Genomic DNA, 55,390 nt, shown 5'->3' on the forward strand with positions numbered 1-55,390 from the left:
GCAATAAGGAGGGGATTTCCCCTCCTTATTTTAGTAATTGCTGAAATAAGGTATTTACTTGTTGGGCAGTGGCAGGGGAAGTTACTTTTGCGATCTGTTTTAAGAGCTCTAGTCGCTCGTTGTTATCGTAAATATTAATATTTTTACCTTTCATAAGTAAAACGATTTGGTCAGCTTGTGCAGTCGTAATAGAAACTTCATATTCTTTGCTATATTTTAATAACTCTTTTGTAGAAATATGATTTAATTTTTTATTAACAATTTGTTTAATGAGGTTCATCTTGTTATCCTCCTTCACGCGTTCTTCTATCGAAATATATGAGCATATAGCTTGTACATATTCGTATAGAGTTTCTTTTTTCATGAGGAAAAGAAGCGTATGTTATAATATAAGGACAAAACTACAGAAAAAGAGTAAAGGGAGGACCTATGGAGCAAAAGCAACATCGAAAAGAAAGTGTTATTCATCTCATTTATCGTTTAGTTATGATTATTTTTGGGGCAGCATGCGCAGCGGTAGCGATTGAACTATTTTTAATGCCAAATAAAATTATTGATGGTGGAATTATTGGTATTTCTCTTATATTAGATTATCTTACTCCTAATATTTGGTGGTTAAGTTTTTCTACTTTAGTCGTTGTTCTCAATATCCCATTTATGTATTCGGGTTATAAGCAAATTGGAAAAACATTTATGTTATCTTCGGCATTTGGTATTGTAGCGTTAGCATTCATTGAGTCAACGTTACATGCGGTGCCACCGTTTACAACAGAGCCTATTTTAGCGACTGTGTTTGGTGGTCTTATTTTAGGTCTTGGTGTAGGACTTGTAATTCGTCATGGTGGATCGTTAGATGGAACTGAAATTATGGGGATTTTATTAACGAAGAAATTACCGTTCTCTGTTGGTGAATTCGTAATGTTTGTGAACTTATTTATTTTTGCATGGGCAGCATTTGTGTTTGGTGTGGAACAAGCGATGTATTCTGTTATGACGTACTATATTGCATTTAAAACGATCGATACAGTAATTCAAGGGCTAGATGAAACGAAAGCAGTTTTAATTGTATCTGATCAATATGAGGAAGTATCAAATGCGATTTTACATCGACTCGGCCGTGGAACTACAAAGCTTGTAGCAAAAGGTGGTTACACAGATAAAGAAAAAGAAGTTATTTATGCAGTTGTAACGCGTCTAGAAGTGACGAAGTTAAAGTCAATTGTGCATGAAATTGATGAAAATGCGTTTGTTACGATTATGAGCACGCAAGAGACAAATGGTGGTAAGTTTAAATCGGCTATTCACTAAACATATATAGGAATATTTTTCGAAAGCAGAGAATTTTTCTCTGCTTTTTGTTATAATAGTAAGGTTTCTTGAAAAAATAGATATATTTTAGGCAGATTGGTTTACAACTATAATAAGCTGTACTATAATTCAAATAGATATAAATCGGAATCATTCTGAATTAAAATAGGTGAGATGCTATGAATAATATATTAGAGATTGAAGGTTTAACATTCCGGTATGAAGATCGGAATGTGTTAGAAAATATTAATTTGCAAGTTCCGAAGGGAGCTTTTTTAGGTTTAGTGGGACCGAATGGTTCAGGTAAATCAACTTTACTTAAGTGTTTATTAGGCGTTTTAAAGCCAAAAGAAGGAAGCATTCGTGTGTTTGGCGTTGATAGTAAGAAGTTTAAGGAATGGAATAAAGTTGGTTATGTATCCCAAAAAGCAAATAGTTTCAATTCTGGTTTTCCAGCAACTGTTTCTGAAGTTGTGTCAATGGGACTTGTTTCGAAAAAAGGGCTTTTTCGCTTTTTCACAAAAGAGGATAAGAAAAAGGTAGAAAAAGCAATTGCTGATGTAGGGATGAGTGAGTTTCAAGGTCGTAATATTGGAGAGCTTTCTGGTGGACAGCAACAGCGTGTATTTATTGCTCGTGCGCTCGTTAGTGATCCTGAATTGCTTATTTTAGACGAGCCTACTGTTGGAATCGATGTAAAAAATGTGGAAAGTTTTTACGAAATATTAGAGGATTTAAACAAAAGGTTGGGAATCACATTAATTCTTGTTACTCATGATATGGGAGCTGTTACCGAAAAAGTAACACATGTTGCATGCCTAAACCAACATCTACATTTCCATGGAAATGTAGAGAAGTTCCGAGAGTTAGAAGATGCAGAAATGTCCGTCTTATATGGGCATCATGTTCATCGTTTAGAACACGAACATGAGCATCACGGGAGGATATAATGATACAAGATTTTTTACAATATGACTTTTTACGTAATTCTTTATACGCAGGTATTTTAATTGGACTTGTTGCACCGCTAATAGGTGTGTTTGTTGTTATTCGTCGTTTATCTCTTATTGCGGATGCATTAAGTCATGTGACGTTATCAGGTATTGCAGCAAGTTTATTACTTGAAAAAACCATTTTTACAGGTGGATTTTTAAACCCCTTATATATGGGGATGGTTTTTTCGATTGGTGGAGCGCTATTAATCGAAAAGTTAAGAACTGTATATAAGCACTATCAAGAATTAGCAATTCCGATTATCCTTTCGGCAGGGATGGGAGTTGGAGTTATTTTCATTTCACTTGCAAATGGATTTAACACAGACTTATTTAGTTATTTATTTGGTAGTGTCAGTGCTGTAACAAGTACGGATTTAATTATTATTGGGATTGTAGCAATTGTTGTTGTTGCGACAATTATTTTATTATATAAAGAGCTGTTTCTACTATCATTTGATGAGGAATACGCAGTATCAACTGGTTTAAGAGCGAAATGGATTCACTTTATTTTCATTATATTAGTTGCTCTTGTCATTGCAGTATCAATGCGTGTAGTAGGGGTTCTTCTCGTATCATCATTAATGACGTTACCAGTTGCAGCAAGTATTCGTATTGCTAAAGGATTTAAACAAACAATTTTCTTTTCCATTTTATTTGGTGAAATTGCAGTAATTGGTGGAATGTTTGCTTCGTATCAACTTGATCTAGCACCAGGTGGTACAATTGTTATGATAGCAGTTCTTATTTTAATCGGTGCGATTTTATGGAAGAAGAAAAAAACTGCATAAAGTAGGGATAGGTATGAATCTAACAGAAGCTTTACGCCTAATGAAGGAAAAAGGATACAAACATACTGGAAAAAGAGAAGAGATGCTCAGATTATTTGCAGCACATAATCGTTATTTAACTGCGAAAGACGTTTTAGAGCATATGAAAGACGATTATCCAGGGCTTAGTTTTGATACGATTTATCGTAACTTAACAGTTTTTGCTGAGATTGGTGTTTTAGAACAAACGGAATTAAATGGTGAAAAACATTTTCGTTTCACTTGTTCTATTATGGAACATCATCATCATTTTATTTGTTTGGATTGTGGGGGGACGAAAGAGATTACTTCCTGCCCAATGGATTTTATGAATAAAGATTTTACTGGTTATGAAGTAACGGGTCATAAGTTTGAAATATATGGTCGTTGTCCAAAATGTGCAAAGTAAAAGCTCGTCGGTTATATAACTGACGAGCTTTTTTACGTAGAAAAGAAGGTTGCTCACAAATATTGTGGCAACCTTCTTTTTATTGTTCTTGTGTCTCTTTTTCTTTTTCTCGTTCAGCAGCCATTTCAGCAGCAATTACGTCGATTTCTTTTTTCAGTTCTTCTACCATTGTTTCTTCTGGTACTTTACGAACGACTTGCCCTTTACGGAATAATAATCCCTCTCCACGTGCACCAGCAATACCGATATCAGCTTCACGAGCTTCACCAGGACCATTTACAGCGCAACCAAGTACTGCAACTTTAATTGGTACTTGAAGTGTAGAGATGTATTCTTCCACTTCGTTAGCGATGCTAATTAAATCGATTTCAATACGACCACAAGTTGGACAAGAGATAAGTGTCGCTGCGTTAGAAGCAAGACCGAATGATTTTAATAATTCACGAGCAACTTTTACTTCTTCAACTGGATCAGCACTTAATGAAATACGTAGTGTATTTCCGATGCCTTTACTTAAGATTGCTCCAAGACCAGCGGCACTTTTTACAGTTCCAGCAAACAATGTTCCAGATTCTGTAATACCTAAATGTAATGGGTAATCAAAAGCGCGAGCAGCTTTCTCGTATGCTTCGATTGCTAAGTTAACATCAGAGGCTTTCATAGATACGATAATATCGTGGAAATCTAAGTCCTCTAAAATTTTAATATGATGTAGCGCGCTCTCAACCATACCATCTGCAGTTGGGTACCCGTATTTTTCTAAAATGTGACGCTCTAATGAACCAGCGTTTACACCAATACGGATTGGAATACCGCGCTCTTTTGCTGCATTTACAACAGCTTCTACTTTATGGCGACGACCAATATTACCTGGATTGATACGTACTTTATCGATGCCACCTTCAATTGCTTTTAAAGCAAGGCGATAATCAAAATGAATATCAGCAACAAGTGGAATGTTGATTTGTTTTTTTATATCAGCAATAGCATCTGCTGCGCGTTCATCTGGAACGGCAACACGGACGACTTGACAGCCAGCTTCTTCTAAACGCTTGATTTCAGCAACTGTTGCTTCAACATCATGTGTTTTTGTTGTTGTCATACTTTGTATAATTAATTCATTATTACCGCCGATTGTTAAATTACCGACTTTAACTGGACGTGTTTTTGTACGATGAGTCATTTCATTCACGAATAGATCGCTCTCCTTATAAAAGAAGTTTCTTATTTAGTCCCTCATATCAATAATAGTATACGTGATATAGGGCTATAGAAACCGAAGTGCTCGGTTTCACTTTTACTATTGTATCAGCGCCTTTATGTAATTGACAAGGATTAAGTGATGGCTTATTGATATAACGGGAATTTATAAGACTTTCCAATTTGTATTTTTGTAGCAGATGTACTTTTGTTTAATTGTTTAAAGTCGTCAATGACTTTTTCTATGGAAGGAATTTTTTTCTTGTTAATTTGTTCTGTAATAGAAAGAACTGTCTCGCCAGTTTTTACTTCAATTGTTTTATAAGATGTATCCGTTTCTTTTTCTGTTTTATTCTCTTTATTTTGTTGGCTGTCTGTGTTTTCTTTTTTAATCGTTTGGGCAGCAGTTGTTTTTTTATATGAACTTAACATCGGTAAAGTACCGATTTTTATATCGTAATAAAATATATAACCGAGAACAAGCACGAATAGGAATATACCTAACCTCTTCATATTCTTCACTCCTTTGCTAGGAATATATGCTTGTCCAAAAAAAAAATGCCTATTTAGGCATTTTTTTATTTTTCTTTCGGTTGGGGTATCTCTTTAATCGTTAAGTATAGAACGATTAAAACAACAGCGATATAAATGAATGTTGCCCCAGGTACGACGATTTTGAATAAATCCATAATCATGAAGAAAATGGTTGGGATTGTGTAGCTGTATGCAGTTAGTGTCCAAACTTGTTTATAGGATAGTTTACGTTGACCGCTCATAGCAGAACCGATGAACGCAAGTAAAGTCACGCCTACAAAAGTGATGAATAATTGGAATAGGTACACTAAGAATCCAATAACAAATAATAAAATTGGATAAATATTATCGAATAAAGAAATAAATTCTTGTAGATCTTTTTTCTCAATAGATGCACCTAACAAATCGTTATAAGAATACGTTTGTGTTTGACCATTTCCCATAGAGACTACTTTATCTTTTAAAACAAATAAACCTGTTTTATTTTGATATTTTTCTAGGTCTGTTGAATTTGGATCAAATACGAAAAGTGCATTTCCTTCTTCTTTTTCAATAGGCTGATCAATATCGGCTTTTAGTTCGCCATTTTCAATTTTAAAATCAGGTAAATCTTTATCGATGACTTGATTTACCATACCTACACCATCTTGGATAAAACTACCGTACAAAAAAGTTCTTGGAATAGTAGTAATTAAGCAAAGTAGCATAATATACAAAATGGTTTTACCGATTTTTTGAAAACGGAATAGCGCCATATCTTTAGGCGAGTATATGCTTTTTACGAATTGGGTAAATATGGACATAGATTCACTTCCTTTATGTATGTATAAAATCATTGTAACGTAGGAATCTAGAGAATCTCAAGATATATTATATTTACATATAGTGGAGATAACTAAATTTCTTTTTATTAACTTTCTTCTTTTAAATAAGAAAAATACAATTGACACTTTTCTTTTCTATATGGTAAATTTATCTTACATTTCTTAAAGGGCATATCCGATAGGAATTCCTTTATTTGATATGTTGTTACATACATAATTGTGGACCCTTAGCTCAGCTGGTTAGAGCAGACGGCTCATAACCGTCCGGTCGTAGGTTCGAGTCCTACAGGGTCCATATCCATTTCGCATGTTTATTATGTTAGCAGGAAGCTTCCTTGTAGAAGGAAGCTTTTTTTACGGAATATATGAGCATTTTAATTGAAAAGAAGTGGGAATTTTGCTACTTTAATGATAGCAAGACAATGTGATTTATTTGTTTGCACCCTATGGCAATTAGGGTAGAATGAAGTTGTATGTCACTTAAGTGGCAATACATAAACTGGGAGGAATATAACAATGGCAAAACACGAATTACCAAATTTACCTTATGCGTATGATGCTTTAGAGCCTCACTTTGACAAAGAAACAATGAACATCCATCATACAAAACATCACAACACGTACATTACAAACTTAAACGCTGCTTTAGAAGGTCATGCAGAATTAGCTGACAAAAGCGTAGAAGAATTAGTTGCAAACTTAAACGAAGTACCAGAAGCAATCCGTACAGCAGTACGTAACAATGGTGGCGGACATGCTAACCATACATTCTTCTGGACAATCCTATCTCCAAACGGCGGAGGACAACCTGTAGGTGAACTTGCAACTGCAATTGAAGCAAAATTCGGTAGCTTCGATGCATTCAAAGAAGAATTCGCAAAAGCTGGCGCAACTCGCTTCGGTTCTGGTTGGGCTTGGTTAGTAGTAAACAATGGTGAGCTAGAAGTAACAAGCACTCCAAACCAAGATTCTCCTTTAACTGAAGGTAAAACGCCAGTTATCGGTTTAGATGTTTGGGAGCATGCTTACTACTTAAACTACCAAAACCGTCGTCCAGACTACATCGGTGCATTCTGGAACGTTGTAGATTGGAACGCTGCTGAAAAACGTTACCAAGAAGCAAAATAATTGTAATAAATATAGAAAAAAGCTAGGGGAGAACCCCTAGCTTTTTTTCTATGCTTTCCTTTTACATAATTGGGCTTGTCTTTGGAAGACTAGAACATGAAGTAAAGGAGAGTTGTGTATGAAGTGGAAACATATAATTGGTGACGTTGAAGTGAATCGGGATTTAGTGTTATTGCTCCTTATAGGAGGTTTATACACGCTCGCAATTTCTTTATCGAATACGTTTGTAAATATTTATTTATGGAAACAAACACAAAATTATGTGAATCTTGGCTTGTATAATTTGGCCAGCGTTATATTACAGCCTCTCACATTTCTTGTAGGGGGAAAATTAGCGAAACGTATCGATCGCTCGATTTTATTACGAATAGGAGTAGGAACGCTCGCAATTTTTTTTATTGTTGTCTTAGTAGCGGGGAAAAGTGCTTCTCAGTATATTTTATTAATGGGGGCTCTTTTAGGAGTAGGATACGGTTTTTACTGGTTGGCTTTTAACTTATTGACATTTGAAATTACAGAACCAGAAACAAGAGATTTCTTTAATGGGTTTCTTGGACTTCTTACATCCTTCTCTGGGATGATCGGACCAATAGCAGCAGGATACACAATTTCACGTATGGAGAAATGGAGTGGTTATACTGTTATATTCTTTCTTTCATTAGTTCTATTTGCAATTGCTGTCGTTTTAAGCTTCTTTTTATCTAAAAGAGAATGTGAAGGGCGTTATGAAATCGTGCAAGTATTGAAAGAACGACGGATTGATAAAAACTGGGGAAAGATTACACGAGCTCATTTTTTCCAAGGATTGAGAGAAGGAACGTTTATTTTTGTCATTTCAGTATATGTTTATTTAGCAACTAATAGTGAGTTCGCATTAGGGAAATATAGTTTAGTGAACTCTGCTGTATCCTTTGTATGTTATTACTTAGTTGCTCGTATGTTAAAGAAGGAGTGGCGAAAAAAAGCAATTTTACTTGGAGGCATTATTTTATATGCTGTCGTCTTTTTAGTTATTTTCAATGTTACATACACGAAATTACTTATTTATGCGGCATGTATTGCGATTGCATATCCTATTTTACTTGTTCCGTATGGATCAATGACATATGACGTAATTGGTAGAGCGAAAAATGCGAGAGAATGGCGTGTGGAATATGTCGTTGTTCGGGAGCTGTGGTTAAACGCCGGAAGAATCTGTTCCATTTTAAGTTTTTTATGTGCTGTACTATTCTTTCCACCTGAAAAAAGTTTACCTTACTTATTATGTATTTTAGGTGCTGGACATTTTCTTATTTATTTTGCAGTTAAAAATGTCAAATATGATGAGGGAAATGCGAGTAAAACAAGTGTTGTAACGCAAGGAAACGCGCAAAACCAAACTGAACCAGAAGGTTAACTTCTCGTTTGTTTTATGCTAGAATAGAAAAAGATGTAAGACAGCAGTGAGGACACCTGTATGAAGGTGTCCCTTTCACATTACATAGCTGTTGGTAGAGGGGGTTTGTATGAGCAAGAAGCAGAAGCAAAATAAGAAAAAGACCCACGTTCCTTTTCGGTTAAACGTGCTGTTTTTCTGTGTGTTTTTAATGTTCTCCGCGGTTATTGTAAGGCTCGGATATGTACAAATTGTTCGCGGTGAAGAATATAAGAATGAAGTGGAGAAGAAAGAAAACTCAACGATAAGTAATCCTGTACCGCGTGGGAAAATATTTGACCGTTATGGGCGACCTGTAGTAGATAATGCAGCCATTCGTACTATTACATTTACAAAAATGAAAGGATCAACTGCAGAGGATCGCTTAGAAACAGCGAAAAAGCTAGCAGATTTGATTGAAGTACCGACAGATAAATTAACAGATCGCGATAAAAAAGATTATTGGCTTGCTATGCATAAAGAGGAAGCTAAAGAAAAAATTACGAATAAAGATCGTCAAGAGTTTAAAGATAAAAAAATTGATGATAAAGAATTAGACGAGCGTCAGCGCAGTCGTGTAACAGAAGAAGAGATTAATCAATTATCCGCAAAAGATCTAGAAATACTAGCGATTAAGAGTAAGATGGATGGCGGATATGCAATGACACCTCAAGTTCTTAAGAAAAATGCAACAGATGAAGAATATGCGATTATTAGTGAAAATTTAGCGCAATTGCCGGGAGTAGATACAAGTGTTGATTGGGAACGAAAATATGCATATGATGGTGATTTGTTCCGAAGTGTACTTGGTGGTGTAACAACTTCTGACGAAGGTTTACCAAGAGAAAGACTAGATTACTATCTTGTTCGTGATTATAATCGAAATGACCGAGTAGGAAAAAGTTATCTTGAACAACAGTATGAAGATAGTCTGCACGGTACGAAAGCAGAAGTTAGAAATGTTACAGATAAAAACGGTAATATTTTAGAAACGATTAATGTATCAAAAGGACAAAGTGGTAATGACCTGAATTTAACGATTGATATGGAATTACAAAAGCGCGTGGAGGATATTCTTACGAAGAATTTAATGAGATTTAAAGGAAGCGAACCTCTTTTAGATCGCGCATTCGTTGTAATGATGAACCCAAAAAATGGTGAAGTTTTATCTATGGCTGGGAAACAATTAGTTAACGAAGATGGTCAAACGAAAGTAAATGACTTTGCATTAGGTACCATGACAAGTTCTTATCCGATGGGGTCAACTGTAAAAGGTGCAACAGTACTTACTGGATATCAAACTGGTGCGATTCAACCAGGTTCAGTACAATTGGATGAACCAATTAAATTAAAAGGTACACCTACGAAGTCATCTTGGAAAACGATGGGATATATTAATGATCTTACAGCTTTAAAAATGTCTTCTAACGTTTATATGTTTAAAACAGCGATGAATATCGCTGGTGTTCCATATGTGAGAGGTGGTACGTTAGATATACCTCAAAAAGCATTTGATACGATGCGTTATTATTTCGGACAGTTTGGACTTGGTGTAAAAACAGGAATTGATTTACCGAATGAATCTGCTGGTCAGATGGGGAGAGGTAGTCAACCAGGTTTCTTACTAGATTTATCAATTGGACAGTATGATACGTATACACCGCTTCAATTAGCGCAATATATTTCGACGATTGCCAATGGTGGATATCGTATGCAACCACAAGTTGTAAAAGAAATTCGTCAACCGGCAGTGAAACCAGATGAAGTTGGGAAAGTTGTTCAATCTATGGAACCGAAAGTATTAAATCGTGTTGATATGCCAGAATCGCAAATTAAACGTGTTCAAGAAGGATTTAGACAAGTGTATAATGATTCAGGTGGTACAGCTACCAAATACTTTACAGGTGCAAAATATAAAGCGGCAGGGAAGACAGGTACCGCGCAAACTGTGTATGGCGGAGATAAAGAGATTGGTAGAAAGGCAAATGGTGAACGTGTGGAAACATATAACTTAACATTAGTAGGTTATGCGCCACTTGAAGATCCAGAAGTAGCATTCTCTGTTGTTGTTCCATGGGTACATGATGATAAGACTGGTATTAATGGATATATTGGTCGTGAAATTATGGACGCCTACTTTGATTTGAAAAACCAAGAAGTAAATGGTGAAGCTCCAAAAGATGATAAAAACAATAAAAATAAAGATCAAGATGATGAATAAAAAAATTTAAAAAAAGCACACTATCTGAAAAGATAGTGTGCTTTTTTTTATGGTTTATGCATATCGTGTAATAAATGTGGACAAGTATACAATATTGGGAAACACGCGGCCTTATAAATGATACTTGTATATGGTGGGATAGGGGATAAATATTTTATAGGGAAATCATCAGAGGAAATGAATAGCTACTACTGAATTAAAATTGTACCGTATGTTGATTTATGTGGAACTTTACAAAACTTTTACAAACAATTAAAACCGAATTAATAGTTTAGCAGTATTCTTATATCTGTAATCCTGTTATTTCCGGTTACTTCTAGGAGGAAGAACACGTGAAATGGATGCGTACACCGATTATAATTTTCGTACTATCGATATGGTTCCTCTGTTTTGAAATGTCTACTGCATTTGCTTTAAATGAAATGGGAGAAGTGAGAGTTGATGGATCCTCAACGGTTTTTCCTATTATAGAAGCAGTAGCGGAGGAATATACAAAGGTGCATCCAGACGTGAAAATTTCCATCAGTGTTTCTGGAACTGGAGGAGGATTTAATCGTTTCAGTAAAGGAGAAGTAGATATAAATAATGCTTCGAGAGTAATGAAACAAGTCGAGAAAAATGAGATGAAGAAAAACTCTATTCAGTTCACACCTTTTGAGGTCGCTAACGATGGTCTTACAATTGTCGTGAATCGGCACAATACATGGGTAGACGATATGTCAGTAGACGAGTTACGTTTACTGTGGAGTGAAGATGGAAGAGAGAAGCGATGGTCACAAATTCATTCAACATGGCCACGTGAACAAGTGAAGTTTTATGCACCAGGCGTAGACTCTGGTACTTATGATTATTTTCAAAATGTCATCTTACAAAATCATCGCATTGTAAAAAAAGTCTCTTTGTCTGAAGATGATCAAGTTATTATGCAAGGGGTAATGAATGATAAACATGCCATTGCTTTTGTAGGATATGCTTATTATATGGCTAATCGAGATAAGGTGAAAGCAATAAAAGTGAATGGTGTATTTCCGACGAAAGAGACCATTCAGTCAGGGAAGTATAAGCCGTTATCTAGGCCGCTACTTACTTATGTGAATAATGCATCTATCCGAAATAAAATGAATGTAGCAAACTATGTTGAGTTTATGATTCAGCATGTTGGTAACCTCGCTGAAGAGGTCGGGTATGTAAAATTAAGAAAAGAAAAATACAATGAACAGCTGCGTATGTTAACAGAAATAAAAAGGTAATGTCAGGGTGGAAAGGGGTTTTCATCTTTGGCTCATAATGACAAAAGTCAAATTACATTTTCTGTACAACATTTGATTGAAAGAAATACAAAACAAAGAAAAAAAACGCAGCGAATCAATCGAATAATGCCTTTGTTACTAAAAATAATTGCCAGCGTTTCTATTGTTACGACACTTGGAATTGTTTTTACGCTCTCTAATGAAACAATCATGTTTTTTCAAAAAATATCATTGTACTCCTTTTTGACGGAGAAAGAATGGTTACCGTTTTTTGAAAATCCTAAATTCGGTATATTACCACTTATATGTGGAACGTTCCTTGTAACAGCAATCGCTATGTTTGTAGCAATTCCTATCGGTTTAGCGTGTGCCGTATTTTTAAGCGAATATGCTTCAAATAGTGCACGGAAAATATTAAAGCCGATGTTAGAGCTATTAGCAGGTATCCCGACAATTGTATATGGTTTTTTTGCATTAACAATTGTTACGCCGCTTTTACAAAGGATTATACCAGATTTACAGTTTTTTAATGCGATTAGCCCAGGAATCGTTATCGGATTTATGATGATGCCTACAGTTGCATCTCTATCTGAAGACGCGATGAGAGCTGTGGTGAAAGGGACGAAAGAAGCTTCATTAGCACTCGGAGCGACGCGGTTTGAAATGGTAAAACAAGTGGTGTTTCCGTCCGCTTTTACAGGGATTATGGCAGCAATTATATTAGCGGCTTCGCGTGCAATTGGTGAAACGATGATTGTTGTAATTGCGGCAGGATCCACACCAAATGTATCGCTTGATCCGACACATTCTATTCAAACGTTAACAGCCTATATTGTGCAAGTAAGTTTAGGTGATGCTCCGCATGGAACGATTACGTATTACAGCATGTATGCTGTAGGTGCAACATTATTTTTGTTTACTTTTATTATGAACATCATTTCGCAGTCAATTATGCGCCGTTTTAGGAGGATGACATAATATGCGGACGTTGAATCATAAAAAAATACAAAAAAACATGGCATCACGCTTTTTAAAAGATCGAATTTACAAATTGTTATTTTATATAGCGATTTTATTTTCAATCGTAATTTTGTTTGTGTTACTGTTTCAAATTGTTGAAAAAGGTATAAGCTATCTTTCAATAGATTTCTTTACAAATTTCGCTTCACGTAATCCGAAAGAAGCTGGTATTGCTGCAGCTTTGTCAGGGACAATATTATTTATGAGTATTGTTATACCTGTTTCTTTTATATTTGGAGTTGGAACAGCACTTTATTTAGAGCAATATGCGAAGGAATCTCTATTTAAAAAAATAATAGAGATTAATAATCAAACGTTAGCAGGAGTACCATCCGTTGTATTTGGATTGCTTGGTTTAACTATTTTTGTATATGCTCTTCATTTAGGAGAGAGTATAGTTGCAGCAGCACTGACGATGAGTTTACTCGTCTTACCAACAGTTGTTGTGGCGAGTCAAGAAGCAATCCGATCAGTACCAAGTGCATTATTAGAGGGTTCTTACGGATTAGGTGCTACGAAGTGGCAAACGATGTATCAAATTGTATTGCCATATGCTTTCCCGGGGATTATAACGGGCTGTACGTTAGCGATATCAAGAGCAATTGGAGAAGCAGCACCACTATTAGTTATTGGGGCACTTGCGTTTGCAAATTATGTTCCATTTAGTATGTTTGATAGATTTACAGTTTTACCAATTCAAATTTTTAATTGGATGAGTAGGCCACAAGAAGAATTTCAGTATGTAGCAGCAGCTGGGATGATTGTTTTGTTAGGTTTGTTGCTATTTATCAATATATTTGTTTTATGGTTACGAAATCGAAAATAAGTTGGAAGTGGATGAAAGGGGAATTCAAATGGTAGCAACAGTAGTAAATGTACAGGTGAAAAACGAAGAGAAAATCGAGACTGCGCCAAAGAAAGTAGTATTTGATACGAAAAACTTAAATTTATGGTATGGGGAAGACCATGCTTTAAAAGATATTAATTTAAGTATTCATGAGAATGAAGTTACAGCAATTATCGGTCCAAGTGGCTGTGGTAAATCAACGTACTTAAAAACGTTAAATCGCATGGTAGAGTTAGTACCGATCGTTCGAACTACAGGTGTAATTGAATATAGAGAACGCAATATATTTGATAAATCATATCCAGTTGAAGAATTAAGAACGCACGTAGGAATGGTGTTCCAAAAGCCAAATCCATTTCCAAAATCTATTTATGAGAATGTAGCATACGGTCCAAAAATCCATGGTATCCGTGACAAAAAGACATTAGATGAAATTGTTGAGAAAAGTTTACGCGGAGCAGCGATTTGGGATGAGTTAAAAGATCGTTTGCACGATAATGCATACGGTTTATCTGGTGGACAGCAACAGCGTCTATGCATCGCACGTTGCTTAGCTATTGAGCCAGACGTTATTTTAATGGATGAGCCAACATCGGCACTAGATCCAATTTCAACATTAAAAGTAGAAGAATTAATTCAAGAGTTAAAGAAAGACTTTAGTATTGTTATCGTAACGCATAATATGCAACAAGCAGCGCGTATTTCAGACAAAACCGCTTTCTTCTTAAGCGGGGAAGTTGTGGAGTATACAGATACAAACAAATTATTTACGACGCCTTCAGATAAGCGTACAGAAGATTATATTACAGGTCGCTTTGGTTGATATCGTTGCAAAGCTAAGAGAAAATGCCCTCTTAACAGAGGGCATTTCTTATTTTTATCTCACTTTAATAGGGAAGTAATACCTTCTCTTTATCTTAAGGTTTATTACAAGCGTAAGAGGTTATGTAGGAGATTTATCCCGCTATTTGCGGGCAGTAAGACCCCACCTCAAAATTCAGCAAAAGTAAAGAAGTTAGGTGGGCGGGCGGCCTGTAAAAGCCCGATTGATGAGGGGTGATTAAAGTTTCACTTTGTATATAATGGCACATAATATTGAGGGGGAAGAAAAAATGGTAAGAGAACAGTTTCAAGGTGATTTAAAAGTGTTACAGCAAAAGGTGATTGAGCTTGGCGAATTAGCAAATGCGGCTTTATTGATTGCTATGGAAGGTCTGCATACAAGGGATGTAGAGAAAGCGTTAGAGGTCATTGATGGTGATTACCGTATGGATAATTTAGAAGAGGAAATAAACGATCTTGCGCTTATGCTCATTACGAAGCAGCAACCTGTAGCAAGTGACTTAAGAAGAATCTTTATTTCAATTAAAACAGCGACAGATTTAGAGCGTATTGCAGATCATGCTGTTAATATTGCAAAGGCTACAATTCGTCTTGGGGAAAAAGAAGTGGCTGTTAGTTTGCACAACCTGGATGAAATGTTTGCGGTTGCAAATAAGATGTTGCATTTAGCGTTAGAAGCATATGAACAAGAAAATTTAACTTTCGCGAAACAAATTGCTGAAATGGATGATTCCGTTGATGAAATATATGGAAAAGCAATTCGTGAGTTTATATCTTCAGTTCCGGAACAACCAGAAGCAATTACGCAAATTACACAATTATCATTTGTGGCGAGATATATTGAGCGTGTAGCAGACCATATTACAAATATTGCTGAAAATGTATTTTATTTAGTAAAAGGAAAGCATTATTTATTGAATGAGTAGGAATAAAAGTAGGTGATGAGAAATCACCTGCTTTTTTTAGTCAAAACATGACAAAAAAAGCTCGTTGTTTCCTTTAGTTTATGATGATAAGATGTATCATAATGTAATGGGAAAATTAGTATATATGTTGTTCGTTAATAAGTATTATTTATCAATTAATAGTAAGCGCTTTCTTGTCGTTTGAAACGTACGTTTTTATAGGTGGGAAATTTAATTATAGGGTCTTTTAAATGAGGATTCGTTTAACTAATCAAGTTTATGCTGCTAGTTCATGTGGGATAGAGAATATACATATGGTATATGGAGCTACTGAACATTATATAAGTGGAGGCTGAAGTATATGAAGGGGGTTATTTTAGCTGGAGGAAAAGGAAGACGCCTTAGACCATTAACATGTAATACTCCAAAGCCGATGTTACCATTATTAGAAAAACCAGTTTTAGAATACAATATTGAGTTATTACGCCAGCATGGTATTCGTGAAATTGCAATTACTGTTCAATATATGAGTACTACGATTAAGCGATATTTTGGTGATGGTAGTAAATGGGGAGTTAACTTGTATTATTTTGAAGACTCTCCTCCACTTGGTACAGCAGGGAGTATTAAACAAGCAGAACAATTTTTAGATGAAACATTTGTTGTAATAAGCGGGGATGCATTAACTGACTTTCAATTATCAGAAGGAATTAGGTTTCATGAACAAAAGAAAAGAATGGTAACAATGTTTGTGAAAGAAGTAGAAAATCCACTCTCATTTGGATTGGTTGTAATGAATAAAGACCAGGAGGTTACACGATATATAGAAAAGCCGGGTTGGAATGAGGTAGTATCTAATGTTGTGAATACAGGCATATATATTATGGAGCCAGAAATCTTTTCTTACATACCGCCTAGACAATTTTTTGATTTCAGTCATGATGTGTTTCCTTTATTGGCAAACAAAAATGTGTTATTCGCATATTTGTCAGAAGGTTATTGGTTAGATATCGGCACATTTAATCAATATCGACAAGCACAATTTGATTTGTTAACGAAAAAGTTACAAGTACCTATTCCTTATACGGAAGTATTACCGATGGTATGGATGGGAGAAGGGGTGACGATTGGGAAAGGGACAAAAATTCATGGCCCCTCTTTCATTGGAGAAGGAGCAAAGATTGGTACAGGAGCTGTAATTGAGCCATATTCTATTATTGGAAAAAATAGTATCATTTCAAATTATTCTCATCTTCAAAAAAGTATTGTTTTTGCAAATGCCCATATTGGAAAGTATTGTGAACTATTAGAAACGACAATAGGAGAGCGTACAATAGTTGAAGATGACGTTACACTGTTTCAAAAAAGCATTGTAGCGGATCACTGTCATATCGGGAGAAGTACGATAATTAAGCAAAAAGGAAAACTATGGCCTTATAAGGCGATTGATAGTCATTCGATAGTAGGAGCGGCTGGTATTCAAGAGAGTGAAATGAGTGCAGGGTGGTTACAAAAAAGCCGCATTGTAGGAAGAGGGAATGTTGAAATTACTCCCCAGTTTATCGTGAAGATTGCGATGGCGTATGGCTCTCTTTTTACAAAAGGAGAAAGTATATTAATTGGAAGTCAAGAAAATATAGAAACAACCTCTTATAAAAATTTATTTTTACATGCTATTCATGGTATAGGGATTCATACGATGGAATGCAAAGAAATGAACGAGTCACTTTTTCAATATAGTGTTCATCATTTGCAATGTGCAGGTGGGGTTTTCATTCAAGTGGAGAATGAGAATGAGATTGTTATAAAGTTGTATGGTCAAGCTGGCATGCCGTTAACGTATAAGCAGCAAAAAGAGATAGAACAAGTATATATGTCCGAATTGTTTTATTACGTGCATGAGAAAGAGATGGGGCGAAATAAGCTGGTTCATGTTTCTATGAATGAGTATATAGAAGTTATATTGGGGCATATTGATATCGAGAAAATACAGATGCAGAAGTTTCATCTTCTTATTAATAAGAGAAATGATACGTTGCAACATTTACTTATGCTCTTTCTACAAAGACTTGGTTGTACAGTTACATGGATTTATGCAAGTGAACAAAAAGATCATGTGAAAGCTTTGATGAAATCAAGTAAAGCGAATATGGCTCTTATGTTTTCTGAGCAAGGAAATCATTTCGAGTTATACGATAAACATAGTAATATTTACCAGGGTACAGATTTAGAAGAGGTAGATATTCCAGATTTCTTACTCGAATCTACAGGAAATATTTACCCAATGTCTTTGAAATTAGGAGAATGTTATCTTCTGTTTTATACGCAGGATGAAAGGAAGTCGTTTCAAGTAAGGTGGAAGCGAGATATTTTATATCGAATTGGAAAATTATTTGAGCTAATAGCATTGCAAGGAAAAACGTTTCTCAGCATAGTAGAGCAATCACCTCCGCTCTATTTACTTTATGATGAAGTGGTATGTTCATGGAATGAAAAAGGGGAAATTATGAGGAAATTATTGGATGATATTGAAAGGAAGGGAGAAGGCATATTTGAAGGAGTACAGTTCAAATATACTGAAAAAGAGTGGTCTTATATCGTTTCTGACACAAAACAACCAAAATTTTTAGTGTATTCACATGCTAGAAACCCAGTAATAGCAAGGGAAAACATGAAAAATATTATAGAAAAAATTAGACAATATCAAAAGGTGTAGAATTTTTATTTTAAAAGTGGTATTATAGTATAGTCTGATTTAAGTTATTAGTACTGGAGGGAAATAAGAATGCGTGTGAATATTACTCTAGCATGTACAGAATGCGGAGATCGTAACTATATCTCAAAGAAAAATAAACGTAACAACGCTGAGCGTATCGAGCTTAAAAAGTATTGCAAGCGTGACAAGAAGTCTACGTTACACCGTGAAACAAAGTAAGCAGTAGGAATATTTTCCTACTGTTTCTTTTTTTATTCGATTCCTATGTTAAAAGTGATACACTATCATCATAGAGTAAAGTGTCACTGTAAGGAGGAGAATGTGTGAAAGAAGAGAAAGTGCGTTTGCGTAAACAAATAATAGAACACATGAATTCTTTATCAGAAGAACAGTATACAACTTTATCAGAACAGATTGCATTTTCGTTGTATGCGCAAAAAGAGTGGGTTGAAGCTAAAACAATTGGAATTACTCTTTCAATGGAAAATGAAGTGAATACATATCCTATTATCGAAAAAGCTTGGGAAGAAGGAAAGAAAGTTGTAGTTCCTAAGTGTAATAAAGGAACAAGAACGATGTCCTTCCGGAAAATTAGTGATTTTGATCAATTAGAAACGGTGTATATGAATTTACGTGAACCGATTCCGGGACTTACGGAAGAAGTCAGTGCGGATGACATTGATCTTCAAATTGTGCCAGGCGTAGCTTATACAGAGCGAGGAGAACGGATTGGATACGGCGGGGGCTATTATGATCGTTATCTCGTGCATTATAAAGGGAAAACGCTATCATTAGCATATGATTTTCAAATGGTAAAACACATTCCGGTAGAGCCATTTGATAAAAATATAGAAAAAATTATTACAGAAAAAGGAACAATGCTTATAAATGAGCTTGTATAGACAAATAAAAATTGACGAGACTTTTTCTTCTTGATTATAATAAAATATGTGAACGTTTTCTTATTATAATTTTTATAGTAAGTGAGCATAGAGGGTGATGAAATGGTATCTATTTATGATATTCAGCAATTGCTAAAGAAATTTGGTACGATTATTTATACGGGAGATCGAATTGCAGATTTACAATTAATGCAAGATGAATTGCGTGAATTAAATCAATCACAGCTAATCGATCCACAAGACTATCAAACAGCTTTATTTTTATTGAAGCAAGAAATTCAAAAAGAGCTAAATAAGAATTAGATAAAGGTAGGTAAGCAACATGGAAGAGAAATGGTTAGTTGGTGTTGACCTTGGTGGTACAACCATTAAATTAGCATTTATTAATGTATACGGCGAAATTTCACATAAGTGGGAAATCCCTACAAATACAGGTGAGCAAGGAAAACATATTACACTTGATGTTGCGAAAGCAATTGATAAAAAGCTAGAAGAATTAGGCGAATTGAAGAGCAAGTTAATTGGTATTGGTATGGGAGCTCCTGGCCCTGTACATGTGGCATCTGGAATGATTTATGAAGCGGTTAATTTAGGGTGGAAAAACTATCCGCTAAAAGATTTATTAGAAGTAGAAACAGGATTACCTGTTGTTATTGATAATGATGCAAACTTAGCAGCGCTTGGTGAAATGTGGAAAGGTGCTGGTGAAGGTGCAAAAGATTTAATCTGCATGACACTTGGTACGGGCGTTGGTGGTGGTGTAATCGCCAATGGTGAGATTGTACACGGCGTGAGTGGTGCTGCTGGTGAGATTGGACATATTACAGTAGTTACAGAAAATGCTTTCCCATGTAATTGCGGGAAGTCTGGTTGCTTAGAAACAGTAGCATCTGCGACAGGTATTGTACGTGTTGCTATGCAAAAAATACAAGAGACTAATAAAGAAAGCATGTTGCGTTCTATGTTAGCTGAAGAAGGACGTATTACATCAAAAGATGTCTTTGAAGCACTTGGACAAGGTGATGAATTAGCAGGCGAAGTAGTAGAAAAGGTAGCTTCTTATTTAGGGTTAGCTGTAGCGAACCTATCTAGTACGTTGAACCCAGAGAAAATTGTTATTGGTGGAGGCGTGTCTAAAGCTGGAGATGCGCTATTAGAACCAATTCAACGCTATTTCGAGCAATACGCTTTCTCACGTGCTGTAAAGAGCACGAAGTTAGCTATTGCAACACTTGGTAATGATGCAGGTGTTATCGGAGGAGCTTGGCTTGTAAAAAAGCACAAATACGAAGCGAAGATGATATAAGTTTTGAAATATGAAAAGAGGAAGGGGGAACCCTTCCTCTTTTTGTGTGAAATCTCGATGAAGAATAAAGTGTAAACGAATTAAGCTGCTGGTGGATACCCGTTATATAGAACAGTCATGATCGTAAACCATCCGAAAACGAGTACAGTTGCAATTGCAAAGCCGCTCGCGAAAAAGTTTTTTTCACGAAGTGTTCTAAGCGTAGCAAATACAGCTAACAGAGTGACAAGTGTAAAAATAATAACAAGGCCCATGCAATATCCTCCTCTGTCTACCCATTTCTTATTATGAGTTTTTGGAATATTTACTCTTTTATATTGTACATGTTTTAAAAATGATTGTCGAGATAGCATCCTTTCTTTTCCTAAGAGAAAGAAATGTTGTATCATTAAAAGTAAGTTTAATAACTGGAGGAGATTTTCATATGAAATGGATACAAATGCCGTTAGGCCCATTACAAACAAATGCTTATATTTTAATGAACGATCAAAAAGAGTGCATTATCTTTGACCCTGGGCACGAAGGTGAAAAGCTCGTTACATATTTACAAGAAGAACAATTAAAACCATTGGCTGTTTTATTAACGCATGCTCACTTTGATCATATCGGTGCTGTTGATGCGGTAAGAGACGCTTTTCATATTCCTGTATACGTACATAAAGAAGAAGCAGATTGGTTAGGAGATGCAACTGTAAACGGCTCTCAAATTTTTATGATGAACCGCAGTATTACAGCAAAACCAGCGGATCATATTATTGATGCAGAAGGTACATTAACAATTGGATCATTTAATTTTGAAATTTTTGAGACGCCAGGACATTCTCCAGGAAGTATTTCTTATTATAGTAAAGAGGCAAATGCTGTATTCTCAGGAGATGTATTGTTCCAAATGAGCATTGGAAGAACAGATTTGCCTGGTGGAAGTTTTGCTGAATTAATTGGAAGTATTGAAGAGAAATTATTTGTATTACCAGATGAGACAGCGGTGTTATGTGGACATGGTCCAGAAACAAGCATTGGTTTTGAAAAAGAAAATAATCCGTTTTTACAATAAGGAGTCATTATGGGAATGGAGCTCATTTTAAGAGAATGGATGGGGAAAGAAAAGGATTATTCAATTTCATATAGTACGTATATGAACCTTGTATTGTATACAGAAGGTCATGGATATTATATGAAAGAACGTGAAAAGATTGGAAGACAAGGGGATTTTTTTACAAGTAGCAATGTATCCTCTGTTTTTGCAAAAACTTTTGCTAAACTTTTTATTCGTCTTGTTGAAAATGGTGAAGTTGCTTCGAATATTTGTGAGGTTGGTGGGGGAACTGGAAAGTTTGCCTATGATGTTTTACAAGAATGGAAGCAATTATCTCCAAAAACCTTTATTGATTTAAACTATTCAATGATTGAAGTGAGCCCTTTTCATAGGAAATTACAGCAGGAGCAGCTTGGCTCATTTTCTAATGTATCGTACTATACCTCCTATAGTGAAATGGGAGATTCTTTCGAGGGAATTCTCTTTTCGAATGAGTTGTTTGATGCATTTCCTGTTGAAATAATTGAGAAAAGAAATGGTATGTTGTATGAAGTGCGTATTACATATACAGAGGAAGGAAACCTTTCAGAAGTATGTAGGCCGTTAGATAAAAGAATTGGTCGATATTTATTGAAATATAATATTCATATTGCTGAAGGGCAACGTTTTGAAGTACCAATTGTGATGGAGGAGTATATAAAAGAAATCGCGAAATGGTTTCAAAAAGGTATATGTATTACAGTTGATTACGGATACACAAAAGAAGAATGGATGCATCCAGCACACCGTGAAGGAAGTTTGCGAGGTTATTATCAGCATAAGCTAATACGTAACCCACTAGCGCATCCAGGTGAAATGGATCTTACTACTCATATTCATTGGGACGAGCTAAAGGAGATGTTTAGTATGCAAGGAATGAGTGCAGTATGGCATAAGAAACAATCTGAGTTCTTGTTAGCTGCAGGGATATTAGAACAGCTTACGAGCCATCAAGATATGAATCCTTTTTCTGAAACACAAAAACAAAATCGAGCAGTTCGTTCTATGATTTTGAATGGAGGAGTAGGGAGTGCGTTTGATGTTGTTATACATACAAAAGATATGCAACATTTACATTTGGAGCGGTATGTAACAATATAAAAAACAAGACACAGTATATACTGTGTCTTGTTTTTTAATACGACTTATGTAGTATTATATATTTCCTCTCATGATATATATTTATATTAAAGATATGAGATAAAAAATATAGAATACGTTCTTTTTCTTCGATTATTAGTCCCTAACCTAATAATACGCGAACGAGTTGAATTATTGTTTCGTTCTCTACTTTGTAATAAATTTCCAATCCTTTTCTTTCACTAGAAACGATTTTAGCGCTTTTTAATTTTGCTAAATGCTGTGAAATTGTAGATTGTGGCATGTTTAAGCCAGTGTACATTGTAGAAACGTTGCTTGGACCGCGCTCAATTAATCCTTTTACGATACATAAACGAACAGGATGAGCCAGCACTTTTAATAATTCTGCATTACTTTCATATAGTTCTAATTCTTTTTGAAAGGTTTCTAACATGTTCTTTTCCACCTCCGTGTGAGCTATTATACCATACTATACATACCAAAAATTTAAAGAAAAGAAAATAGTTGTTGCAGAAAAAAAGTCCTAAAGTAAAGAAATTGTAAGAAAAGAGACCATGATGTAAATAAAATAGGTAAATTAGCACGTTTTTGTAAAATGACATTTTTGGGTGAAAATTTCGATGCGTTTTAAAAATTGAAAGATATAGATATATTTGTAACACAATTTTATCATGATTTTCTTATTCTTTCAAATGAATATACGAAATTTTTAAAATAATATGACAAAGGAATTATAATGATATATATAGAATATAAAACAGGTTAAAAGAAAAGAAGCTGAATGTAATTCGCTTCTTTATGGTGATAATGAAATATTTGATTACGGCTGATAAATCTTAGGATAATCAAGTCATTAGTCATTTATTCTAAAATTCATCTTTTAGCAACGTTAAAAATCTGTGATTCCATATGTTCTCGTAAAAATCAATTGTCTCTTTTGCGGACATAAAAGGATTATTCAACGTAGAGGTTGTTTTCTGTACCATAAAGTTTTCGTATCCCAGTCCGTGGGCAAACTTAATCGTAGCATCCATACAGTACTCTGTTTGGGCGCCACAAAATTCAATGCAATTTACAGATAATTGATCTAAAATTTCTTTTAAGTTTGTTTTATAAAATGAATTTGCATGTGTTTTTCTTACAAAAAAATCTTGTTCTTGAACATCTAGATCGGTATGAATAGCCCAAAGTTCTTTCTCGGGTACTAAATCATCATCACAATGTTGAATAAAAAGGATTGGTTTATTTAATTTTCTGTATGAATAAATTCTTTTATTTACTTTTGTTAGTAAGTTCTGTAAATCAAATAAATGCTCCTCGCTATAACATACGCCATTTTGTAAATCGATAACGATTAAAATATCTGCACAAGTATCCATTATTTCCCCCCCTTTTTTATTTCTTAATATATCAATTAATCCATTATTTAGAAATAGATGATATACTTTTATTTTTTATGGACTATAAGAAAAATTTCAAATGAATATAACTAAAACGCAGAAAAAGAAGATATGAAAACCTAATCTCATATCTTCTTTTTCTCTATGCATTTACAGGTTCTTCTACATAAGAAAGGGCATTTTCAAAATCGGATATTAAATCGTTAACATTTTCAAGACCGACTGATAACCGAAGTAATGAATTAGAGATTCCTCTTTCATCACGAGCTTCTTGCGACAGTGCTGCATGTGACATTTTTGCTGGATAAGAAAGAATTGACTCTACAGCTCCTAAACTAACTGCAAAAACAGGTAATTTTACTTTTGATAAAAATTGGCGGAGTGCATCTTCTGACTGCAAAGTAAACGATAAGACCGCTCCAGCTGATGTTGCTTGAGATTGTTGAATATCAAATCCGAGATGTGTTTGTAATCCCGGATAATAGACATTTTGTACTTTAGCGTGCTCTTGTAAATAATGTGCGATTTTATTGGCATTTTTAGCTGAATGCTCGAGGCGTACGTGCAATGTTTTTAGACCGCGAAGTACGAGAGAACAATCTTGAGGTCCTAAAATAGCACCGAATGCATTTTGTAAAAATCCAAGCTTTTGAGCGAGTTCGGCATCTTTTACTACTGCTAATCCGGCAGTAACATCACTATGACCAGCAATAAATTTTGTAGCACTATGAAGAACGACATCAGCTCCAAGTTCAAGTGGTTTTTGGAATAGTGGTGTCAAAAATGTATTATCAACAAAAGTAAGAGCGCCAATAGATTTTGCGAGTTTAGAAACCTCGCGAATATCTGTCACTTTTAAAAGTGGGTTAGAAGGTGTTTCTACATAAAAGAGCTTTGTATTTGGTTTCATGTTTTGTTTTATTTCTTCTAAATTGGTCATATCAACAAATGTATGTGAAACACCGTAACGGGAGAGTACCTCAGTTATCACTCGGTAAGTGCCTCCGTATACATCTTCTGAAATGAGTACGTGATCACCTTGTGAAAGAAGGAGGAATGCAGTGGAAATCGCTGCAATGCCTGATGCAAAGGCGAATCCCTTTGTTCCACCTTCTAATAAAGCAATGATATCTTCAAGAGCTTCACGAGTTGGATTTCCTGACCTGCTATAGTCATATTTTCCGAACGTATCTACATCAAACTGGTGAAAAGTTGATGTGTTATAGATAGGAACGTTCACAGCTCCTGTTTGCGAGTCATGTTTATATTGGTTGTGTAGTAAGAGTGTATCTATAGAATAACTCATATTCTTACACCTTCTTTTACAAGTTTAATGGCTTGCTTTAAGTCTTGAATTAAATCGTTACTATTTTCAATGCCAACGGAGAATCGAAGAAGACGATTACATACACCGTTTGCTGTTCTAATTTCTTCAGGAATATCAGCATGTGTTTGCGTTGCTGGATAAGTCATTAAACTTTCTACACCACCAAGACTTTCGGCAAATGTAATTAAGGATAAAGATTGTAAGAATGGATTAATCCAAGCTTCATCTTTAAGGCGAAATGAAATCATGCCGCCTCTTCCAGGATAAAATACATCTGTCACCCCGTCTTCATCATTTAAATATGCAACAACTGCTTTCGCATTTTCTTCATGCTGTCTCATGCGAAGCGCTAACGTTTTCATACCGCGAATTAATAACCATGAGTCAAATGGGCTTAAAACTGCACCTGATGCATTATGATAATGAGCGATTTCTTCACAAAGTTCCTTTCCTTTTGCAATGACAAGTCCGCTTAGTACATCGTTATGTCCCCCTAAATATTTCGTTGCGCTGTGAAGTACAATGTCAGCACCTTCTGTTAATGGTTGCTGTATATAAGGTGTGTAGAATGTGTTGTCTACAATAAGAAGTAGTCCGTGCCTTTTCGCTACAGTTGCGACAGCAGCAATATCAGTAACTTGCATTAATGGATTAGTTGGAGTTTCTATGAAAATAGCCTTCGTTTCAGTTGTGATAGCTTGCTCAATTTGTTTAATAGACTGTGTATTTACGTATCTACATCGAACATTCCACTTTTTTTCATGTTCAGAAAATAATCGATACGTTCCACCGTATAAATCTTCAGATACAATAAGTTCGTCTCCAGAGCGGAATAGAGAAAGGACGAGGAGAACAGCCGCCATCCCTGAACTACAGGCATAACCTTGTTCGCCATATTCTAAGTCTGCGATTGCCTGTTCTAAAAGACCTCGAGTTGGATTGCCAGTTCGTGAATAGTCAAAGCCAGTAGATTTACCAATTCCTTCATGACGATAAGCGGTTGAGAAATAAACTGGTGGATTAACCGTTCCAGTTGTAGTTTCACTGCGATTGCCGATTTGTGCTAGTTTTGTTTCGATTGTTGACATGTGAAAATTCCTCCTTTTAAATTGAAACATTAAGTGAATATAAAATAAAAAAAGCCTTCTAAGAAGAAGGCTTTCGGTTTGAATAGAGTCTTCTTCTCATCTGTCAAATCTTTCACAATTTGCTGGAATTAGCACCTTATTAACAAAATGTTAATGGTTGCTGAGGCGTCACAGGGCCAGTCCCTCTACCTCTCTAGATAAGAATGTTCGTATGAAATTTTTATTATGTTTTTAACTTTACAACAAAAGATAATTGAATTGCAACTTTATTTTAAATAATTTTTATTTTTCCGCAAGTGTCATTGACTTTTACTTTTGTGCATGCTAAATTTATTAAAAAATTAACAAACATTGTTAAAAGGGGAACGCATTTCCTTTTAGCTACATAAATAAAATAATAAAGACAACTCTTATTGAGAGCGGTGGAGGGAAAGGCCCTGTGAAACCCGGCAACCTTCAAACGAAATGTTTGAAACGGTGCTAATACCTGCAAAACGAATGTTTTGCATAATAAGAGGAGGAACGATTATGTCCCCCTCTTCAAAGTGAAGAGGGGGTTTTTATATTGATAGAAATGAGGGAGATTCGTGAAATTACTAGATTTATTATCAAAAGGAATTGTAATAGGTGATGGTGCGGTTGGGACGTTATTGCATTCACATGGCTTGCAAAGTAGCTTTGAAGAATTGAATGTATCTGATCCAGACTTAATTATATCGATTCATAAACAATATGTAGCTGCTGGAGCAGATGTAATTCAAACGAATACGTATGGAGCAAATGAGGCGAAATTACGTATGTACGGCTTAGAAAATCAAGTTACAGAAATTAATAGAGCGGCAGTAAAACTGGCGAAAGCATCTGTTACAGATAAAAATGCAATTTTAGGAACAATTGGTGGTATGAAACATATCGGAGCCGTTACAACGACTGATATGGAAAGGGAGTTTATGCTACTTGAACAGGCAGGGGCTTTACTAGAAGAACAGGTTGATGGATTACTATTAGAAACTTTTTACGATGAATTTGAATTACTTCATGCTGTTAAAGTATTGCGTAAGCAAACGAACATTCCAATTGTTGCTCAATTAGCGTTACATGAAGCAGGTACGACTCAAAATGGAAATGATGTTAATGAAATATTAAAGCAACTTATAGATTACGGTGCAAATGTTGTTGGATTAAATTGTCAACTAGGGCCGCTTCATATGACGGAGGCTTTCAAAATGATATCGATTCCGCAAAATGGCTATTTATCAGCATACCCAAATGCAGGTCTCCCGAATTATGTGGAGGGACGTTACGTATATGAGGGAAGCCCAGCTTATTTTGAGGCGATGACGCCGAGATTTATTGAGCAAGGTATTCGGTTATTAGGTGGTTGTTGTGGTACGACTCCAGAACATATTCAAAGTATGAAGCACGCTGTTGCGAATGTTACACCTGTAATAGAAAAAGACACCATTCAAAGGCCGAAAGTTGTTCATACGCATGAGAAACGTTCGAAGGCTCACGTCACTCTAGCAGAGAAAGCGAAAAAACAAACGACAGTTGTAGTGGAATTAGATCCACCGAAAACGTTAGATACACAGCGGTTTTTTGAAGGAGCAAGAGCTTTAAAAAGAGCGGGAGCAGATGCTATTACTCTAGCAGATAATTCATTAGCATCGCCTCGTATTTCTAATATGGCAATGGGTGCGTTATTAACGAAGCATGATATCCCGGTATTGACACATTTAACGTGTAGGGATCATAACGTCATTGGACTACAATCTCATTTGTTAGGTTTATCGGCGTTAGGGATGGAAGAAGTGTTAGCTTTAACTGGTGATCCAGCGCGCGTTGGTGATTTTCCTGGTGCAACTTCTGTATACGATTTGTCCTCTATTGAGCTCATTAAAATGATTAAAGAAATGAACGATGGACGTTCAATTTTAGGGAAATCACTTGGACCGGCGACAAGGTTTTCTGTAGGCGGCGCATTTAATCCTCACGTGAGGCACTTAAAAGCGGCGGTTAAGCGAATGGAACGAAAAATAGATGCTGGAGCGGAATATTTTTTAACTCAGCCAATTTACGATATCGCGTTAATTGAAGAAGTGTATGAAGCGACAAAGCATTTGGAACAACCTATTTTTATTGGAATTATGCCGTTAGTAAGTAAGCGGAATGCAGATTTTCTTCATTTTGAGGTACCGGGTATTACTCTTCCAGAAGAAATAAGAGAGAGAATGGATGGACACGAAACGAAAGAGGCGGCAATTGAGGAAGGGATTCGCATTTCGCAAGAATTGATCGACGCAGCGATGAAATATTTTAATGGTATTTATCTTATTACACCATTTTTAAAATATGAAATTACAGAACATCTTGTTAAATATGTAAGAGAAAAGCAAGAAGTGAAAGAAGGTATTAATTGATGAAGTGTATAGAAGAAAAATTACAAAATAGCATTTTAATATTAGATGGTGCAATGGGAACAATGATTCAGCAAGAGGATTTAACTGCTGAAGATTTCGGAGGAGAAGAGTACGAGGGCTGTAATGAATATTTAGTAGAAACAAGACCAGACGTTATTTTAAAGATTCATAAAGCTTATATTGAAGCTGGAGCGGATATTATTGAAACAAATACATTTGGGGCAACGAATATTGTACTAAGTGATTATGAGCTGTCTCATTTAGATGAAGAACTAAATGAAAAGGCAGCACTTTTGGCGAAGCAAGCTGTTAAAGAAAGCGGTAAGGAAGTATATGTTGCGGGAGCGATGGGACCAACAACGAAAGCAATTAGTGTTACTGGTGGTGTGACTTTTGAAGAATTGATTGAGGCTTATACAAGGCAGGCACGAGGATTATTAAAAGGAGAAGTTGATGTATTACTCGTTGAGACGAGTCAAGATATGCGTAACGTGAAAGCAGCTTATATTGGAATTCAAGCTGCTTTTGAAGAACTGAAAAAAACGGTTCCTATTATGATTTCAGGAACGATTGAGCCAATGGGAACGACTCTGGCTGGGCAAACAATTGAAGCTTTTTATTTATCAGTAGAACATATGAAACCATTATCTGTTGGGTTAAATTGTGCGACTGGTCCGGAGTTTATGAGGGACCATATTCGTTCACTATCTGATTTATCGGAGTGTTACATTTCTTGTTATCCAAATGCAGGTCTTCCTGATGAAGATGGACATTACCATGAGTCTCCATCTTCTCTCGCTGAAAAGGTGAAGCGATTTGCTGAAGAAGGATGGGTTAATATTATCGGTGGTTGTTGTGGCACGACACCAGAACATATAAAAGCAATGAAAGAAGCACTAGCATCTCTTAAGCCTCGTGACCATCATGAGAGAGAAGGACATGGAATTAGTGGATTAGAGGCACTGCAATATGATGAGTCTATGAGACCGTTATTTGTAGGTGAAAGAACGAATGTTATTGGATCACGTAAATTTAAACGATTAGTAGCAGAAGGGAAATTTGAAGAGGCTGCTGAAGTGGCAAGAGCGCAAGTGAAGAAAAATGCTCATATTATTGATATTTGTATGGCAGATCCTGATCGTGATGAAATAGAAGATATGGAGAAATTTTTGACAGAAGTTACGAAAGTGTTAAAAGTACCGATTATGATTGATTCAACGGATGAAAATGTTATGGCAAGAGCACTTACTTATATTCAAGGAAAAGCTGTTATCAACTCTATTAATTTAGAAGATGGAGAAGAGCGTTTTGAAAAGGTAACACCGCTTCTTCGTAAGTATGGTGCTGCAATTGTAGTTGGTACAATCGATGAAGATGGTATGGCAGTAAGTGCTGAAAGAAAATTAGAAATTGCAAAAAGAAGTTACGAATTATTAACGACGAAATATGGGATACGCCCGTCAGATATTATTTTTGATGCACTTGTGTTTCCAGTAGGGACAGGTGATGAAGAATATATTGGTTCAGCGGCAGCGACTATAGAGGGCATTCGCCTTATTAAAGAAGCGTTACCAGAGTGTTTAACGATTTTAGGTGTAAGTAACATATCATTTGGTTTACCACCGGCTGGACGTGAAGTATTGAATTCCGTCTTTTTATATCATGCTACGAAGGCTGGATTAGATTACGCGATTGTTAATACGGAAAAATTAGAACGCTATGCGTCGATTCCAGAGGAAGAAAAACACCTTGCAGATGCATTACTGTTTGAAACGACGAAAGAGACGTTAGAAGAATTTACAAACTTTTACCGAGTCGCTAAAAAGAAAGATGTCGTTGTGCAAGAAACGTTAACGCTAGATGAACGACTAGCAAATTATATTGTAGAAGGTACGAAACAAGGATTACACGAGGATTTAAGTCTTGCACTTAAAGAAGGAAGAAAACCTCTTAATATTATTAACGGTCCGCTTATGACAGGGATGGATGAGGTAGGACGACTATTTAATAATAATGAACTTATTGTTGCTGAAGTATTGCAAAGTGCCGAAAGTATGAAAGCTGCTGTAAGTTATTTAGAGCCACATATGGAATCTAGCGATAGTGCAAAAAAAGGGAAAGTATTATTAGCAACTGTAAAAGGTGATGTGCATGATATTGGGAAAAATCTCGTTGAAATTATTTTAGCGAATAACGGATATGAGATTATTAATTTAGGAATTAATGTACGTTCGGATCGAATTGTTCAAGAAGTACAAGAAAAGAAGCCGGACATTATAGGCCTTTCAGGTTTATTAGTAAAATCAGCGCAACAAATGGTAACGACTGCTGAAGATTTAAAAGCAGCAAATATTGATGTGCCCATTGTTGTAGGTGGTGCAGCGTTAACGAGAAAGTTTACAGATAATCGAATTTCACCATCATATAAAGGGCTCGTTTGTTATGCGAGTGATGCGATGACGGGGCTCGATATTATTAATAAGCTTCAAAAAGAAGAAGAGCGTGAGAAGATGAAACAGGATAAAAAAGAACGTCATCTTCATATCGTAAAAAAAGAGGAGAAGAAAATAGAAATTCCAACAGTAATTGAGCCATTACCGAAGGCTGAGGTTATGGTGCCTGATTCAACAAAACGAATTGTATTACGTGATATTCCGGCTCTTCATCTCGCTCCATTTTTAAATAGACAAATGCTACTTGGGCATCACCTTGGATTAAAAGGAAATGTGAAGAAGCTTTTGAAAGAGGGAGATAAGAGAGCACATGAATTAAATGATTTAATAGATGAATTATTGCAGGAAGGACAATCTTGGTTAAAGCCGAAAGCAGTGTATCAATTTTTCCCAGCGCAAAGCGACGGACAAAACATTGTAATATATGATCCAGAAAATCATACGCGTGTTATAGAGCGTTTCACATTCCCTAGACAAGGAAAGGCTCCCTATCGTACTTTAGGCGATTATTTGCGCCCAATTGGAGATGAGATGGACTATGTTGCTTTCTTATCTGTTACGGTTGGGGAAGGAGTTCGGGACATTGCTGAAGAGTGGAAGGCGAAAGGTGATTACTTACGTAGTCATGCCATTCAATCGTTAGCGCTTGAATTAGCAGAAGGACTTGCTGAAAAAACACATATGCTCATTCGTGACCGCTGGGGCATTCCAGACTCACCTGAACTGACGATGGAAGAACGTTTCCGTACGAAATATAGAGGAATACGCGTGTCATTTGGTTATCCGGCGTGTCCAGAACTTGCAGATCAAGAAAAGCTATTTCGCTTAATTCATCCAGAGGAAATAGGTATTTCATTAACAGAAGGATTCATGATGGAGCCAGAAGCGTCCGTAACGGCTATGGTATTTTCTCACCCTGAGGCAAGATATTTTAGTGTATTATAGTCTAGAAGGGGGAGACGTATGAAGAAAATAGTCTTTACAGGTGGCGGTTCGGCAGGACATGTAACACCTAATTTAGCCATTATCCCATATTTACAAGAAGACAACTGGGATATCTCTTACATTGGTTCTCATCAAGGTATTGAGAAAACGATTATAGAAAAGGAAGGCATTCCCTACTATAGTATTGCGAGTGGAAAGCTACGTCGTTATTTTGATTTGAAAAATATAAAAGATCCTTTTCTTGTAATGAAGGGTGTTATGGATGCGTATGTAAGGATTCGAAAACTAAAACCAGATGTGATTTTTTCAAAAGGCGGTTTCGTATCTGTACCAGTCGTAATTGGAGGATGGCTAAATAAAGTACCAGTTTTATTACATGAATCTGATATGACGCCAGGACTAGCAAATAAAATTGCGCTTCGTTTTGCTTCGAAAATATTTGTTACATTTGAAGAAGCAGCGAAACATTTACCGAAAGAAAAAGTAATATATACGGGATCTCCTGTACGTGAAGAAGTGCTGAAGGGAAATCGAGAAACAGGTTTAGCATTTTTAGGTTTTTCACGTAAAAAGCCAGTTATTACGATTATGGGAGGTAGCTTGGGCGCGAAAAAAATTAATGATACTGCTCGAGAAGCATTACCAGAACTTCTTAAAAAGTATCAAATTGTTCACCTTTGCGGAAAAGGTAACCTTGATGAAAGTTTACAAAATAAAGAAGGATATAGACAATTTGAATATGTACATGGAGAACTGCCAGATATATTAGCAGTAACAGATTTTGTTATTTCACGCGCGGGCTCCAACGCAATTTTTGAATTTTTAACATTACAAAAGCCGATGGTTTTAATTCCATTATCGAAATTTGCAAGCCGTGGAGATCAAATATTAAATGCAGAGTCCTTTGAAAGGCAAGGGTATGCCTCCGTATTATATGAAGAAGATGTAACTGTAAAATCTCTTATAAAGTATGTCGAAGAATTGAATCAAAATAATGAGAAGTATAAAACAGCACTAAAAAAATATAATGGAAAAGAAGCAATTAAAACAATCATTCAAAATATTTCAGAGGCATGATGAAACAATCATGCCTCTTTTAGTAGGGTGAAAGATTCCAAGAATTGATATTTTTATGTTACAATAAAGTGAAACTTTAATCAGTTGGGGGCATCCTCCATCTAACTTCTTTGCTTTCACTGGAATTTGAGGAGGGGGTTTTACTGCCCTCAAATAGCGGGATAACAAATGGGTTAATAGGGAAATTCCAATTAATGAAGCGTGAAAATACGAATGGATTAGGAGTGACTGTGTTGGAGCTAAGTCTCTATGAAAATACTGCACTTATTATATGCTTTGTGTTGTACGTTGGTAGTGTTATTGTTTATATTTCAAGGAAATTTTCGCAAGAAAGAGAGCTTGAAAAATCAGAGATAACAGCTGAACTAGAAATGTTAGCTGATGAAAGTTATAAAAAACAAAAAATAAAAGAAGACCATGAAGCATCCCATCATTTAAACGCAAATAAGTTTTAAAGATGGGGATTTTTTTTGAAGTTGTTATTTATTATAGCTATAACAAATAACGCTAAAAAGGAGTTTCCCGATACATAATGAAGGAGTGTATATAAATGAATTTTTATATCGCCTCAGGTTTCCAAAATAAACATCTTGTATGTTCCGTAGCAAATGAACTGAAACATGCAGGATGGCACCATACATATGATTGGACCAAAAACGAAAGAGCAGTGAATCAAGAACAATTAAGAGAAATTGGTCAGGCAGAAAAAAATGCTGTAAAAGAAGCGGATGTGTTTTTACTTATATTAGATGGCGGAAACGGGAGCCATACAGAGTTTGGAATGGCGATTGCACTAGAGAAAACGATATATGTATATCATGCAGGAAACCCGCTCCAAACAACGTTCTATCACTTGCCAGAAATAAATATTTTTGAAGGAGATGTAGCTGAGTTTGCATCTTATGTTATGAATCATGTGAAATAATAGTAACTACCTAAAAGGTTATAAAAGTGATCTTTTGGGTACAGTGATGATAAGAAACGTATATAAAGGAGTACATAATATGAAATTAGAAAATGGATGGGAAACGAGCTTTTTAGAAGTCGTACAAAATAGTGAATTTAAGAAAGAGGCACTTCTTAGTCAATTGCTTTGTCAGGATAGTGAAGAAGTAGAAGAGCTTGTGGATGATTACGGCTACGAAGAACTTGTTGAACGTGAACATGATGATGAGTTAGCTGAAATCTTAGGAGAAGAACTTTTTAGTGAGATGGAACGCCAAGTATTCTTATCTTCAAACCCAGAAGAAAAACTTATTGCATTCGTCAATGGATTAGGTTTTCATGTGTTAGATTGGATCGTTCTTCTTGAAACAGAATTTGGCATTGATAGTGCAAACTTTACATCAGATGCTGTAAAGGTGTTAGAAAAGCGTTTCAGACAGTTTCCGTACATAGAGGACAATACAATTTTTGATATGACATTTGGAGAATCGATGGATGTATTAGAATCTGTTACAGGATTACAACTAAAGGAAAAGATGAACATATAATGAAAAAAGAACGTGATTCAATCACGTTCTTTTTTTACATAATAATAATTTTATCATCTAGTTTTGTCTGCCCGGTAAGAAGTGCGTTTAAATATTCCACTTTTCTTATACAAGCTTGTATATGTCTTTCAACCTCTTGTAACTCTGCTTGGTGATGTGTTTCAATTGGATGAATTTGTACGTTGAATTTTTCAAATTGACTACTATATGTTATTTCTGCATAGCCGCTCATAATATCGGTTTCGTTATGAAATAAAAATTGCCTCGTTTTGTCACAGAATGATACATCCTGAAAGCCATATACTTTTAATGCTTCAATTACTTTTTTAATCATTTTTGTATTCATTTTTTTAACCCTCTTTACGAAGTTCTACTTTTATATTATAACATAAAAAATTACATAGAAAGCGCTTCCAAGTGTATTTTATTATAAACTTTACGTTTCAATCACAAAAATGAAACAAAGAAAAAATAATTGTAAAGAAGGAAGGACTCTTTTATTGTTTTGTCATATATATAGAGAAATAGTGCAATGAAAGGAAATTTTCCGAGTTGGAGATCGTATTTCCAATTTGAGCGCAGTAAAAGAGGTGAGAATCTTGAACTTTGATATTGTAGGACAAAAAGCATATATAAAAGATGGACCGCATCGGAACCGAATTGGAATTGTAAAGAAAAACGAGACAAAATTAGCATCGCAGTTTGCTATTGTAATTGGAGAACAAATTATTGATGTAGAGCTAAAGGATATCGTGTTAGTTGGAGTAGACGTAGGACAATTTCATAAATGGTGCGAACAAAATGGTTATTTGTGAAAAGGACGGGCTGTGAGATAATGAAATATATTTGAGGAAAGAGAATATATTATTGTATTCTCTTTTTCTATGTTTAAGGAGGCGAAAATGAAATATAAAGAACAGGAGTTTACGTTGGAGTTAAAAGAGAACATTCAATGTATGGAGAAGGAAATAGAGCGAATGTCACTTAAATTGTATAAAGAGTATTCGCATTTATACATAGAAAAAAACATGGAATTAGATATGGGATTTGCAAGAGAAAAAGAGAATCCCTTTGAGGTGGGTTATTATTCAACAGTTGCTATAGCTATATTAGATGAAGAAAAAGAGATGATTAAATTTCACAATATTCCAATTTGGGAATGTGAAAGAATCTTTTTAGGAATGCCAATTCAATCAAACATTTTGGGTAGTAAGAAAGTAGGAGAACTCGCTGATGAATCTTGTTATGAGATTGAGGAAGAGTTAAAAGAGCAATTAGAAGAATACTTGGAGTGATAATTCTCAAGATAAGATCTATAAAGAGGGAACGGAATAAAAAAGACGCTAACAATTGTATGTTAGCGTCTTTTTTTCATTATGAAGCAATTTCACCAGTTTTTGTATCATCTTGATTGTACGTATCTTGATCTAATTCACCAAGCCATTTACTTGAAATAAGACCTGCTGTCATAGAACCACTTACGTTAAGAGCTGTACGACCCATATCGATTAATGGCTCAACCGAGATAACTAGAGCAACAATACCGATTGGTAAGTTCATTGTAGATAGTACGATTAAAGCTGCGAATGTTGCACCGCCACCAACTCCGGCAACACCGAATGAGCTAATAGCAACAACAGCGATTAAAGTTAAAATAAATTGTGGTTGTAATGGATCAATTCCTACAGTTGGAGCGACCATCATTGCAAGCATTGCTGGATAAATACCTGCGCAACCGTTTTGTCCGATAGATACCCCAAATGAAGCTGCGAAGTTTGCAATTCCTTCGGAGATACCAAGCTTTTCTTTTTGAGCTTCAATATTTAATGGCATCGCACCAGCACTAGAGCGAGATGTGAATGCAAAAGTTAGTACAGGGAACACTTTTTTCAAATATTGAATTGGATTTAAACCAGACAATGCAATTAATAATAAGTGAATGATAAACATTACGATAAGTGCTACATAAGAGGCTAATACGAAGTTACCAAGCTTTAAAATAGCATTTATATCGCTACCAGCAACTGTTTTTGCCATAAGAGCTAATACGCCGTATGGAGTAAGGCGTAAAATTAATGTTACCATACGCATTACGATTGCATATACAGCATCAAGCATTTTCTTAAATAGCTCTGCTTGTTCTGGATATTTTCGTTTTACACCTATAAAGGCAATGCCGATAAAGGCTGCAAATATTACGACAGAAATTGTTGATGTTGGACGAGCGCCTGTTAAATCAAGAAACGGATTTGTAGGCAATAGCTCTAATAATTTATCTGGAATTGTTGTCTTTTCAATAGAAGTAAATCTTTCTTCAACTAGTTTCAGACGAGCAGATTCTGCATCACCTTGTTGCAAGCCTGTTGCAGATACATCAAATCCTGCACTTGCAGCGATACCGACAGCTGCAGCGATTCCTGTAGTAAGAATTAAAATTCCGATAATAAGACCACTAATTTTACCAAGGTTTTTCGTTAACTGTAATTTTGTAAATGCTGAAATAATAGATACTAAAATAAGTGGCATAACGATCATTTGAAGTAATTTCACATAACCGTTACCAATTAAGCCAAACCAAGTATTTGATTCAATAATTACTTTAGAAGTTGGCTCATAAATGAATTGTAATATAAGACCGAATAAAATTCCGACTCCTAAAGCGGTAAATACACGTTTATTAAAAGATACATGCTTACGTTGCATATAATATAATACGCCAACTAAGATGAGCATGACTGCAACGTTAATTCCGACAAGCAGTGTATTCATGTTGATTCCCCCTAATTCCAATCTGTTATATAGAATATAAGGTAATAAAACCTATAAGTCAACTAGGAAATTGCGGGATTAAAAAAAAGATGGCAAAATGCCATCTTTTAATGTCCAGCCCCAGGGACAAGTAAAAATGTCGTGTAGTATGTAAATCCTATGAAGAAAACAGTTAAATATGCCCCAAATACGTATATATACATACGCTCTGTTAATTTTAAATAGCTTAAAAGTACGAAGAAACCTGTTTGTCCTAAAAATAGTAGTGCAGCCTGTTGCATATCTCCTACGTAAAACATAACCGAGAAAATTCCAGTCCAAAAGCCGAGAACGCGAAACATGCGATCCATGCTATTTCCCTCCTTTTCTAGAAAAAGTAAAACCTCTTTTCATTATAGTTTATTTTTCTTACTATTGTAAATATTCGTTCATATAAAAAGAAGCCAATTATTATTGGCTTCTTTTTATATGATAAATTAAATTGTTAGTTTATAATTACAAGATTTACATCCATCTAATAGACTATCATGTCGAGTTAATTCCATGTTAGGGAATAGGATTTCAAAAATGCCTTTCATCATATCTCCGTGCATGTTACAAATTTCAGTTGGATGATGAACAGCAACTTCTTTAAATGGACAATTGTGTACATCATAGAAAATTTTTGTTCCATCTGCACTTAATTCAAATGCAGGTGATAAGCCGGCTGTTGAGAAAGCTTCTTTTGCAATTTGAACTTTTTGCTCTACTGTTAAAGCATCTTCACTCACATTTAAACGTTGCATATGTTGTTGCATTAATTCGGCCCCGAATTGTTTTCCTGTTTCGTATAGCGCTTTTTCACCAGCAGCGCCAAGGCTAAGTAAAGAATTAAATGCTATTCTTGCTAACAATTGATAATCACGGAATGGAAATTGCAATTGAATAACATCTTCAGATAAGACATATAATCTGCTTGGTCTTCCGCCTTTTCCAGTTTTCTTCGTTTCCGATTTAAGCATATGAACATCTTCTAATTTAGATAAATGTAAACGCGCTACGTTTGGATGAATATCGAATTCATCTGCAATTTCTTGTACAGTTACGTAACTATGTTTTTGCGAAATATATTTATAAATGTAATAACGAGTTGGGTCAGCTAAAACACCTGTAATTTTTAAAGCTTGTTCCATGAGGATCTCCACCTTTATCACTTTATCCAAGATAATAACATTATAATACAGATAAACATGAGTATAGGTAATTTCAGACAATAATTCAGAAATTGTTCATAATTTCACAAACATATTTTTCCTTTTCGTTCTAGTGAAAATACAAAATTCCAAATTTTTATTGTGCATGTTTTCATGCTATATACATAGTGAGGAGGGAAAAGTGATGAATGGGATTGAAATTTTTGCGAATACAATTTTAAAAGAAGCGTGTAGGGTACAAGCGTCAGATTTACATATTGTGCCCCGGCAGAAGGATGTAGCGGTGCAACTACGTGTAGGAAAAGATTTAATGACGAGACATTGTATTGAAAAGGAGTTTGGAGAAAAACTTGTCTCACATTTTAAATTTTTAGCATCTATGGACATAGGAGAGAAACGGAAGCCACAGAATGGTTCGTTGTATTTGCAAATTGATGGACAAGAAGTGTATTTACGCCTTTCAACACTTCCAACAGTATATCAAGAAAGTCTCGTTATTCGCCTTCATTTACAAGCATCTGTTCAGCCCTTATCACATCTTTCGTTATTTCCAAGTACGGCAGCAAAACTACTCTCGTTTTTACGCTATTCACAGGGGCTACTCGTGTTTACTGGACCGACTGGTTCTGGGAAGACAACGACAATGTATGCATTATTAGAGGTAATTAGAAAAAAGAAAACACGTCGCATCATTACACTTGAAGATCCGGTTGAAAAAAGAAGTGACGATGTATTACAAATTCAAATAAATGAAAAAGCGGGTCTCACATATGAAACAGGATTAAAGGCTATTTTACGTCATGATCCAGATATTATTTTAGTCGGTGAAATCCGTGATGAAGAAACAGCAAAAATAGCTATAAGAGCAAGTTTGACAGGACATTTAGTCATGACAACGCTGCATACGAATGATGCGAAAGGAGCAATCATTCGTTTCATGGATTATGGTATAACGAGGCAAGAGATTGAACAGTCTTTATTGGCTGTAGCTGCACAGCGACTTGTCGAATTGAAGTGTCCGTTTTGCAGAGGAAAGTGCTCAACTTTATGTAAATCAATGAGGCAAGTAAGGCAAGCAAGCATTTATGAGCTGCTATATGGATATGAGTTAAAACAAGCGCTTAAAGAAGCAGATGGAGAATGTGTTACTTACAAACATGAGACTTTAGAATCGTCAATAAGAAAAGGATATGCTTTAGGTTTTTTAGAAGATGATGTTTATGTTTAAGAAAACTTGGAGTTTAAGTGATCAAGTAGTATTGTTGAAACGTTTAGGAGAATTACTAGAAAAAGGCTACTCTCTTTTACAAGCATTAGAATTTTTACAGTTTCAATTACCTGTAGAAAAGAAAGTACAATTGCAGCACATGATTGAGGGGTTAAAAGATGGGAAAAGTCTACACGATTCTTTTCATCAGTTAAAGTTTCATCAGGACATGTTAAGTTATTTATTTTATGCCGAGCAACATGGTGATATTTCTTTTGCTTTGCAACAAGGAAGTGCACTTCTTTATAAGAAAGATAAGTATAGGAGAGATATGATGAAAATCATGCAGTATCCTATGTTTTTAATGTTTTTTCTACTAATCATGCTTTTTATTTTCAACCTCATTTTATTACCTCAGGTTGAAATGGTTTATAGTTCGTTCGGTTCTAATACACCACTACTTACAGAACAAATTTTAAGTGCAATAAAACTGCTACCTTACATTATTTTAACCGCTATTTTAACTGTTATTATTGGATGTAGTTTGTATATGTTGTATTTTAGGAAACTTCCACATATTAGCCAGGTAAAAATCATGCTTCGTATGCCCCTCATCAAAACATTTCTTATTTTAAAGCATTCACATTATTTTGCTACTCAGTTGAGTGGTTTATTAAATGGTGGACTATCAGTATGCGAAGCTTTAACAATAATGATGGAGCAAAGATATCATCCGTTCTTTCAATATGAAGCGAGCCGGATTGAAAGACAATTAATTGGAGGAGAACGGTTACAATCTATCATTGCTAAAAGTGGGTATTACGAGAAAGAACTTTCTTATGTTATTACGCATGGACAAGCAAACGGCAATTTAGCGATTGAATTAGGTGACTATAGCGATCTTATTATGGAAAAGATGGAACGGAAAATTAAACATATGTTAGTTATCATTCAGCCTATTTTATTTATATGTATTGGAGGAATCGTTGTCCTTATGTATTTAGCGATGATTATGCCAATGTTTCAAATGATGAATTCTATTTAGGGGGCATTTGTATGCAGAATGAGGAAGGATTTACTCTGTTAGAGATGCTATTAGTAATGGTTGTCATAACTATATTATTACTATTAATTATTCCAAATGTAGTTACACAGCGTTCATCGGTCCAAGGAAAAGGGTGTGCAGCTTACGTGAAATCTATAGAAGCACAAATACAAGTATATCAATTACAACATAATAAAATTCCATCGTTAAAAGAACTGACAGATGAAAAGTATATTACAACTGATAAGTGCCCGAATGGCGAATCTATTCATATTTCAGATGATGGCGCAGTATCAATTAGGGCATTGTGAAACAACAGGGGTTTACTTTTTTAGAAATGTTACTCGTTTTATTTGCTATTTCTGTATTAAGTATAGTTACGTATTTTAGTGTTCATTCCTTATACGAGCGACAAAAAGTTGAACAATTTTTGAGACAGTTTTCAAATGATATTTTGTATATGCAGCAATTAGCGATAAATCGTCAAAAGCACTATACATTACGTTGGCATAAAGATAGAAATATGTATGCTATAAAAGAGTCAGGTACAAAGTATTATATCGTCAAGAGAGAGTATGAAGAAGATATACAAATTGATTTGCATACGTTTCCAAATCCGATGACATATAATCCAAGTGGGAATATTAATAGAGGTGGTACGATTATAATTTCATATCGAAATTATAAATATGAAATTGTATTTCAGCTTGGAAGAGGGAGATTTACGTATCGTGAAATGTCAAAAAGGATCCATAATGGCTGAAATGATTGTATCGTTAAGTATTTTAATGATGGCTGTATCGTTACTACTACCGCAAACAGTATTAGTTATGCAAGAAAGAAAAAATATACAAATTCGTTATAAGGCATCTGGATTATTAAAAAAGGAAGCAATTATATATATGTATGGAAATGAAGAAAAGCGAATAATAGAAAAGAATATAAATGGAATTGTGTATTACACATATTGGGGAGGCAATGAAGTTTGTACCATGTGGAGAGATGTGAAAGACAGAGTGATGGAACAATGCTTTTATGTAGGAGAAAAAATAAATTAGAATTTGGTTTTTCATTAATAGAAATGATTGTATGTCTGTTTCTATTATCAATATTTTTTTTGCTCTTTCCCCGCCTACATTTCATTGAAATGGAAAATAAACAGACAAAAGGATTAAATGATTGGGAGTGGGATGTATTTTTAGGTCAAATGCAATTGGAGTTTCGTGAAGTATCATCTGGAGAACAGCTAGCATTTGAAAATGGAGAAAGTATTTTACGATTTCGATCGCGTAATGGGAGTGAAGTATCGTATGAAAAAGAGAATAGTCGTCTTATAAGAAAGGTAAATAGGCGTGGGAGGGAAGTTGTTTTACAAAATATTGGAACGGTTTCTTACAAACTAACACCTCATGTACTCATTATAAATGTGAAAGATACTAGCGGAAAAATATATGAAGGTGTAGTTATGCGATATAGTGAAATGGAAATGAATGTATGAGAGGGCAAAATGGGTTTACAATGCCTGGAACACTCATCTTTCTTATTTTATTAACTTCTTTTTTTATATACGAAACAAATATGTTGTTTACAGATAAAAATTTTTATATAGAAATAGAACAAAAGTTTTTACTGGATGAACTACTTAACCGATCTATTACAGATATAAAAAAAGACTTACAGCAAAAAGAAAAAGAAGGTGCATTTTTCTTTCAGTATGAAAAGGGAGAAGTGAGTGGAAATTATATCTTTGAAAATGATTTAATTCTCGTTGCGTTGCAGTGTACACTCAAACAGGAAGCTTTCTATACGGTGAGCTTTCGGTATAGAAAAAAGGATGGAAAAATAGTCGATTGGATAGAAGGATAATATGTAAAAAATACGAAGAAAAACCAGGGATTTCTATTGTAAATTGAATTGATTTTTTAGAAGAAATGGATAAATATAATGATTAAAAGTTTAAATTTTCTCAAAAAAGAGAAAGGTAGAAAGAATGTGATATATTCATGCTATCCAATCATTATTTTTAGGGAGAATAGGGAAATGACAAACAACAATCAAATAGGTGAAAATAAGGAACAAACTATTTTTGATCATAAAGGAAATACGATTATGACAGAAGATAGAGAAATACACATTATTTCAAAATTCGAAGAACCTCTTATTGTCGTATTAGCAAATGTACTAAGTGATGAAGAGTGTGATGAATTAATTGAAATGTCTAAAAATAAAATGAAGCGTTCTAAAGTTGGTTCATCACGTGATGTAAATGATATTCGAACAAGTAGCGGTGCATTTTTGGAAGACAATGAACTTACTTCAAAGATTGAAAAACGAATTTCATCTATCATGAATGTTCCTGCGTCGCATGGTGAAGGATTGCACATTTTAAATTATGAAGTGGATCAACAATATAAAGCACACTATGATTATTTTGCGGAACATAGTAGATCAGCTGCTAACAATCGTATTAGTACGCTTGTAATGTACTTAAATGATGTAGAAGAAGGCGGGGAAACGTACTTCCCGAAATTAAATCTTTCTGTACATCCTAGAAAGGGAATGGCAGTATACTTTGAGTATTTTTATCAAGATCAATCACTAAATGAGCTTACGTTACATGGAGGGGCACCTGTAACGAAAGGCGAGAAATGGATTGCAACGCAGTGGGTGAGAAGAGGTACTTATAAGTAAAAGCGAGTGTTACGTTTTGTTCTTCATAGTATAAGAACAAAACGTTTTTTTATTAAACAAAGTAGCATCTTTCGTTATAATAACAATTAATAAATGACGATTGAGAGGACAGAAAATGAAATCTATATACATAACCGGCTATATGGGAGCAGGGAAAACAACAATTGGAAAAGCATTAAGTCAAGAACTTCAAATGGATGTTGTAGATACTGATCAAAAAATCGAAGAGAAGCAAGAGAAGGCAATTCGTGATATTTTTGCCGAAGAAGGCGAAACGGCTTTTCGGGAATATGAAAGCGAAATGTTACGTTCGCTACCAGTCCATAATGTCATTATTACAACTGGTGGGGGAATTATTGAACGAGCGGAAAATCGCAAGTGGATGAAAGAGAACGGAACTGTCGTGTATTTATATTGTGATCCGCATGTAATTGCAGAGAGGCTTCGTGAAGATACGACACGTCCACTATTTCAAAAGAAAGATATAGATGCATTTGTAACGAAATTTGAATTACGCCGAGCTTATTATGAAGAGGCTCATATTCATATCGATACGACAAATAAGTCTGTAAAGCAAATTATGAATGAATTAAAGGAAAAGATTAATGTATAAAAAAGTGGACATACTAATCAAGTAGAGGTGATGATAATATGTCTACTAATGATTATGTTCGCTTTGTGACGCAGCAGTTTGTGTCGTATATGGATGCTCCAAAAGAAGATCGAAAACAAAAGAAAGAACAACGCCGTGCTGAAAAAGAGCCATTTATGAATAAGTGGTTTGGTGTTATGCCGCTGAGTGCTGCTTTGTTTTATCGAAATGTAAAAAGTAAAAGAAAAAAATCAAGTTAAATTTTAGTCATATGTCTAGCAAAATAAAGATCCCCTAGTGTCGTAATACACCAGGGGATTTTTATTTACTGCACGGATTCTTGTTCTTCCGTAACGGCATGTATTTTATTGTTCACCCATACGAACCCTATTCCGATACAAATAGAAATGCCCCAGCCGACAGCGGTCATAATCGCTCTCATTTCACCGTAGCCATCTACACCAAAAACAGAGATGAAATAAATTTTTAAGAAGCTTTTTAATATGAATTGTAGGCCGAAAAATAACGTTAAGTATTGTAGTGCTGGATAGATACGACTATCACGATACAGTTCACGACTTTTATCGCGGTCATGTCCTTGCAGCGCTGCAATATCCGCAGCGAAATATAACATGAGTGGTTTTTTTATGAAAATTGTACAGATGACGATAATACCGAGTACGATGTGATAATATGCATCATTCCACAACATTCGTTCAGCTGACCTAGATAATAGATCTACCGTTGTATTAGAAATGAGTGTAATTAAAATAAAGAACCCTGTCACGTTAAACTGTTTTTCTTTTTTAAAGGTATACAGTGTATAAATAATCCCCGGAACAGAGGAAAGTAACATCGCGTAATAAGGATCGATATAAGGTTTTGCAAATTTCCAAATGAGGAATGGGATTACGAGATAAAAGACAAGATCTAATATAGCTTTTTTATTTTGATTCATACAAAGCCTCCTTAAGTCATACATATATTTTATAATATAATTTCTGAAAATTGTATAAGGTTTAATGGGAAAAGAAAAAATATATCAATTTTTGAGGGATTAGTAGATTGAAAAAAATTGCCCCTAGCGTAGTAAGTTTTTTTAGTATATAATAAAGGAAACGCTTTCATTTTTAATTTGTTCACAAAATGGACGGAAAATCACATATTTACTATCGATATGTTGCTTTATAATGAAACTAATTAAATATACATGCATACAATATTGTGAAATAAATAACATAAATAATCTATATAAATGTAAACGTTATCAAAAGAGAGAGGTGGAGACAATGAGTAAATTTTTCTTCAATCATAATCCAGCAACAGTAGAGGATGGAAGGCTTGTTAAATATGCTGAAATTATTTATGGAGAAGGTGGCCGTTCTGTATTAGAAAATTTAATGGTGAAGGCATCTATCAGATTGCGTGATCGTTATCCGAATAAATCTGACGAGCAGATCTCGAACCTAGTAAATAAAGGCATCCATGATATGTTTCAAAAATATGTGAGCGAGTAAGAGTGGCCAATGGCTGCTCTTATTTTGTTGTATAAGGATTGTAACTCTAGCTGAAAATAAACATGTATTTTGAAAAACGCAAAAAGGAGTGGGAAAGATGAGCAATGGAATTGGACGTTCGAAAGAAAATCTTCCAACTGATGCAAATCATGTGAGCGCAAAGGATCGTGCACAGCAGAAACGTATGGCACAGAAAAAACAGCAAGAGCGTAGTGGCGATAGCGAGTAGGGTAGAAAATAGCTCAAAAGAGGCTCCTTCTAAAGCAGAAGGAGCTTCTTTAAGATAGAAAATGATTCGCGGTAACATAAAAAAGGCCACCGTTAATAATTTGCACTGTAATACGTGGTTCATACTGTTCTTGCAGAGCTTGTTTTTCAATTTCATAGCTCTCAGGAAGTTCGTCACTTTCTTCATAAAAACGGTTTAAAAGGTCTAGATCATGATTCCAACGCACTCTTGCTTCTTTTGCCCACGTATGGTCATCTTCTGCAATTATATTTTTTAAAGCGTCTTCTATGCGTTGTAAACCACTTTGAGGTTTAATGATGGGCGAGAGCGTAAAACAAAAATCAGGTATTTTTGGTGTAAGTTTAATGTTTGTTAATGTTTCATGAAAGTTTGCCATCATTGTTCCAGAAATGAGATGAATGCCAATCGAGTGAAGGATGTCTTTTTTTCGATCACATTGATAGGAAACTTTTATATTAATACCGAGCCAAGGGTGGAGCGGTGTATGTGTTGCCCCATTATGTCTTACATCCTCATATAAACGTATGTAAGAGCCTAATTCTTTTGTCGTTTGGAAAATTTGATGTAGACGTGGTGAACCGTAGTGAATAAGCTCACCATCATTTTCTTCATTTTCTGGATTTGTAATAAGAGTAAGGCGCATCGGATTCGGTACGCCTCCTGTTTTCTCAAGATAGTGCCAATAAAAAGGGCGATTCATTAATAATTTATCCATCTCAATTGTTAACTGTACATCTAATAAATGAGGAGAACGTTCTAAAATTTCACAGTTATTCGCCTCAAAGAAATTGTATAAGTAATTATGAATTTCATGTTGCTGCATAGCCTTGCACCTCAGCTTCATTTCGTTTCGCAAAGTCGATTATAGATGTTAAGTTTTCCATCTTAATTCTAATTTCACCTTCGCTTTTTGATTGCGCGAAAATTTCTTGAATGTGCGCGTCGATGTTTTTCATATTAATTCTCGTTAAAATTTCATCGAGTTCACCGATAACACGCTCGAATAAGTTGATTTTTTCATATAACAGTTTCAGAATATGTTCTTCAACAGTATGCTTTGTAGCTAAGTTATAAATATGAACATCATTCTTTTGACCGAGACGGTGAATACGTCCGATTCTTTGCTCAAGACGCATTGGATTCCATGGCAAATCATAATTGATCATATGGCTACAAAACTGTAAGTTAATGCCTTCTCCGCCAGCTTCCGTTGCAATTAACACTTGGGCACGATTTTGGAAAAGTTCCTTCATCCAATCTTTCTTCCCGCGTTTAAATCCGCCGCGGAATGGGACAGAAGAAATACCGTGTTGTTGTAAAAACCATTGTAAGTACATCTGTGATGCTCGGTATTCCGTGAAAATGACGACTTTATCGTCAATTTCTTTTATAAGCTCTAGAGCTTTAGTTGCTTTCGAGTTGAAAGGAATATGATTAATTTTGTCCATTAGCACATCGATATGTGGATCTTTTATATAATGTTCATTTTCTTTCTGTCTTTTTTCTACATGCTTTTTCAATGAATAGTAAACAGCCTCACGACTACTGCACGCTTCTCGTTTTAAAGTTAACGATGAGAAAGCAGATGTGAAGGCGTCTTGCCCTCGCCAATTTTCGATATCATTATATAGAGCTTGTTCTTGTTCATTAAACTCAACAAAAATTGTACGTACATGTCTCTTCGGCCAATCGATACCGGTATTATGTCGTCTATTTCGCACCATTACTTTGTTAATGAGAGCTTTTAAGTCTTCATCTGATTCGGCTGAGCGATTTTTGGAAGCGTAATATTCTTCAAAGTTGGATTGATTGCCTAAATGTCCTGGCTTTAATAAAGAAACAAGGTTAAAAATTTCATCAATCTTATTTTGAACAGGAGTAGCGGTTAGTAATAAACAAAACTTCTTTTTTAATCGTTGTGCAAATTCATAGTTTTTTGTTTTATTATTTTTCAGTTTATGTGCTTCATCGATAATAATAAGGTCATATTCTAAGTTCAACACGATATCGCGATGTGGTGAACGTTTCGCAGTATCAATTGATGATACGATTACGTCAGCTTGTTCCCACGAGTAGCTTTTCTTTTGTGCTACAGCGGGAATGAAAAACTTTGTATTCAGCTCGTATGCCCATTGTGATACGAGAGAGGCTGGGACAAGTATAAGTACCTTTTTCACAAGCCCGCGGACCATGTATTCTTTCAAAATAAGTCCAGCTTCGATTGTTTTTCCAAGACCTACTTCATCTGCTAGAATCGCTTTACCATTCATTTGTTCAATCACATTTTGAGCGACTTCTAATTGATGCGGAAGCGGCGTGAAATGGGATAAATGTTTCGGTGCTTGTAGTCCATCAAAAGTAGGAACAAGTAACGATTTTTCTGTTTCATAAGCTAAGTGATATAAATCCCAGTTTGTCCAAGGACCATCTTCATCAATTCTATTTAAAAAATTGTTTTGCCACGTCCGATCTACGGAAATATCGACATTCATTACGACTCTCCCACCTTTTATAAACTAAAGTAATTATTTTTTAATGTATGATGATTTGCCTCAAAAGAAGGCATAATTATCGTTATTAAAGGCTATATGATAGACAATAATAAAGTATTAAATCTCAAAAGCTGTATTTATTGTGTTTTAAAATAAAAAATTCTAAATTATTTTTTATGCTAGAATATTGATGAAATATAGCGAATGATGTTAGGATAATGGTGTGAAATGTGTGGAATCTTTCGTATTTTATCCAAGAAAGTGATTTTTTATTTACGCTTTCATAAAAAAATATAATGAGATTCCGTATATCCTATCTTTTCAGAATGAAAATGTTTAGAAAAAGGAAGCAACTTTTATTGATTTGTCAAAGCATAAGGGGGAGAGAGCATGATTACATTACAACGTACACCGTTATTTGATGTATACGCGAAGTATGGTGGGAAAACAATCGACTTCGGTGGTTGGGAATTACCAGTTCAATTTTCAAGCATTAAAGAAGAACACGAAGCTGTACGTACAGCTGCAGGTTTGTTCGATGTGTCTCATATGGGAGAAGTTGAAGTAAAAGGTGTAGATAGTTTAGCATTTTTACAACGTGTTGTTACAAATGACGTATCTACCTTAAAGGTAGGGGGCGCACAATATACAGCTATGTGCTACGAAAATGGTGGTACAGTAGATGATTTATTAATCTACAAACGTGGTGAAGAAGACTATTTATTAGTAATCAATGCATCAAATATCGAGAAAGATTACGAATGGTTAGCAAGTCATGTAATTGGCGATGCGACAGTAGTCAATGTTTCTAGTGAAGTTGCACAGCTTGCAATTCAAGGACCAAAAGCAGAAGGCATTTTACAAAAAGTTGTGTCAGAAGATTTGAAAGAAATTAAGTTCTTTAAATTTAAAAACGATATTCTTGTAGATGGAATTCCAGCACTTGTATCTCGTACAGGTTACACAGGTGAAGATGGATTCGAAATTTACTGTAAGAGTGAAGATGCTGCAAAACTTTGGGAGAAACTTCTTGAAGTTGGAGCAGAAGAGGGCTTAAAAGCATGTGGTTTAGGTGCTCGTGATACACTTCGATTCGAAGCAACATTACCACTTTATGGACAAGAATTATCAAAAGATATTACACCGATTGAGGCTGGAATTGGCTTTGCGGTAAAAACAAATAAAGAAGCAGACTTCTTTGGAAAAGCAACGTTAAAAGAGCAAAAAGAAAACGGTGCGCCTCGTAAATTAGTCGGCATCGAAGTAATCGAACGTGGAATTCCTCGTACGCATTACCCTGTATTTATTGGTGAAGAAAAAATTGGGGAAGTAACGAGTGGTACACAATCTCCAACGTTAAAGAAAAGCATTGGTTTAGCACTAATTGATGTAAAATACGCAGCAGTTGATACAGAAGTAGAAATTGAAATTCGTAATAAACGCGTCAAAGCAGTAGTTGTTCCAACACCATTTTACAAACGTTCAAAGTAACGGGGAGAGGGGTAGATTTCATGTTGCATCGTTATCTTCCAATGACAGAAGAAGACAAAAAAGAAATGTTACAAACGATCGGCGTTCAAACGATCGATGAATTATTCTCTGATATTCCAGAGAGTGTTCGTTTTAAAGGGGATTTAAAAATTAAAGAAGCAAAATCAGAGCCAGAGCTTTTAAAAGAGCTATCTCAAATGGCTAGTAAAAATGCTAACTTAAAAGAATACGCTTCTTTCTTAGGAGCAGGCGTATACGATCATTATGCTCCAGTAATTGTAGATCATGTTATTTCTCGCTCAGAATTTTATACAGCTTACACACCATACCAACCGGAAATTTCACAAGGGGAATTACAAGCAATCTTTGAATTCCAAACAATGATTTGTGAATTAACAGGAATGGATGTAGCAAACTCTTCTATGTATGACGGGGGTACAGCTTTAGCTGAAGCGGCAATGTTAGCAGCTGGCCATACTCGCAAAAAGAAAATTCTTGTATCTAGCGCGGTTCATCCAGAATCAAGAGCAGTACTTGAAACGTATGCAAAAGGTCAAAATCTTGAAGTTGTTGAAATTAATCATAAAGATGGTGTAACAGATTTAGACGTATTACAAAGTGAAGTAGATGATACAGTTGCTTGTGTAATCGTTCAATATCCAAACTTCTTCGGACAAGTTGAAAAATTAGCTGATATTGAAAAAATCGTTCATCAACAAAAATCATTATTTATCGTTTCTTCAAATCCATTATCATTAGGCGCATTAACACCACCAGGGAAATTTGGTGCTGATATTGTAATCGGTGATGCACAACCATTCGGTATTCCAACGCAGTTTGGTGGACCGCACTGTGGTTACTTTGCAACAACGAAAGCATTTATGCGTAAAATTCCAGGACGTCTTGTTGGACAAACTGTAGATTCAGATGGTAAACGTGGATTTGTATTAACGTTACAAGCACGTGAACAGCATATTCGCCGTGATAAAGCGACGTCTAATATTTGTTCAAACCAAGCGTTAAATGCATTAGCAGCTTCTGTTGCAATGACGGCACTTGGCAAACAAGGTGTGAAAGAAATGGCACGTCAAAACATTTCTAAAGCACAGTATGCAAAACGTCAATTTGAGGCGAAAGGCTTCACAGTAACATTTGCTGGGCCATTCTTCAATGAGTTTGTTGTAGATTGCAAACGTCCAGTGAAAGAAGTAAACGATGCATTATTACAAAAGAATATTATCGGTGGTTACGATCTAGGCCGTGATTATAAAGAGCATGAAAACCATATGCTTGTAGCAGTAACTGAGCTTCGTACAAAAGAGGAAATTGACACACTTGTAAACGAAATGGGGGCTATCCAATGAAGAACCAAGACCAAGCACTTATCTTTGAAGTGAGTAAAGAAGGACGCATAGGATATAGCTTACCCAAATTAGATGTAGAAGAAGTGAAACTAGAAGATGTGTTTGAGAGCGATTATATTCGAGTAGAAGATGCAGAGCTACCAGAAGTATCTGAACTTGATATTATGCGCCACTATACAGCACTTTCAAACCGTAACCACGGTGTTGATTCTGGATTCTATCCACTTGGATCTTGTACGATGAAATATAATCCGAAAATTAATGAGAGTGTAGCTCGTTTCGCAGGATTTGCAAATATTCATCCACTGCAAGATGAAAAGACAGTACAAGGTGCAATGGAATTAATGTATGACTTACAAGAGCATTTAATTGAAATTACAGGTATGGATACTGTTACTTTACAACCAGCAGCTGGTGCACACGGAGAATGGACAGGTTTAATGTTAATTCGTGCATACCATGAAGCGAATGGTGACTTTAACCGTACGAAAGTAATTGTACCTGACTCTGCTCACGGAACGAACCCGGCATCTGCAACTGTAGCTGGTTTTGAAACAATTACAGTAAAATCAAATGAAAATGGCCTTGTTGACTTAGAAGACTTAAAACGTGTTGTAAACGAAGAAACAGCAGCACTTATGTTAACAAATCCTAATACATTAGGTCTATTCGAAGAAAATATTTTAGAAATGGCAGAAATCGTCCATAATGCAGGCGGTAAGTTATACTATGATGGTGCAAACTTAAATGCGGTATTAAGCCAAGCACGCCCAGGAGATATGGGATTTGACGTTGTGCATTTAAACCTTCATAAAACATTTACAGGTCCTCACGGCGGTGGTGGCCCAGGTTCTGGTCCAGTAGGTGTGAAAGCTGATTTAATTCCGTACTTACCAAAACCGATTTTAGAAAAAACGGAAAATGGTTATCACTTCAACTACGACCGTCCAGAAGCAATTGGTCGTGTGAAGCCATTCTATGGTAACTTCGGAATTAACGTTCGTGCATACACGTATATTCGCTCTATGGGTCCAGATGGCTTGCGTGCAGTAACTGAGTATGCTGTATTAAATGCGAACTATATGATGAGAAGATTAGCGCCATTCTACGATCTTCCATTCGATAGACATTGTAAGCATGAATTTGTATTATCAGGTCGTCGTCAAAAGAAACTTGGCGTACGTACATTAGATATTGCAAAACGTCTGCTTGATTTCGGTTACCATCCACCAACAATTTACTTCCCATTAAATGTGGAAGAATGTATTATGATTGAGCCGACAGAAACAGAATCAAAAGAAACATTAGATGGTTTCATTGATAAGATGATTCAAATCGCTAAAGAAGTAGAAGAAAATCCAGAAGTTGTACAAGAAGCACCGCATACGACAGTCATTAAACGTTTAGACGAAACGATGGCTGCACGTAAACCAGTTTTACGTTATGCAAAGCCAGCTCCTGTACAAGTTTGATTAGAATAACAAAAGGAGAACTCGCTGCGGCGGGTTCTTTTTTTGTATGGAGAATTTGTGCAGAAATAGTGAAGAAAATGTTAAAAAATTATATTTTTTGTTTCCTAATGGTGTAAAGGTGTAGTTTTATAGGTAGTTTTGTTGAAAAAGTCGGTTTGATAAAAGTATTTATTTTTGTTAGAATTTTATTGAAATTAAGAAGATGTGATGAGGCAAAAATTACTCATTTTTATGTATATGTGAAAAAACGAGCAAGACGGGGGTGAAAGTGTGGGATATCGATGTTATAGAATGGTATACCATTTAGAAAATGGAGAAACAATTAAAGATGTAAAAGAATTTTGCTATCGAGACCAAGGGAAAGTGTTAGAAAGAGTAGCAAATCGTGTAATGGATAATAGAGAAGTGACGGCGATTGATAAACAAGGAACAATCATTTCAATAGCATGTGAGGACATTGTAAAGGTGGAACTTGATTACATAACAGAAAGTTAACCTTGAGTCATATCGAATTATTCGATAAAATAAACTGTTGAATGGTGAAGTGAGAAGAGAGGAGTTTATCATGGGTAGTACAAGACACTTTTATATGTTTATCTTAGCGTTTGTTCTTGTTGTGGCATTAACGATTTACTTAATCGTTGACAGCAGCTGGTACAACACGGTTCATCCGGCATTCCTTCTGTTTATGTATATAGGAATTGCAGTAGTAAGTTTCGGAATGAGAGACGAGATGTTAGATCGCTTTGAAAAGTGATACATATACGAAAGACCAACAGGAAAATGTTGGTCTTTTTTTCTTGCCAAAAATAGGATGCTGTGTATATACTGTATATATAAGGTATATACAGTATATACACACACTGGAGGAAAACATGAATATTATTATTTCGAATTCTTCCCAAGACCCTATTTATGTGCAAATAAGAAAACAATTAAGCCAGCTTATTTTAAATGGTGGTTTAAAGGGTGGAGACCAATTACCGTCTATTCGTAGCTTAGCGAAGGAATTGCAAATTAGTGTAATTACAACGAAGCGTGCGTACGAGGAGCTTGAAAAAGAAGGATATATAGAAACTGTTGCTGGGAAGGGGACTTATGTTTCACGTAAAAATAATGAACTATTAAAAGAACAGCGGCTACGTCTATTGGAAAGTAAGGCTGAAGAAATCGTAAAAGAAAGTAAAGTGTTGCAGCTTTCACTTGAAGAATTGCAGCAGATGATTGCGTTTTTATATAAGGGGGAATGAGAGAGATGTTAGAGTTAAAAAACGTTTGTAAAAGTTATGAAGATTTTGCAGTGAAAAATATAAGTTTTGCATTACCACGAGGATATATTATGGGGTTTGTCGGACCAAATGGTGCTGGGAAAAGTACAACGATCAAAATGATTATGAATTTAATTAGAAAAGATAGCGGCGATATAAAAATTTTTGGCAAAGACAATAAGAAAGCTGAAAAGGACATAAAACAAAATATTGGTTTTGTATATGATGAAAATCATTATTACGAAGATTTAACGTGTGAACAAATGAAACGTATTGTTGCACCGTTATATAAAAAGTGGGACGAAAATCAATACCAATCGTATATGCACAGATTGCAAGTTCCAAAGTATAAAAAAATTAAAGAGCTATCTAAAGGGATGAAAATGAAGTTTGCGATTGCCATCGCACTTTCACATCATGCAGAGTTTATCATTATGGATGAGCCGACAGCAGGATTAGATCCAGTTGTCCGAAGTGAATTACTTGATATGTTGCAAGAAATTGTAATGGAAGATGAAGTATCTGTATTATTCTCAACCCACATTACAACGGATTTAGAACGTATTGCAGATTATATTACGTTTATCAACGATGGAGAAATTATATTTACTGGTGAAAAAGATGAATTAATGGAGAACTACGTAATCGTTAAGGGAAGCAATGATTTATTAGATCGAGAAGGAAAAGAACTATTTGTTGGATTACGAAAAAATAAATTCGGTTTCGAAGGTTTAGCGAAGGATAAACAAGGAATTATCGATTGGTTTGGAAATGAGGTTGTACTAGAAAAGCCTACATTAGATGACATTATCGTTTACACTGCGAAAGGGAGAGGTGCCTATGCGTCAGCTAATCTATAAAGATTTGTTCTTTTTTCGGGTTATGTGGTTAGTGTATTTTATTATGCCTCTTGTTTTCTTTGGATTAGATCCAGATGGTGAATTGTTATTTCCAATGAGTTGCTTACTCATAACGATATCATCTTCTATGATACTAATAGCGATGGATGAAAAAAATAAAAGTGATGTTATT

64 protein-coding genes, 1 tRNA gene and 2 riboswitches (1 of these 67 cut by a window edge) are annotated in these 55,390 nt (G+C 35.3%); of the genes, 48 read left to right on the forward strand and 17 right to left on the reverse strand.

From position 1 onward, the window contains the following. Positions 1-25: 25 nt before the first annotated feature. Complete coding sequence (locus OXT04_RS14840) at positions 26-280, reverse strand: DUF2624 domain-containing protein (protein WP_001048958.1); 255 nt, start codon at positions 278-280, stop codon at positions 26-28. 149 nt (positions 281-429) lie between these two features. On the opposite strand from OXT04_RS14840, the gene OXT04_RS14845 reads away from it, so the two are divergent. The 4 genes from OXT04_RS14845 (at position 430) to OXT04_RS14860 (ending at position 3,518) form a co-directional block, all read left to right on the forward strand. Then, positions 430-1,308, forward strand: a complete 879-nt coding sequence (locus OXT04_RS14845; protein WP_000435960.1) for a YitT family protein — start codon at positions 430-432, stop codon at positions 1,306-1,308. Positions 1,309-1,487: 179 nt separating this feature from the next. Beyond that, complete coding sequence (locus tag OXT04_RS14850; RefSeq protein ID WP_001059662.1) at positions 1,488-2,258, forward strand: metal ABC transporter ATP-binding protein; 771 nt, start codon at positions 1,488-1,490, stop codon at positions 2,256-2,258. Then, positions 2,258-3,091 (forward strand): metal ABC transporter permease, encoded by an 834-nt coding sequence (locus tag OXT04_RS14855; protein WP_000613817.1) that lies wholly within the window; start codon positions 2,258-2,260, stop codon positions 3,089-3,091. Before OXT04_RS14850 ends, OXT04_RS14855 begins: the two co-directional genes overlap by 1 nt. Before the next feature lie 13 nt (positions 3,092-3,104). After that, positions 3,105-3,518, forward strand: a complete 414-nt coding sequence (locus OXT04_RS14860) for a Fur family transcriptional regulator (RefSeq protein ID WP_001054516.1) — start codon at positions 3,105-3,107, stop codon at positions 3,516-3,518. A 79-nt stretch (positions 3,519-3,597) separates the two neighbouring features. Here the strand turns inward: OXT04_RS14860 and ispG are convergent, their stop codons facing one another. The 3 genes from ispG to yqgB all read right to left on the reverse strand — a co-directional run bounded on the left by ispG (position 3,598) and on the right by yqgB (position 6,055). Beyond that, positions 3,598-4,701 (reverse strand): flavodoxin-dependent (E)-4-hydroxy-3-methylbut-2-enyl-diphosphate synthase, encoded by a 1,104-nt coding sequence (gene ispG / locus OXT04_RS14865; protein ID WP_153578351.1) that lies wholly within the window; start codon positions 4,699-4,701, stop codon positions 3,598-3,600. A 164-nt stretch (positions 4,702-4,865) separates the two neighbouring features. Then, positions 4,866-5,231, reverse strand: coding sequence for a protein YqfZ (yqfZ, locus tag OXT04_RS14870; RefSeq protein WP_000825415.1), 366 nt, complete (start codon positions 5,229-5,231; stop codon positions 4,866-4,868). 65 nt (positions 5,232-5,296) lie between these two features. Then, positions 5,297-6,055 (reverse strand): protein YqgB, encoded by a 759-nt coding sequence (gene yqgB, locus OXT04_RS14875; protein ID WP_267415641.1) that lies wholly within the window; start codon positions 6,053-6,055, stop codon positions 5,297-5,299. Between the two features lie 242 nt (positions 6,056-6,297). Between yqgB and OXT04_RS14880 the strand changes: the two genes are divergently transcribed. The 14 genes from OXT04_RS14880 to glcK all read left to right on the forward strand — a co-directional run bounded on the left by OXT04_RS14880 (position 6,298) and on the right by glcK (position 20,628). Continuing rightward, positions 6,298-6,371 (forward strand) — tRNA-Ile (locus OXT04_RS14880). A 221-nt stretch (positions 6,372-6,592) separates the two neighbouring features. Next, positions 6,593-7,204, forward strand: coding sequence for a superoxide dismutase [Mn] (sodA, locus tag OXT04_RS14885; RefSeq protein WP_001052031.1), 612 nt, complete (start codon positions 6,593-6,595; stop codon positions 7,202-7,204). Between the two features lie 118 nt (positions 7,205-7,322). Next, positions 7,323-8,600, forward strand: a complete 1,278-nt coding sequence (locus OXT04_RS14890; protein ID WP_023523062.1) for an MFS transporter — start codon at positions 7,323-7,325, stop codon at positions 8,598-8,600. A gap of 109 nt (positions 8,601-8,709) precedes the next feature. Continuing rightward, positions 8,710-10,839: a peptidoglycan D,D-transpeptidase FtsI family protein gene (locus OXT04_RS14895; protein ID WP_053563643.1), complete on the forward strand. Its 2,130-nt coding sequence runs from the start codon at positions 8,710-8,712 to the stop codon at positions 10,837-10,839. Between the two features lie 341 nt (positions 10,840-11,180). After that, positions 11,181-12,089, forward strand: coding sequence for a PstS family phosphate ABC transporter substrate-binding protein (locus OXT04_RS14900; RefSeq protein WP_276578355.1), 909 nt, complete (start codon positions 11,181-11,183; stop codon positions 12,087-12,089). Between the two features lie 27 nt (positions 12,090-12,116). Further along, positions 12,117-13,067, forward strand: a complete 951-nt coding sequence (gene pstC, locus OXT04_RS14905) for a phosphate ABC transporter permease subunit PstC (protein WP_061659936.1) — start codon at positions 12,117-12,119, stop codon at positions 13,065-13,067. Between the two features lies 1 nt (position 13,068). Continuing rightward, positions 13,069-13,935: a phosphate ABC transporter permease PstA gene (gene pstA / locus OXT04_RS14910; RefSeq protein ID WP_267415650.1), complete on the forward strand. Its 867-nt coding sequence runs from the start codon at positions 13,069-13,071 to the stop codon at positions 13,933-13,935. A 28-nt stretch (positions 13,936-13,963) separates the two neighbouring features. Beyond that, positions 13,964-14,779, forward strand: coding sequence for a phosphate ABC transporter ATP-binding protein (pstB, locus tag OXT04_RS14915; RefSeq protein WP_000226681.1), 816 nt, complete (start codon positions 13,964-13,966; stop codon positions 14,777-14,779). 289 nt (positions 14,780-15,068) lie between these two features. After that, positions 15,069-15,725 carry a phosphate signaling complex protein PhoU gene (gene phoU, locus OXT04_RS14920; RefSeq protein WP_000251246.1) on the forward strand — a complete coding sequence of 219 codons (657 nt, stop codon included), beginning with the start codon at positions 15,069-15,071 and terminating at the stop codon, positions 15,723-15,725. A 340-nt stretch (positions 15,726-16,065) separates the two neighbouring features. Continuing rightward, the gene (locus tag OXT04_RS14925) at positions 16,066-18,420 is read left to right on the forward strand and encodes a sugar phosphate nucleotidyltransferase (RefSeq protein WP_267415658.1); all 2,355 of its coding nucleotides are present in this window, start codon (positions 16,066-16,068) and stop codon (positions 18,418-18,420) included. A 69-nt stretch (positions 18,421-18,489) separates the two neighbouring features. Then, on the forward strand, positions 18,490-18,639 hold the full coding sequence (rpmG, locus tag OXT04_RS14930) for a 50S ribosomal protein L33 (protein WP_001265616.1): 150 nt from the start codon (positions 18,490-18,492) through the stop codon (positions 18,637-18,639). Positions 18,640-18,743: 104 nt separating this feature from the next. Next, positions 18,744-19,322 carry a 5-formyltetrahydrofolate cyclo-ligase gene (locus OXT04_RS14935; RefSeq protein ID WP_000656861.1) on the forward strand — a complete coding sequence of 193 codons (579 nt, stop codon included), beginning with the start codon at positions 18,744-18,746 and terminating at the stop codon, positions 19,320-19,322. Positions 19,323-19,424: 102 nt separating this feature from the next. Then, positions 19,425-19,625: a YqgQ family protein gene (locus OXT04_RS14940; protein WP_000253699.1), complete on the forward strand. Its 201-nt coding sequence runs from the start codon at positions 19,425-19,427 to the stop codon at positions 19,623-19,625. A gap of 19 nt (positions 19,626-19,644) precedes the next feature. Continuing rightward, entirely contained in the window at positions 19,645-20,628 is a 984-nt protein-coding gene (gene glcK, locus OXT04_RS14945) for a glucokinase (protein ID WP_267415662.1), read from the forward strand. An 80-nt stretch (positions 20,629-20,708) separates the two neighbouring features. Here the strand turns inward: glcK and OXT04_RS14950 are convergent, their stop codons facing one another. Continuing rightward, complete coding sequence (locus OXT04_RS14950; RefSeq protein ID WP_000524852.1) at positions 20,709-20,882, reverse strand: DUF2759 domain-containing protein; 174 nt, start codon at positions 20,880-20,882, stop codon at positions 20,709-20,711. A 170-nt stretch (positions 20,883-21,052) separates the two neighbouring features. Between OXT04_RS14950 and OXT04_RS14955 the strand changes: the two genes are divergently transcribed. Then, on the forward strand, positions 21,053-21,682 hold the full coding sequence (locus OXT04_RS14955) for an MBL fold metallo-hydrolase (protein WP_000871225.1): 630 nt from the start codon (positions 21,053-21,055) through the stop codon (positions 21,680-21,682). A 9-nt stretch (positions 21,683-21,691) separates the two neighbouring features. After that, on the forward strand, positions 21,692-22,804 hold the full coding sequence (locus tag OXT04_RS14960) for a class I SAM-dependent methyltransferase (protein ID WP_065229363.1): 1,113 nt from the start codon (positions 21,692-21,694) through the stop codon (positions 22,802-22,804). 142 nt (positions 22,805-22,946) lie between these two features. On the opposite strand, the gene OXT04_RS14965 is transcribed toward OXT04_RS14960, so the two are convergent. From OXT04_RS14965 to metI, 4 genes are all read right to left on the reverse strand, one after another. Further along, positions 22,947-23,237 carry an ArsR/SmtB family transcription factor gene (locus OXT04_RS14965; RefSeq protein WP_000894377.1) on the reverse strand — a complete coding sequence of 97 codons (291 nt, stop codon included), beginning with the start codon at positions 23,235-23,237 and terminating at the stop codon, positions 22,947-22,949. Positions 23,238-23,670: 433 nt separating this feature from the next. Next, positions 23,671-24,183 (reverse strand): cysteine hydrolase family protein, encoded by a 513-nt coding sequence (locus OXT04_RS14970; RefSeq protein ID WP_267415668.1) that lies wholly within the window; start codon positions 24,181-24,183, stop codon positions 23,671-23,673. A gap of 163 nt (positions 24,184-24,346) precedes the next feature. After that, positions 24,347-25,510 carry a cystathionine beta-lyase gene (gene metC / locus OXT04_RS14975; protein ID WP_000122301.1) on the reverse strand — a complete coding sequence of 388 codons (1,164 nt, stop codon included), beginning with the start codon at positions 25,508-25,510 and terminating at the stop codon, positions 24,347-24,349. Beyond that, entirely contained in the window at positions 25,507-26,619 is a 1,113-nt protein-coding gene (gene metI, locus OXT04_RS14980) for a cystathionine gamma-synthase/O-acetylhomoserine thiolyase (RefSeq protein ID WP_000103887.1), read from the reverse strand. The genes metC and metI overlap by 4 nt, the downstream gene beginning before the upstream one ends. A gap of 93 nt (positions 26,620-26,712) precedes the next feature. After that, positions 26,713-26,823, reverse strand: a riboswitch (SAM riboswitch). Between the two features lie 203 nt (positions 26,824-27,026). Continuing rightward, positions 27,027-27,136, forward strand: a riboswitch (SAM riboswitch). Between the two features lie 70 nt (positions 27,137-27,206). On the opposite strand from metI, the gene OXT04_RS14985 reads away from it, so the two are divergent. From OXT04_RS14985 to OXT04_RS15010, 6 genes are all read left to right on the forward strand, one after another. Next, on the forward strand, positions 27,207-29,039 hold the full coding sequence (locus OXT04_RS14985) for a bifunctional homocysteine S-methyltransferase/methylenetetrahydrofolate reductase (RefSeq protein WP_000770354.1): 1,833 nt from the start codon (positions 27,207-27,209) through the stop codon (positions 29,037-29,039). Then, positions 29,039-32,437, forward strand: coding sequence for a methionine synthase (metH, locus tag OXT04_RS14990; RefSeq protein WP_025117832.1), 3,399 nt, complete (start codon positions 29,039-29,041; stop codon positions 32,435-32,437). Before OXT04_RS14985 ends, metH begins: the two co-directional genes overlap by 1 nt. Positions 32,438-32,455: 18 nt before the next feature. Next, positions 32,456-33,514: an undecaprenyldiphospho-muramoylpentapeptide beta-N-acetylglucosaminyltransferase gene (gene murG, locus OXT04_RS14995; protein ID WP_267415675.1), complete on the forward strand. Its 1,059-nt coding sequence runs from the start codon at positions 32,456-32,458 to the stop codon at positions 33,512-33,514. 194 nt (positions 33,515-33,708) lie between these two features. Then, on the forward strand, positions 33,709-33,969 hold the full coding sequence (locus OXT04_RS15000) for a DUF3966 domain-containing protein (RefSeq protein WP_000817964.1): 261 nt from the start codon (positions 33,709-33,711) through the stop codon (positions 33,967-33,969). 95 nt (positions 33,970-34,064) lie between these two features. Next, positions 34,065-34,439, forward strand: a complete 375-nt coding sequence (locus OXT04_RS15005) for a nucleoside 2-deoxyribosyltransferase (RefSeq protein ID WP_001012331.1) — start codon at positions 34,065-34,067, stop codon at positions 34,437-34,439. 79 nt (positions 34,440-34,518) lie between these two features. Further along, complete coding sequence (locus tag OXT04_RS15010) at positions 34,519-35,007, forward strand: hypothetical protein (RefSeq protein ID WP_000764263.1); 489 nt, start codon at positions 34,519-34,521, stop codon at positions 35,005-35,007. A gap of 34 nt (positions 35,008-35,041) precedes the next feature. On the opposite strand, the gene OXT04_RS15015 is transcribed toward OXT04_RS15010, so the two are convergent. Beyond that, positions 35,042-35,353 (reverse strand): hypothetical protein, encoded by a 312-nt coding sequence (locus OXT04_RS15015; RefSeq protein ID WP_001093240.1) that lies wholly within the window; start codon positions 35,351-35,353, stop codon positions 35,042-35,044. 253 nt (positions 35,354-35,606) lie between these two features. Between OXT04_RS15015 and OXT04_RS15020 the strand changes: the two genes are divergently transcribed. After that, a complete protein-coding gene (locus OXT04_RS15020; RefSeq protein WP_001008326.1) occupies positions 35,607-35,822 on the forward strand; it encodes a DUF3912 family protein in 216 nt (71 codons plus the stop codon). Positions 35,823-35,909: 87 nt separating this feature from the next. Further along, a complete protein-coding gene (locus tag OXT04_RS15025; protein WP_053563649.1) occupies positions 35,910-36,302 on the forward strand; it encodes a hypothetical protein in 393 nt (130 codons plus the stop codon). Between the two features lie 79 nt (positions 36,303-36,381). Here the strand turns inward: OXT04_RS15025 and OXT04_RS15030 are convergent, their stop codons facing one another. From OXT04_RS15030 to OXT04_RS15040, 3 genes are all read right to left on the reverse strand, one after another. Beyond that, positions 36,382-37,776, reverse strand: coding sequence for an L-cystine transporter (locus OXT04_RS15030; RefSeq protein ID WP_001094344.1), 1,395 nt, complete (start codon positions 37,774-37,776; stop codon positions 36,382-36,384). 107 nt (positions 37,777-37,883) lie between these two features. Further along, entirely contained in the window at positions 37,884-38,126 is a 243-nt protein-coding gene (locus tag OXT04_RS15035) for a DUF2626 domain-containing protein (RefSeq protein WP_000375619.1), read from the reverse strand. Between the two features lie 126 nt (positions 38,127-38,252). Continuing rightward, positions 38,253-38,948 carry a helix-turn-helix transcriptional regulator gene (locus OXT04_RS15040; protein ID WP_000434107.1) on the reverse strand — a complete coding sequence of 232 codons (696 nt, stop codon included), beginning with the start codon at positions 38,946-38,948 and terminating at the stop codon, positions 38,253-38,255. Between the two features lie 205 nt (positions 38,949-39,153). Between OXT04_RS15040 and comGA the strand changes: the two genes are divergently transcribed. The 10 genes from comGA to OXT04_RS15090 all read left to right on the forward strand — a co-directional run bounded on the left by comGA (position 39,154) and on the right by OXT04_RS15090 (position 44,764). Continuing rightward, positions 39,154-40,197 (forward strand): competence type IV pilus ATPase ComGA, encoded by a 1,044-nt coding sequence (gene comGA, locus OXT04_RS15045; RefSeq protein ID WP_001013187.1) that lies wholly within the window; start codon positions 39,154-39,156, stop codon positions 40,195-40,197. Then, positions 40,190-41,221 carry a competence type IV pilus assembly protein ComGB gene (gene comGB, locus OXT04_RS15050; protein WP_090977070.1) on the forward strand — a complete coding sequence of 344 codons (1,032 nt, stop codon included), beginning with the start codon at positions 40,190-40,192 and terminating at the stop codon, positions 41,219-41,221. The genes comGA and comGB overlap by 8 nt, the downstream gene beginning before the upstream one ends. 11 nt (positions 41,222-41,232) lie before the next feature. Next, positions 41,233-41,532 carry a competence type IV pilus major pilin ComGC gene (gene comGC / locus OXT04_RS15055; RefSeq protein WP_001178687.1) on the forward strand — a complete coding sequence of 100 codons (300 nt, stop codon included), beginning with the start codon at positions 41,233-41,235 and terminating at the stop codon, positions 41,530-41,532. Then, positions 41,529-41,984 (forward strand): competence type IV pilus minor pilin ComGD, encoded by a 456-nt coding sequence (gene comGD, locus OXT04_RS15060; RefSeq protein ID WP_000813141.1) that lies wholly within the window; start codon positions 41,529-41,531, stop codon positions 41,982-41,984. Before comGC ends, comGD begins: the two co-directional genes overlap by 4 nt. Next, complete coding sequence (locus OXT04_RS15065; protein ID WP_000829462.1) at positions 41,977-42,279, forward strand: hypothetical protein; 303 nt, start codon at positions 41,977-41,979, stop codon at positions 42,277-42,279. Before comGD ends, OXT04_RS15065 begins: the two co-directional genes overlap by 8 nt. Next, complete coding sequence (comGF, locus tag OXT04_RS15070; RefSeq protein ID WP_141548224.1) at positions 42,249-42,719, forward strand: competence type IV pilus minor pilin ComGF; 471 nt, start codon at positions 42,249-42,251, stop codon at positions 42,717-42,719. Before OXT04_RS15065 ends, comGF begins: the two co-directional genes overlap by 31 nt. Continuing rightward, positions 42,716-43,087, forward strand: a complete 372-nt coding sequence (gene comGG, locus OXT04_RS15075; RefSeq protein WP_023523011.1) for a competence type IV pilus minor pilin ComGG — start codon at positions 42,716-42,718, stop codon at positions 43,085-43,087. Before comGF ends, comGG begins: the two co-directional genes overlap by 4 nt. Positions 43,088-43,261: 174 nt before the next feature. Further along, a complete protein-coding gene (locus OXT04_RS15080) occupies positions 43,262-43,912 on the forward strand; it encodes a 2OG-Fe(II) oxygenase (protein WP_000183863.1) in 651 nt (216 codons plus the stop codon). Between the two features lie 115 nt (positions 43,913-44,027). After that, entirely contained in the window at positions 44,028-44,525 is a 498-nt protein-coding gene (locus tag OXT04_RS15085; protein ID WP_000836660.1) for a shikimate kinase, read from the forward strand. A gap of 38 nt (positions 44,526-44,563) precedes the next feature. Continuing rightward, positions 44,564-44,764, forward strand: coding sequence for a YqzE family protein (locus tag OXT04_RS15090; RefSeq protein WP_000106083.1), 201 nt, complete (start codon positions 44,564-44,566; stop codon positions 44,762-44,764). A gap of 65 nt (positions 44,765-44,829) precedes the next feature. Here OXT04_RS15090 and OXT04_RS15095 read toward each other — a convergent pair whose 3' ends face one another. Beyond that, the gene (locus tag OXT04_RS15095; protein WP_097821467.1) at positions 44,830-45,462 is read right to left on the reverse strand and encodes a VC0807 family protein; all 633 of its coding nucleotides are present in this window, start codon (positions 45,460-45,462) and stop codon (positions 44,830-44,832) included. Positions 45,463-45,603: 141 nt separating this feature from the next. Continuing rightward, entirely contained in the window at positions 45,604-45,720 is a 117-nt protein-coding gene (locus OXT04_RS15100; RefSeq protein WP_001987222.1) for a hypothetical protein, read from the reverse strand. Positions 45,721-45,793: 73 nt separating this feature from the next. Here OXT04_RS15100 and OXT04_RS15105 point away from each other — a divergent pair, with 73 nt between their 5' ends. Next, complete coding sequence (locus OXT04_RS15105; RefSeq protein ID WP_000032702.1) at positions 45,794-46,021, forward strand: hypothetical protein; 228 nt, start codon at positions 45,794-45,796, stop codon at positions 46,019-46,021. Positions 46,022-46,118: 97 nt separating this feature from the next. Continuing rightward, positions 46,119-46,250 carry a hypothetical protein gene (locus OXT04_RS15110; protein WP_000064665.1) on the forward strand — a complete coding sequence of 44 codons (132 nt, stop codon included), beginning with the start codon at positions 46,119-46,121 and terminating at the stop codon, positions 46,248-46,250. Between the two features lie 49 nt (positions 46,251-46,299). Here the strand turns inward: OXT04_RS15110 and OXT04_RS15115 are convergent, their stop codons facing one another. Together OXT04_RS15115 and OXT04_RS15120 are read right to left on the reverse strand one after the other, a co-directional pair. After that, positions 46,300-47,094: a YqhG family protein gene (locus OXT04_RS15115; protein WP_001183963.1), complete on the reverse strand. Its 795-nt coding sequence runs from the start codon at positions 47,092-47,094 to the stop codon at positions 46,300-46,302. Beyond that, complete coding sequence (locus OXT04_RS15120) at positions 47,081-48,763, reverse strand: DEAD/DEAH box helicase (RefSeq protein WP_001100040.1); 1,683 nt, start codon at positions 48,761-48,763, stop codon at positions 47,081-47,083. Before OXT04_RS15120 ends, OXT04_RS15115 begins: the two co-directional genes overlap by 14 nt. Positions 48,764-49,153: 390 nt before the next feature. On the opposite strand from OXT04_RS15120, the gene gcvT reads away from it, so the two are divergent. From gcvT to OXT04_RS15160, 8 genes are all read left to right on the forward strand, one after another. Continuing rightward, complete coding sequence (gene gcvT / locus OXT04_RS15125; RefSeq protein WP_000631769.1) at positions 49,154-50,254, forward strand: glycine cleavage system aminomethyltransferase GcvT; 1,101 nt, start codon at positions 49,154-49,156, stop codon at positions 50,252-50,254. Between the two features lie 20 nt (positions 50,255-50,274). Next, a complete protein-coding gene (gcvPA, locus tag OXT04_RS15130; protein WP_000903240.1) occupies positions 50,275-51,618 on the forward strand; it encodes an aminomethyl-transferring glycine dehydrogenase subunit 1 in 1,344 nt (447 codons plus the stop codon). Continuing rightward, the gene (gene gcvPB, locus OXT04_RS15135; RefSeq protein ID WP_000795702.1) at positions 51,615-53,090 is read left to right on the forward strand and encodes an aminomethyl-transferring glycine dehydrogenase subunit 2; all 1,476 of its coding nucleotides are present in this window, start codon (positions 51,615-51,617) and stop codon (positions 53,088-53,090) included. Before gcvPA ends, gcvPB begins: the two co-directional genes overlap by 4 nt. 291 nt (positions 53,091-53,381) lie before the next feature. Further along, positions 53,382-53,585, forward strand: a complete 204-nt coding sequence (locus OXT04_RS15140; protein ID WP_000262496.1) for a DUF3929 family protein — start codon at positions 53,382-53,384, stop codon at positions 53,583-53,585. Between the two features lie 70 nt (positions 53,586-53,655). Further along, positions 53,656-53,847 (forward strand): hypothetical protein, encoded by a 192-nt coding sequence (locus OXT04_RS15145; protein ID WP_000535933.1) that lies wholly within the window; start codon positions 53,656-53,658, stop codon positions 53,845-53,847. Between the two features lie 118 nt (positions 53,848-53,965). Next, on the forward strand, positions 53,966-54,340 hold the full coding sequence (locus OXT04_RS15150; protein ID WP_001021350.1) for a GntR family transcriptional regulator: 375 nt from the start codon (positions 53,966-53,968) through the stop codon (positions 54,338-54,340). Between the two features lie 5 nt (positions 54,341-54,345). After that, positions 54,346-55,218 (forward strand): ABC transporter ATP-binding protein, encoded by an 873-nt coding sequence (locus tag OXT04_RS15155; protein ID WP_090977074.1) that lies wholly within the window; start codon positions 54,346-54,348, stop codon positions 55,216-55,218. Further along, positions 55,199-55,390 carry the beginning of an ABC-2 transporter permease gene (locus OXT04_RS15160; RefSeq protein ID WP_078400978.1) on the forward strand. The gene runs 474 nt beyond the window's last position, so the window shows 192 of its 666 coding nt (coding positions 1-192); the start codon lies at positions 55,199-55,201; its stop codon lies off the right edge, out of view. Before OXT04_RS15155 ends, OXT04_RS15160 begins: the two co-directional genes overlap by 20 nt.

The sequence above is a fragment of the Bacillus sp. GC_Bacil_1 genome, from assembly GCF_026540675.1.
GTDB classification, from domain to species: Bacteria; Bacillota; Bacilli; order Bacillales; family Bacillaceae_G; genus Bacillus_A; species Bacillus_A cereus.

What these genes read in the sequence shown, in the direction of transcription:
- OXT04_RS14840 (WP_001048958.1), bottom strand. Translation starts at nt 280, where the DNA reads ATGAACCTCATTAAACAAATTGTTAATAAAAAATTAAATCATATTTCT.
- OXT04_RS14845 (WP_000435960.1), top strand. Translation starts at nt 430, where the DNA reads ATGGAGCAAAAGCAACATCGAAAAGAAAGTGTTATTCATCTCATTTAT.
- OXT04_RS14850 (WP_001059662.1), top strand. Translation starts at nt 1,488, where the DNA reads ATGAATAATATATTAGAGATTGAAGGTTTAACATTCCGGTATGAAGAT.
- OXT04_RS14855 (WP_000613817.1), top strand. Translation starts at nt 2,258, where the DNA reads ATGATACAAGATTTTTTACAATATGACTTTTTACGTAATTCTTTATAC.
- OXT04_RS14860 (WP_001054516.1), top strand. Translation starts at nt 3,105, where the DNA reads ATGAATCTAACAGAAGCTTTACGCCTAATGAAGGAAAAAGGATACAAA.
- ispG (WP_153578351.1), bottom strand. Translation starts at nt 4,701, where the DNA reads ATGACTCATCGTACAAAAACACGTCCAGTTAAAGTCGGTAATTTAACA.
- yqfZ (WP_000825415.1), bottom strand. Translation starts at nt 5,231, where the DNA reads ATGAAGAGGTTAGGTATATTCCTATTCGTGCTTGTTCTCGGTTATATA.
- yqgB (WP_267415641.1), bottom strand. Translation starts at nt 6,055, where the DNA reads ATGTCCATATTTACCCAATTCGTAAAAAGCATATACTCGCCTAAAGAT.
- sodA (WP_001052031.1), top strand. Translation starts at nt 6,593, where the DNA reads ATGGCAAAACACGAATTACCAAATTTACCTTATGCGTATGATGCTTTA.
- OXT04_RS14890 (WP_023523062.1), top strand. Translation starts at nt 7,323, where the DNA reads ATGAAGTGGAAACATATAATTGGTGACGTTGAAGTGAATCGGGATTTA.
- OXT04_RS14895 (WP_053563643.1), top strand. Translation starts at nt 8,710, where the DNA reads ATGAGCAAGAAGCAGAAGCAAAATAAGAAAAAGACCCACGTTCCTTTT.
- OXT04_RS14900 (WP_276578355.1), top strand. Translation starts at nt 11,181, where the DNA reads ATGCGTACACCGATTATAATTTTCGTACTATCGATATGGTTCCTCTGT.
- pstA (WP_267415650.1), top strand. Translation starts at nt 13,069, where the DNA reads ATGCGGACGTTGAATCATAAAAAAATACAAAAAAACATGGCATCACGC.
- pstB (WP_000226681.1), top strand. Translation starts at nt 13,964, where the DNA reads ATGGTAGCAACAGTAGTAAATGTACAGGTGAAAAACGAAGAGAAAATC.
- phoU (WP_000251246.1), top strand. Translation starts at nt 15,069, where the DNA reads ATGGTAAGAGAACAGTTTCAAGGTGATTTAAAAGTGTTACAGCAAAAG.
- OXT04_RS14925 (WP_267415658.1), top strand. Translation starts at nt 16,066, where the DNA reads ATGAAGGGGGTTATTTTAGCTGGAGGAAAAGGAAGACGCCTTAGACCA.
- rpmG (WP_001265616.1), top strand. Translation starts at nt 18,490, where the DNA reads ATGCGTGTGAATATTACTCTAGCATGTACAGAATGCGGAGATCGTAAC.
- OXT04_RS14940 (WP_000253699.1), top strand. Translation starts at nt 19,425, where the DNA reads ATGGTATCTATTTATGATATTCAGCAATTGCTAAAGAAATTTGGTACG.
- glcK (WP_267415662.1), top strand. Translation starts at nt 19,645, where the DNA reads ATGGAAGAGAAATGGTTAGTTGGTGTTGACCTTGGTGGTACAACCATT.
- OXT04_RS14950 (WP_000524852.1), bottom strand. Translation starts at nt 20,882, where the DNA reads ATGGGCCTTGTTATTATTTTTACACTTGTCACTCTGTTAGCTGTATTT.
- OXT04_RS14955 (WP_000871225.1), top strand. Translation starts at nt 21,053, where the DNA reads ATGAAATGGATACAAATGCCGTTAGGCCCATTACAAACAAATGCTTAT.
- OXT04_RS14960 (WP_065229363.1), top strand. Translation starts at nt 21,692, where the DNA reads ATGGGAATGGAGCTCATTTTAAGAGAATGGATGGGGAAAGAAAAGGAT.
- OXT04_RS14965 (WP_000894377.1), bottom strand. Translation starts at nt 23,237, where the DNA reads ATGTTAGAAACCTTTCAAAAAGAATTAGAACTATATGAAAGTAATGCA.
- OXT04_RS14970 (WP_267415668.1), bottom strand. Translation starts at nt 24,183, where the DNA reads ATGGATACTTGTGCAGATATTTTAATCGTTATCGATTTACAAAATGGC.
- metC (WP_000122301.1), bottom strand. Translation starts at nt 25,510, where the DNA reads ATGAGTTATTCTATAGATACACTCTTACTACACAACCAATATAAACAT.
- metI (WP_000103887.1), bottom strand. Translation starts at nt 26,619, where the DNA reads ATGTCAACAATCGAAACAAAACTAGCACAAATCGGCAATCGCAGTGAA.
- metH (WP_025117832.1), top strand. Translation starts at nt 29,039, where the DNA reads ATGAAGTGTATAGAAGAAAAATTACAAAATAGCATTTTAATATTAGAT.
- murG (WP_267415675.1), top strand. Translation starts at nt 32,456, where the DNA reads ATGAAGAAAATAGTCTTTACAGGTGGCGGTTCGGCAGGACATGTAACA.
- OXT04_RS15000 (WP_000817964.1), top strand. Translation starts at nt 33,709, where the DNA reads ATGAAGCGTGAAAATACGAATGGATTAGGAGTGACTGTGTTGGAGCTA.
- OXT04_RS15005 (WP_001012331.1), top strand. Translation starts at nt 34,065, where the DNA reads ATGAATTTTTATATCGCCTCAGGTTTCCAAAATAAACATCTTGTATGT.
- OXT04_RS15010 (WP_000764263.1), top strand. Translation starts at nt 34,519, where the DNA reads ATGAAATTAGAAAATGGATGGGAAACGAGCTTTTTAGAAGTCGTACAA.
- OXT04_RS15015 (WP_001093240.1), bottom strand. Translation starts at nt 35,353, where the DNA reads ATGAATACAAAAATGATTAAAAAAGTAATTGAAGCATTAAAAGTATAT.
- OXT04_RS15025 (WP_053563649.1), top strand. Translation starts at nt 35,910, where the DNA reads ATGAAATATAAAGAACAGGAGTTTACGTTGGAGTTAAAAGAGAACATT.
- OXT04_RS15030 (WP_001094344.1), bottom strand. Translation starts at nt 37,776, where the DNA reads ATGAATACACTGCTTGTCGGAATTAACGTTGCAGTCATGCTCATCTTA.
- OXT04_RS15035 (WP_000375619.1), bottom strand. Translation starts at nt 38,126, where the DNA reads ATGGATCGCATGTTTCGCGTTCTCGGCTTTTGGACTGGAATTTTCTCG.
- OXT04_RS15040 (WP_000434107.1), bottom strand. Translation starts at nt 38,948, where the DNA reads ATGGAACAAGCTTTAAAAATTACAGGTGTTTTAGCTGACCCAACTCGT.
- comGA (WP_001013187.1), top strand. Translation starts at nt 39,154, where the DNA reads ATGAATGGGATTGAAATTTTTGCGAATACAATTTTAAAAGAAGCGTGT.
- comGB (WP_090977070.1), top strand. Translation starts at nt 40,190, where the DNA reads ATGTTTAAGAAAACTTGGAGTTTAAGTGATCAAGTAGTATTGTTGAAA.
- comGC (WP_001178687.1), top strand. Translation starts at nt 41,233, where the DNA reads ATGCAGAATGAGGAAGGATTTACTCTGTTAGAGATGCTATTAGTAATG.
- OXT04_RS15065 (WP_000829462.1), top strand. Translation starts at nt 41,977, where the DNA reads ATGGCTGAAATGATTGTATCGTTAAGTATTTTAATGATGGCTGTATCG.
- comGF (WP_141548224.1), top strand. Translation starts at nt 42,249, where the DNA reads ATGCTTTTATGTAGGAGAAAAAATAAATTAGAATTTGGTTTTTCATTA.
- comGG (WP_023523011.1), top strand. Translation starts at nt 42,716, where the DNA reads ATGAGAGGGCAAAATGGGTTTACAATGCCTGGAACACTCATCTTTCTT.
- OXT04_RS15080 (WP_000183863.1), top strand. Translation starts at nt 43,262, where the DNA reads ATGACAAACAACAATCAAATAGGTGAAAATAAGGAACAAACTATTTTT.
- OXT04_RS15085 (WP_000836660.1), top strand. Translation starts at nt 44,028, where the DNA reads ATGAAATCTATATACATAACCGGCTATATGGGAGCAGGGAAAACAACA.
- OXT04_RS15090 (WP_000106083.1), top strand. Translation starts at nt 44,564, where the DNA reads ATGTCTACTAATGATTATGTTCGCTTTGTGACGCAGCAGTTTGTGTCG.
- OXT04_RS15095 (WP_097821467.1), bottom strand. Translation starts at nt 45,462, where the DNA reads ATGAATCAAAATAAAAAAGCTATATTAGATCTTGTCTTTTATCTCGTA.
- OXT04_RS15100 (WP_001987222.1), bottom strand. Translation starts at nt 45,720, where the DNA reads ATGCATGTATATTTAATTAGTTTCATTATAAAGCAACATATCGATAGT.
- OXT04_RS15105 (WP_000032702.1), top strand. Translation starts at nt 45,794, where the DNA reads ATGAGTAAATTTTTCTTCAATCATAATCCAGCAACAGTAGAGGATGGA.
- OXT04_RS15110 (WP_000064665.1), top strand. Translation starts at nt 46,119, where the DNA reads ATGAGCAATGGAATTGGACGTTCGAAAGAAAATCTTCCAACTGATGCA.
- OXT04_RS15115 (WP_001183963.1), bottom strand. Translation starts at nt 47,094, where the DNA reads ATGCAGCAACATGAAATTCATAATTACTTATACAATTTCTTTGAGGCG.
- OXT04_RS15120 (WP_001100040.1), bottom strand. Translation starts at nt 48,763, where the DNA reads ATGAATGTCGATATTTCCGTAGATCGGACGTGGCAAAACAATTTTTTA.
- gcvT (WP_000631769.1), top strand. Translation starts at nt 49,154, where the DNA reads ATGATTACATTACAACGTACACCGTTATTTGATGTATACGCGAAGTAT.
- gcvPA (WP_000903240.1), top strand. Translation starts at nt 50,275, where the DNA reads ATGTTGCATCGTTATCTTCCAATGACAGAAGAAGACAAAAAAGAAATG.
- gcvPB (WP_000795702.1), top strand. Translation starts at nt 51,615, where the DNA reads ATGAAGAACCAAGACCAAGCACTTATCTTTGAAGTGAGTAAAGAAGGA.
- OXT04_RS15140 (WP_000262496.1), top strand. Translation starts at nt 53,382, where the DNA reads ATGGTATACCATTTAGAAAATGGAGAAACAATTAAAGATGTAAAAGAA.
- OXT04_RS15145 (WP_000535933.1), top strand. Translation starts at nt 53,656, where the DNA reads ATGGGTAGTACAAGACACTTTTATATGTTTATCTTAGCGTTTGTTCTT.
- OXT04_RS15150 (WP_001021350.1), top strand. Translation starts at nt 53,966, where the DNA reads ATGAATATTATTATTTCGAATTCTTCCCAAGACCCTATTTATGTGCAA.
- OXT04_RS15155 (WP_090977074.1), top strand. Translation starts at nt 54,346, where the DNA reads ATGTTAGAGTTAAAAAACGTTTGTAAAAGTTATGAAGATTTTGCAGTG.